Source organism: Mesorhizobium sp. M0074, from assembly GCF_040322975.1.
In the GTDB taxonomy this organism is placed as follows: Bacteria; Pseudomonadota; Alphaproteobacteria; order Rhizobiales; family Rhizobiaceae; genus Mesorhizobium.
Genome location: NZ_JAMYUM010000019.1, coordinates 54,338 through 106,077, shown reverse-complemented (window position 1 = coordinate 106,077; position 51,740 = coordinate 54,338). Strand labels below are relative to the sequence as shown.

The following is a 51,740-nucleotide window of genomic DNA, read 5'->3' as shown; positions in this document are numbered from 1 at the left end:
CGAATGGATAGAGTTGCGCGGCCGCGAGTTTCCCGGCCGGGTCGGCGTCAGGGATCGCGGCCAATATGCGATCGACGATGCCGTCGCTGCCGTAGTGACCGGTGACATTGCCCATGACGCGTTCCCCTCAAGCGCAACCACCATCCCATCAACGCAAGTCTCACGCAATGCCCGCCTTTTTCGCCCCTCCTTCCAGCCGTTCACCGACGAGGGTGCGAGGTCGTCAGTGCATTTTCTGCCGCCGCGCCACATTTTGTTCTTGCTTTGTGCCGGCAGCTATGCTACTAACTTGGGTATGGTGCCAATTGGCTCCAACGACCCGCCCGCCGAGGCGGGTTTTTCATTTCGGGCTCCTGTTCGACCGAATGTTGCGTGTGCTGCCGAGGTATGTCGGCGCGAATGAACGCGACCGACTATCCCGGTCAGCAACCACCTATCGTCCATAGATTTCCCAGCGCGCCCCTGCGCCCATTTCAGAGAACACCCCATGTCCAACCGTTACGCCACCATCATCACCGACGATGACGGCCGCGAGGTCGTCAGCGCTATTGGCGAGTTCGCCGGCGCCGCACCCTATGCACGCCATGGCCGCTTCGAGCAGGTCGCCGCCGGCGTGCGGATCGGCATGGTGCGCGGCGGTAGCGTCGATGCGGTCGGCGGCTTTGGCTTCCCGTCGGGAGCACTCGACGGCAAGGCGGTGGCAATTCTCAGGGCAAGGCTGAATGCCTTGCCTGACGCCGCTGCGATGAAGCCCGGCACGACGACTGATGCGAAACCGGCAAGCCAGCCGCGGAAGCCGAAGTCGGAACGCGCCGGCAAGAAGGCCAAGCCGCGCAAGCGCATCGTGCGGCCAGGCAACAAGAAGCCGATATCCGCCGGGACGGCGGAGTAGGGCATGGCCAAGGCTCCTTCCACCGGCGATCCGCAGCCGCACGATCAAGCACCCGGCAAGCCCGGCCGAACCAGGCGGGCGAAGAAGACGCTGGCCGACGGCTTTCTCGAAGCGATCCGCGCCGATTTTCGCGCCCATGGCGCCGGCGTCATCGCCGATGTGCGCGCCGAAAAGCCCGATCAGTACCTGAAGCTCGTGCTGTCGGTGCTGCCCAAGGATCTTAATGTCAACATCAACAATCTGGATGCATTGAGCGATGACGAAATCAGGCAGCGCATCCGCGGCCTCGAAGCCGTCCTCAGGCCGTTCCTCGAGAAGCCGGGCTTCGCAAAAGGCCTCGCACAGCCGGGCGGCAAGGACGGAATATCTCAGCCTGCTGGCGGAGCTGGACCGCAGGCGCCGCACTAACCAGCTTGCCGCCTATCGGCCTTATCCCCGACAGGCCGAGTTCCACGCCGCCGGCGCGACCAATCGCGAGCGCCTGTTCATGGCCGGCAACCAGCTCGGCAAGACCAGGGCCGGCGGCGCCGAATGGGCGATGCACCTCACCGGCCGCTATCCAGATTGGTGGCAAGGCAAGGTTTTCGACTGTCCGGTTCGGATGTGGGCGGCCGGCGTCACCGGCGAAAGCACGCGCGACAATCCGCAGCGCATCCTGATCGGCCCGCCGCAGCAGCAGGCGGCCTGGGGCACCGGCATGATCCCGGCCGACGCCCTCGTCAGCACGATGGCGGGACGGGCGCCGGGCGCGCTCGACAGCGTCGTGGTGCGCTGGGGCGGCGGCGGCGATGTCCAGGCCGGCGAATCGGTGCTGTCGTTCAAGAGCTACGAGAAGGGTCGCGAGAAATGGCAGGGCGAAACGCTGCACGGCGTCTGGTTCGACGAGGAGCCGCCGCTCGACATCTATTCCGAAGGGCTGACCCGCACCAACGCCACCGGCGGCATCACCATCGTCACCTTCACGCCGTTGCTCGGCATGAGCGATGTGGTGCTGCTGTTCTTGTCGGCTGAGCAGGTCGAGTTCATTGGTGAAAGGGGAAGCAATCGGCTGAATAAGCCAGCCCGGCGCAATCATTATCCCAGCTGACTGTGGCGCACGGAATAAGTGTGGAGCACTTCTCTTGCAGCAAAATTGTAGTTATTTGGACGGAGGATGAGAGCCGTAACGGAGGGGTGGGCAGTGGGAAATCACTATCGGTCGCTAGTCGTGATCGGTGCAATAATGCTTTCAGGATGCGTAGTGACTGAGAGCCGGTTCAACACAATCAACGCTGGAATACAAAGAAGTCCAGCTTTCAAAAAGGATTTTATGACTCAGTGTGCGGTGGGATTGGGGGCAAAGCCACTAGCTTACCGCAAACAATGGGCTAGAATAATAAACACAAGTGTTGAAGCGTTGCCAGAGGTGTACTGCAAACGCTGGACTGATGCGGCGATGAGCGGACGAATGACGTATGCGGATTACAAAAATGGATTGTCGCGACCTACCTACGAAAGTAAGTTGATCAAGATACTTCAGGGCCATTAGCCGGCCCGCCTGTGTTCGTCGCGCGCCGTCCCGGTTTTGCTCCAGCAAGGTATCTCGCATGAGCCGCCACGTCCCCTTCATGACCAGCGCGGTTGCCAAGCCATGATCCGGAACTAGACTGGCTACATTGGGCGGGAGATCACAACTATGAATAGACGAATGGTGTTGATCGGCGGCCTTTCGTCAATTGTCGTATCACCAGAAGGCAACGTCGGCATGTCAGCAACTTTTCCTCCCGTTCCGAAATGGCGGCCATCGTTTTCGCAGCCCATCGATCGCATCGAGGAGCGCTTTGGCTACTACTTCAACCAGGAGCGTGACTTTGCCATCCTTGAAAACGGCACCTGTGTGCTGACGGAGGCTGGTCTTTCCGATGGCGCTGCATCCTTGGCAGCCATCCAGACGCTTGCCGAGATCTACAACTACCACCCGGACATGAAACCGTCCGATATGGACGATGGCAATTTGTTGGTCAGTTACAATCATCCTGCCTTCAACGTCGTGCTGACCGACATTGCCAAGGCGCATTGGCCAGAGATCGAGGCTCGCCACCAGGACGGACTGACGACCGACGAGGTGTTGTTCACGCCGCTCGGGCAGAACGTATTCGATGATTTTGGCAAAAAGGCGCTGCTAGGCCGGTGCTACATGTTCATGGATGCACAGGCGCCGAAAGTCATGCGCATCAAACGTCGGGCGATCTGATCCCGACTTTTCGACCGGCTCCGTGGCAGGTGTTCCGAGCGATGCAAACGGAGCTGCGAGGCGGGGCGTTGGAGCGCGCACCTGCCACCACGATTCACTGCCGCGAGGGTGAGAACAATGACCCGTCACGTCACCTTCATGACCATCGACGATGCCGAACATTATACGCCGCAGCAGCGCGCCGAGATCATTGCCGCCTATCCGGCGCATGAGCGCGAGGCGCGGGCCAAGGGCATTCCGGTGCTCGGCTCCGGCCGCATCTTTCCGGTGGCCGAGGAGCTGATCGCCTGCGAGCCGTTCCCGCTGCCGCGCTACTGGCCAAGGCTCGGCGCGCTCGATTTCGGCTGGGACCATCCCTCGGCGGCGGTCGAGCTTGCCTGGGATACGGAGGCCGATGTCGTCTATGTCACGAAAGCCTGCCGCGCTTCGCAGCAGACGCCCGCCATGCAGGCGCTGACGCTGAAACCGTGGGGCGAATGGCTGCCATGGGCATGGCCGCGCGACGGCCGCCGCGAGACGCTGGAAGGTGCCGGCACCGCCCTTGCCAGGCAATATTCGGCACGTGGGCTGAACATGCTCGCCAGCCATGCTCAGTTCGCCGACGGTTCCGTATCGGTCGAGGCCGGGCTGATGGACATGCTGGACCGCATGCAATCAGGCCGCTTCAAGGTGTTCTCGACGCTTTTGCCCTGGTTCGAGGAATTCCGGCTCTACCACCGCAGGGACGGCCAGGTGGTGAAGCTGCGCGACGATTTGATGGCGGCGACACGCTACGGCGTGATGATGCTGAGGGAGGCGGCAGTCGACCCGGCGGTGTTCAAGGCCGCGCGGCGAAAGGCCGGGCAGGCCGATCCGCTGGGGGCGTTTCGGTGAGGAAAATCGGGGAGGGAGGCAATGCGCTCCGGCTCCGATTGGAAAACTGTAGTGAACGTCCGTGGACGTGGTGTAGCATCGAATGATCCCGCTCAAGGGACGCATCGGCGTGGCCTCACGGGGGCATTCGCCGATAGGGGAGGATCAGATGCAAAACGGAATTTCTCCAGACCACATACTGCAAATTGGCTTTGGGTTCTGGCCAGCCAAGACATTGTTGAGCGCCGTGGAACTGGGACTCTTCTCGCTGCTTGCGGACGGCCCCAAAACGGGCCTCGAACTGCAAGGCGCGATGGGGCTGCATCCGCGCGCAACGTATGATTTTCTCGACACCCTCGTCGCGCTCGGATTGCTGCAGAGGGACGGCGCCGGCGAAACCGGCAAATACGGCAATACGCCATCGACCGCGCTGTTCCTGGTCAAGCGGACCCCCCAATACATCGGTGGAATCCTTGAGATGGCGAACGCACGACTGTATCGGTTCTGGGGCGATCTCACACCGGCATTGCAAACCGGAAAGCCTCAAAACGAGATCAAGGAGACAGGCAAGTCGATGTTCGGCGAGCTCTATGCGGACCCGGCGCGCCTGGAGCAGTTCATGGACGCGATGAGCGGCATCTCCATGGGCAATTTCACGGCGTTTGCCGAGAAATTCGACTTTTCCAAATATAAGACGCTGGCCGATATAGGCGGCGCAACCGGGCAGCTTTCGGCCATCGTCGCGGCGCGGCATCCGCACATGCAATGCCGGACGTGCGATCTCGCCGATGTGCAGCCGATCGCCGAACGGCGCTTGAGGGAGCGCAATCTCGGCGGCCGGGTCATCGCCGAGACGATCGACTTCTTCGCGGACGAATTCCCCAAGGCGGACATCATCACGATGGGAATGATCCTTCACGACTGGAATCTCGAGAACAAGAAAATGCTGATCGCCAAGGCCTATCGTGCATTGCCGACCGGCGGCGCGTTGGTCGCCATCGAGAACATCATCGACGATGAACGCAGGCAAAACGGCTTCGGTCTCATGATGTCGCTGAACATGCTGATCGAATTTGGCGAGGCGTTTGACTTCACCGGCGCCCAGTTCACCGAGTGGTGCAAAGAGGCAGGGTTTAGTCGCTGCGAGATTATTCCGTTGGCGGGACCTGCAAGCGCAGCAGTGGCTTACAAATAGAGGCTTGGCACCCAGTTCGCTGGCTCGGTCGAGGCCGGGCTGATTGAAATGCTGGACCGCATGCAAGGTCGACCGCCGCCTTCTAGCGCCGCAGTGGACGGTAAGGTTCGCCGAGCATGACCCTCCGCATCATTCCCGCCACGCTGCGCGATCTCTCCTACATCGCCGCCAACCTCCGGCCCGAGGACCGGGCCGAGATCGATTGCCAGTTCGACGACTGGTCGCCGGCGCTGCTGGCGCTGACGGCGCTGCAGGGATTTGCCTATGTCGCCGAGCTCGACGGCAATCCGGAGGCCGGTTTTGGCGCTGCCGAGCAGCGCGGCGGCTTATGGATCGCCTGGAGCTGGGGCACGCGCCGCATGAGGCGCTGCGTGCCTGGGATTACGGAATTCTTTCATGCCGTGCTCGGGCCTGAAGTTGCCGCGCGCGGCGCATGGCGGGTCGAGGCGCGAGCGCTGGCGGCCAATCAACTGGCGCTGCGCTGGCTTGCCCGGCTGGGCGCCACGCAACGCTGCCGCCTGCCGGGCTATGGCAGGAACGGCGAGGATTTTCTGCTCTACGACTGGACAAGAGCCTCTCACTCTGGAGAAAACCATGTGCCTCTTCCAAAAACCGCCGGCGCTGAAGCCGTTGCCGCCGACACCGACCATTGCCGACAAGGACGTACAGGCGCGCGAAGCCGCCTTGCGGGCCCAGCTTGCGGCCAATGACGGCACTGCCGGCACGGTGAAGACCGATCTGTCGCCCAGTGAGCTCACCGGCCAGCGCCGCGTGCTGCTGGGGGTGTGACATGGGCGCCATGAGAAGAGTGTTCCGCAACCGCGTGCTCGCCTGGTGGTACTGGCGCCGGCATGCAAGGTTGAAGAAGAGATAGACGGGAGCTTGCCTGCCGGGATCGCGTAAGCCGCGATCCTTCGCGCCCCCCTCTGTCCTGCCGGACATCTCCCCCTCAAGTGGGGAGATTGGCAGCTTGGAGGACAGCGCCTTTTCTGCATCCCTCGAAAATTGGCGAAGACCGTGATGACAGCCAATCTCCCCACTTGAGGGGGAGATGTCCGGCAGGACAGAGGGGGTGTTCAAGTGCATGCCTCTACAATTGCCCTCAGGTGTTCCGCGTTTTCCGTAACAGCCCAGCGCAAATCGTGTTCCTTCCGCACGGTTGACATTCCTCCCTCAGCCGCCATGCTGCATTGCAACATGGCTATCGAGGAGTTCGGCATGACAGAAGCCCGGTCATCGCGCATCGAGTGCCTGGACGGGCTTCGGGCGCTTGCCGCGATCTGGGTGCTCATCGGGCACTGCTTGTTGTTGACCGGCTGGCAGATTCCTATTCTTGGCGAACCGGACCTCGGCGTCGATCTGTTCATCATGCTGTCCGGCTTCTTGATGGTGTTCCACTACCAGCTGCGCCAGGACAAGGAGCCCTGGCAAAGGCCGGAAACCTGGCTGAAATTCTGGACCCGCCGCTATTTCAGGATAGCGCCGCTGTTCTACGTCATGCTGTTCGTTGCCCTGGCGCTTGGCCCCTATCTCTACGGGTCGAGAATGGTCATCGACGAGTTCCTGCTGAGGTCGCCGCAGGCGCCCGAGCGTTATCTCGACAGCGGCCTGAAGAATATCGGCGCCCATCTGCTGTTCCTGTTCGGCCTGGTGCCGAATTTCGCCTATCGCACGCCGCTGCCCGACTGGAGCCTCGGGCTGGAGATGCAGTTCTACGCGCTATTTCCGGCCATCATGCTGCTGGTGCGCAGGCTTGACTGGATATGGGCGGCCATGCTGACCGCGGCGACCGGCAGCGCGATGGTGTTCTTGATGGGGCAGTTGTCGGTGCATTTTCCGATGCCGTCGTTCCTGCCGTTGAAGATGCAGATTTTCCTGTGCGGGATGCTGCTGGCGGGCGTCGTCCATCAAAGGCAGAAGCGGCCCTTCGTGCATCTGGCATTGGCCATGCTGCTGGCGGCGCTGCCCTTTGGCGGCGGCTATGGACTTGGCAAGCTTTTGATGCGGGAAGCGCTCGTCCTGGGGTTCTTTGCCCTGGTTCTCTACCGCATGCTGCCGGGAATGGCGGGTATCGTGGCCAGAAACATCGCCATGACGCTCGCCAACAGGTTCTTTCATTTGATGGGTGAGCTTTCCTTCAGCATCTATTTGATCCATCTGCTGGTTCTCCAGCCGGTCGCGGCTCTGGTCATCACCCAGTTCGGCCACGAATTGTCGGCGCCGCTGCGCTTTGCGATCGTCACCGTCGTCGTCTTGCCGGTGGTGTGCCTGCTGTCCTGGATCACCTACACGCTGATCGAAGTACCCGGCCAGAAGATGGGCCGTTTCGTGGTGCAGCGCTTTGGGCGCAAGGCTGCGCTGGAGACGACGCCGGCGGAATAAGGCGCTTCCAATCTCCCCCCTTGAGGGGGAGATCGGCAGCCTCGGCGTCCCGCTCTTTCTTTCTTTTCCCATTCACCCATCAAGCGAGGCTGACCATGAGCGATTCCCGTGCTCGCGATATCCTGTCGCGACAGGCTGAACTGGAGAGCGAGCGCAGCCAGTACGAGCATGTCTGGGAGGCGGTGTCCGAATTCTGCGATCCCGACGCGCCCGACATGTGGAGTGGCCGCCGTCAGGCCGGCGTCGATTCGCAGGCCGAGCGGCAGGAGCGGCGCGGTGCGCGTGTCTACGCCAATACCATCAACTCGGCCGCCAACCGGCTGGCCGCCGGGCTGGAAAGCCTGATCATCCCGCAGTCGGAGAAATGGCATGGGCTGTCGACCGCGGCCATCAACGACCAAGAAACCGACGAGGAGAAGGAATGGGCGGAAGCGCTGCGCGACTTCCTGTTCTCGCTGCGCTACTCCGCCAATTCCAATTTCGTGCCGGCAACGCAGGCCTGCCTGCGCAATGTCGTGCGCTATGGCCCGGCCTATCTCTATGCCGAGGAAGGTTTTGGCGGCACGCTGATCCGCTATGCCTCGATCCCAGTGGTCGAAGGCTATCTCTCACGCAACCGCTGGGGCCAGGTCGATATTTTCCACCGCCGCTACGAGCGCACGGCAAGACAGGCGGCGCAACTGCTCGGCTATGACAGACTGCCGGCGCGGATCAAGATTCTGGTCGACGACCCCGCCAAATGCGAGACCAAGATCTCGCTAATCCAGTGCATCCAGCCGCGCGACGAGCGCAAGATGTACAGTCTGAGCGGCTCCTACCAGTATCTCGATACCGCGTTCGCTTCCTATCATGTGATCGAGGGCGAGGAGGCGATCGTCAGGGAAAGCGGTTTTCGCTCGTTCCCGGTGTCATGCTTCAACTGGCGCCGCTACGAGGGCGATCCCTACGGCATCTCGCCGACCATCGAGGCGCTGACGACGGTGCGCGAGGAGAACGCCGTGCGGCGCTCCGGCCTGCGCGCCTTGCAGCAGATCACCGATCCGGCGACCGCCTCCAAGGCAAGGCTCGACTATGTGCCGGTGCTCAATCCCGGCGAGAACTATCCCGGGCTGATCGACGATGCCGGCCGGCCGCTGATCGCGCCGATCGCCACCGGACAGAACCCGACCTATGCCTTCAATTATGCCGACAGCCGGGCCGAGGAGATCCGCGACATAATGTTCGTCAACCTGTTTCAAACGCTGGTGCAGAACCCGCAGATGACGGCGACCGAGGCCTTGATCCGGCAAGAGGAGAAGGGCGCGCTGCTCGGGCTGTCCGGCTCGATCATTCAGGCCGGCTTTGCCTCTAATCTCGACCGCGAGCTGGGCATTCTCGAGGACAAGGGACTTTACGAGGAAGATAGCCGCTTCCTGCCGCCGGCGAGCCTTGCCGGCAAGGCGTTGCGGCCGACCTTCACCGGCCCGCTCGACGTGCTGCGCCGTTCGGCCGAGGCGCGCGACACCATCCAGGTTGTCACCACCGCCATGCAGATGGCGCAGTTCGATCCCGGCGTGATGGACAATATCGACGGCGACGCGGCGCTGAAGATCGTGCAGGGCGCCGGCCGCAGCCCGCAACGCATTTTTCGCCGCCAGGACGAGGTGGCGGGCATCCGCGATGCCCGCGCCAAGGCTCAAGCTGAACAGGCCGGCATGGCGGCGATGGCTGCCGCCGGCAAGGTCGCCAGGGATGCCGTGCCGGCGGCAGTGCAGGCGCGCGACAGCGGCCTGCTCGACGGGCTCGGCGGGCTGATGCCGCAGGCTGCGCAAGATGCTTCGGGCGGGCAGGGCGTATGAGCCAAAAAAGCTTCGCCCATTCCAGCCAGGCCGGCGGCCCGGCCAAGGCGCAGGATGCCCTGGCCAAGGCCTATCTCAGAGTGTTCTCGGGCCAGGACGGCGAAATGGTGCTGGCCGACCTGGCGGCCGCAACCGGCTATTACCGCCGCCCGTCCTATGGCGAATGGTTGGCCAAGACCAAGACGCCGAACGGCTTCGAGCTGCACAGCGCGCTGAGCAATGCCCGCGCCGAAGTGGTGCAGCACATTATGGGGTTTTTGACGCTGGACGAGGCGCAGTTGGCTGCGCTGGAGAAGGCGGCGAGGCTGGAGGGGTAGGGGCTTTAGGAAAGCGTATGCTCAGGCGAACCCCGACGTGAACATCGAGGATGTAGTAATTCATCATCCGGCTGAGCAGCAATTACTTAAGAGGCTTCTAAATTTCCTATCGAAGAAAAAGATCAATTCGATAGAAAATCTCCGCGGGATCCCTAAGGATTTAAACGATATTCTGCATCTTGTTATCATTAGGGGCGAAAATGACAAATTCTATGAAAAGTACCCGTATCCAACGGAGCAGCAGATTCTGGATCATTCTACAATGATGGATAAGAAATATGGCCATCATTTCGTGCTGCCTGTCGGAAAATATAGGTGAAAAATGGATTATTATTATGTAGAGCCATTTGTTGCTGGTGATTTTGGCAAAAATACGGTTCCCGATAACCGCGTTCACCCGCCGATTGTGCACAAACTTCACTACGAGATTGACGTTTGGATAGGTGATGTCCTGATAAGGAGTTTTCCCTGTTATCTTGTCACCAAAGAAGCCGAGCTGGAGCTGCTGAAGATGCGAGTTTCAGGGGCGACGTTTGCCGACGTCGAGGTTACTGCTTCGGAGTTGTTTCATCGGCTGCAGCCAGAAACAGAACTTCCAACCTTCGTCTGGATAAAGATCCATGGGCAGCCAGGACATGATGACTTCGGCATGGCTTCGAACCACACGCTTGTTGTTTCAGAGCGGGCGCTAGACGTGTTTGAGCGCCTCGGCAATGAGTCGGCCGGGATTCATTCATTCGACGAGCCGGAAAAGGATTGAATGATCCTAGTGACTTCGCACGTCAGAGATTTAGCTGATGGACTGCAAAACCTGAACGCGAATAGCCATCGGTTCTGCGGGCATCAATTCTGCAAGGTGCAGTCCAAATACCACGTGTTCAGATATGTTGGAGTTTGTAGCGTGACCCGCGCCTTGGTCGGAGGACCTTCAATATTTGCTGTCCTCATAACGAAGGTGTCGAGCATAAATGTCGTGCTGTCAAATGCAGCGATCTGATATACGTTTCGTCGGAAGATATCGTATTTCGTTGACGATGGTTTGAACGTGCCCGATTTGCTGGTTACAATGAAGTGATCGGCAAATTCTTGGATATCAAATTTCCTGGCCTTGTTAGCTGCGACGAATCCCGAGTCATCTGATGACGGTATGTCGGACCATGTGTGGAAGTCGCTTACTGAACATATGAAGACGTCGCCATCTTTTGAGTTCACTGGCTCCATTGCAAACAAGCAAAGCGACAAAAGGATTATGAGGCGCAGGATCGCCGGCCTCAATGTTGCAATAGTCCGCATTGCCCGCCCCCGTGGGTAGCCCTGGACGATAGCGCTGACCTCTAATCAGCGGAAGGACCAAATCGTCAGGGAAACGGATGCGCGAGACTGACGCTGCGCCCTCTCCCCGTTCTACGGGGAGAGGATACCGGCGGGCAGGTGAGGGGCGGAGCCGGCATTTCAGAGCTTTCTCCCCATAGAACCACTCAATAATCGCCGTTGTAATAGCGGTCGTCGCAGGGGGCGGTGTAGATGCGGCCGCTGGTGCGATCCTGATAGCGGCAAAGCTGTTCGCTGCGCGGCTGCGGCGTGGTGGCGTTGCCGACGACCGCGCCCAGCAAGGCGCCGGCTCCGGCACCGATGACCGTGCTCTTGGTGTTGCCGCCGATCGCCTGGCCGGCAAGCGCGCCGGCGCCGGCGCCGAGCAGCGCACCGGTGCTGGTTCTCTGCTGTGCCTCGGTCTGCGCACAGCCTGCCAATGCGGCAGTCACCAGCATGGCGGCAATGGCTCTGGACATGGTCATCGTCTGGTACTCCCTTGAAACCTATGAGCTAATACACGGGGCGATTTTGCCAAGTGCGGTCGCATTTGCGGCGGAACATAGGCACCGTGCCTCACGAAATAAGACATGGTTGTTTTTGTCTGACAGCCTGATCCGCAAAGAAAGTAACCGAACAAGACCCAAAGAGCTTCATCTCCAGTCGACCTTCGAGAGCGCTACGCTGCCTCGATCTGCATTACCTTTTTCGCCGCAGCGGCCAGAAATCCGGATCGGCTGTAGCCGTGGCGCTCCGCATATCGGTCAATCTGATCGAGGACATCTTCCGGAATGGTGACATTGACACGCACGACCTTCGCAGCTTCAGCTTTCAAGGGAACCAGGATGGCGACACCGCTCAGATTGTCCTTGTCCGACATCACTTCCTCCAGGGATGACGGTTCGGGAATGGCCTCGCCATCCTCGACCAGCCCCTCGACATGAAAGGCCAGTGCTTCCCCGGCCATGGCACGGGCATCATCCAGGTTGACGCCGGCTGTCACCAGGCCCGGAAAATCGGGAAAGGAGACGCCGAAGTCGCTGTCCGCTTGCTTGTGGATCAATCCGATATAGTTCCGCATTTCTCTACCTCAGCTTCACGCCGGATTGTTCTTCAATACTCTTGAGAGTGCCGATCGGGATTTTGCGCTTGGGATGCGGAACTGTCACCCGGCCCGGCTTGGATTTGTGCTTGAACTGGGCGTGACTTCCTTTTCGAGCCACTTCGTACCAGCCATCCGCCAACAGCCTGTGAATGACATCGGCGCTCTTCATGTTGTGTATAGATACACATAACTGATCCAAATGTCCATGAGCTTTGCCGCTGTTGCGTGCGGCGGCCCAGCCGACCCCGTTTTCAATCCTGCAAGAATGGAGATACCAAATGACCCGAGGTCTTGCCCGGACGCTTTCGCGTGCCGCCGCCAGAGAAGCCGGCCTTGCCCCACCCAGGGCAGGGCTGATAGCCAGGACGACCGGACAGGGCGGCGCCTACCGCACCGTCTTTTCGTTCAATGCCATGCCGGTGCCGGTCACCGATGCGCAGGGCTTTGCCAGCCAGAAGCTCTTCGACTTTCTCGATGGCAAGGTGCGGATCAAGGGCGGCACGGCACGATTGCAGTTCGCCGTGCTGACGCCACGCGCCTCGACCATCAACGACAATGCCGCGCTGACCTGGTCGCTCGGCTCGGCGGCAGCATCGAGCGCTGTACTGGCAGGCACTATGGCCAATGTGGTGGGCGCCACCGGCCGTACGCTGGATGGCGCGGGTGCCGCGCCGTCGAGCGCATCGATTGCCGATGTTGCCGCAGCCTTGACGCTCGACGGCACCGTGACGCCGGTCGACCTCTATCTCAACCTGGCGTTTGCGACCGGCACCGATATCGACGCCGACGGCACACTGGCGGTGTCGGGCACCATCACGCTGCTCTGGGAGAACTGGGGCGATAATGCGTAGGCGCTAATCTCCCCCCTTGAGGGGGAGATGTCGCCGAAGGCGACAGAGGGGGTCGGTTCGACCGGGCGCGACCCCCGGCGACAGATGAGGTCGGCGCTCCACGCGCGGCTACCCCCCTCTGGCCTGCCGGCCATCTCCCCCTCGAGGGGGGAGATACCAAGCTTCGCCGCCAGTGCTCTCATCACCGGCCTTTAATTCTGTAACAAAAGGAATCTTCTCATGACAGATCTGGCAGACGCCGGGTCCGTGGTGGCGGCGCCACCGGCGGGCAACCTTGCACGGCCACCGGCCAACGGGGACAACGGGTCCGCCCCGCCTGCGGCCAAAAGCTGGTTTGACGGTCTTTCCGAAGGCAGCCGCAAGCTTGCTGAAACCAAGGGCTGGACCAAGCCTGAAAGCCTCGATCGGGTTTTCGCCTCCTATGCGGAGCTGGAGCGGCAGCAGGGCGAGAGCCTGCGCGTTCCGGCAGCCGATGCAGCCGCGGAAGACTGGGAGAGGTTCCATGCCCGGCTGCCCGAGGCGATGCGTCCGCTGACCTCGCCCGAGAAGGTCGAGTACCGGCGCCCCGACGGGCTCCCCGAAAACTTCGCCTATTCGGACGAGCTCGCCAGTGCGTCCAAGGCCTGGGCGGTCGAGGCAGGTGCTACCCCGAAGGTCGCACAGGCCTATCACGACCGCTTCGTCGGCTACATGGCCGAACAGGCCAAGGCACAGCAAATCGCCGTTGCCCGTTCGGTCGAGACGACGCATGACGACCTCGTCAGGGATTGGGGACCGACCGGCAGCGATGGCTTTCGCCAGAAGCTCGAGGTCGCCAACCGGGCGATGAAAAAGCTCGGACTGGTCAATGCCTACAAGGCGAAGGGCATCCTTCTGCCGGACGGTGCCTTGACCGACCCGCAGATCGCCAAGGCGTTCCATGCCATCGGCGAGGCGATGTTCCGGGAAGACACGATCGACGGCGGCACGGCCTTGAGTGGAGGCAATCCCTTCAAGCGCAATGCCGCCGGCGAGCGCAACCTGACTGGCATCTCGGCGCTCGTCAAAAGCGACCCCGCCCGCGCCCGGCGGCTGGCACGCGAGGCCGGCGAAAATCCCGACCTGTGGATGCCCAACAATCCTCTTTAACCCAAACCTGAAGGAAGACAAAAATGGCAGACGCCTATACCCGTATCGCGGACGCGATCGTTCCGTCCGTCTATGCGCAATACTCGTTCGAGGAGCACGTCCAGTCGCTGGAGATTTACCAGGCCGGGATCCTGTTTTCCGACCCGTCGATCGCCTCGAAGCTCAGCCTGGGCGGACGTTCCGTCGACATGCCCGGCTGGAAGGACCTCGGCAACGATCCGTCCGAGCCGGTCAATGACGACCCGGCCGACTCGATCGAGATGAAGAAGATCGGCGCGCGCCGCGAAGTCGCGGCCCGCAATGTGCGTGCGCAGGCCTGGGGCATCCCGGATCTGACCTCGATCCTTGCCGGCGACGATCCGCAGAAGCTTATCGTTCGCCGCCAGACCGACTACTGGCAGCGCGCCAACAAGCTGACGCTGCTGGGCATACTGAAAGGCGTGCTGGCCGACAACATCGCCAATGACGGCAGTGACCTGGTGCGCGTCACCGGCGCCTCCATTGTCGACACCGACATCATCGAGGCCGCCTACCTGATGGGCGACCGCGCCGACAAGTTCAAGACGATCTGGATGCATTCGAAGCAGATGAAGGCGCTGAAGCTCGCCGACCTCATCGACTATGTGCCGTCGTCCGAGCAGGGCGGGCCGCTGATCCCCTATTACATGGGGCTCAGGGCCGTCGTCGACGACGACATTCCGGTTGCCGGCGGCGTCTACACGGCGTTCATGTTCAAGGACAAGGCGATCCTGTGGAACGAGCTGCCGGTCAACACCGAAGGCGGGCCACTCGAGTTCGACCGCAAGCCGCGGCAGGGCCATGGTGTAGCGCGCAAAATCACTTGGCACCTCCGCGCAACTTCAGTTGGCACCAAATCGCGCGCTTTCAACGGCCGTTAAACGTGGTTCCAGCGCCGGCCTCTTGACGAGACCGCAAGCAGCGCGAGAATTCCTGGGCATGGAAACCCCAGCGAGCGCACCGGCTGGAGGCCGGCGCGCATGGAGCAATCCGAAAGGCATGTTCATTATGAAGCGTGGAATCTTTGAAGAAGTTCCGTGGTCGGACTCCATCACGGTTTACGACAAGGAGCATTTCACCATCTACCTGCAGATCCTGGACGCCTGCGCTGACAATGCCAGCGAAGAGGAGATGGCCAAGCTCATTCTGGGCATCGACCCCGTCCTTGAACCGGTCCGCGCTCGCAAGGCTCTTCGCAGCCATATCGATCGGGCGAACTGGATGGTAACGACTGGCTACAAGGAATTGTTTGCCAGCTGACCCATCGCGAAGAGGCGGACATTCTCAGGCCGGACCATGCTTTTGAATGGTCTTGAAGGGTCATTTAACGGCTTTCGAGAATCGGTCACCGTCCCGGTGCCCGTAAGGGCCAGGTGCGGCAGTCATCTGTTTGATGCTGTCGAGCGGGTCGGACGCCAATCTAAGGCCCGCTTCTCGGGAACTGACCCGAGCACCTGTCACGCGTTTTTTTAACGCACCCGCCAACTGAGCGATATTCTTACGCACCCCGCAAACGAAGCGAAATTCGCTCTCGCCCTGTGCCATCCATTCACGCCCGCGTGATCTAGCCGCACTCTACGAAACCAGCTAAGTAGAAGAGGGTTTGGGAGGCTTCACCATGACGCTTGAGCACGTTGTCTCAAGATCTCGAGTTATTCTGCGCAAAATTGTGGGGACTTCGCGGGCTGATCGAGAGGCCGACCTTCTCGACGTCCTTACAAGAGCTTCATCGCCAAAGCTATTACTCTTGGGCGATAGCTTGATGGAAGGTTCAAGCGCCGGCATTTCAAATCCGCGTGTCGCGCGAGGGTCCTATTCAGGTTCCCGAATCGCCGATGTTTTAGCCGTGGTAAGCCGCGTCAAGGGCGCACATCTGTGGGGCAAAGTTGCCGGCGCTGTGGTCGCTATCGGGATTAACGACGCACAGACCAGTGAGGGCGACGATCTGGAGTTCCGCCGGCTTTACTTCCGGTCTGCTCTTGACGCGCTTTCCCGTTCGCTCGCAGGGAAACCGCTCGTACTGCTAACAATCACAGACATTGGGTCGGAGGGAGAATGGGTTTCGCGCTATAATCGCGCTTTGATCCAGATGGAGAATGAAGAGATTGCCGCGATGACTGCCGCCAATGTTTTCGACGCCGCCACGCTATTTCGGCTGTCCATAGAAAGAGGCGGTCTAGCATACGACTCCGCATTTCGAGATGGCGTCCATTTTTCCCTTGAGGGATACCAGCACTGGAACCCATTGCTGGAAAAAGCTATCGACTTGGCCTCGGCAGGCAAACTGCAGCCTGCTTGACCGTCACCGATCAGGTCCCGAAGAACCCGGCGCGCGATAGCTTCCGAAGATCATCGAGCGCACAGTTGGCATAGCGAGTTCCCCCCGTCGCGTTGATGTGTAGATTGTCGCTCATGTACAAAAGGCCGGTGAAATAGCCGATGCCCGATTTGCCGGCGATGTCGATGCATGGATAGCCGGTCAGGTTCGCCACGTCGCGAACGGCTTTTTGGAACTGGTCGAGTGTATTGCCGTGACTGTTGGCGCGCATGATCCGGGCCGATGCGTGGGCGGAGCCACCGGAGTATGGCGTGAAAAAGATGATCTTGGCACTCGGCGCGCGAGCACGGATGGCCACGACAGCAGCCCAGAGGGCACCATAGAACGTTGCCGTAGTCGTGTCGTTTAGCGCTCCTAATATAACCTCCTGTGCCCAAAAGTCGTTGATGCCCGCCTCCAGCGTGACGATCTCGCTATCGGTCGGGATCGTCGCGATGGCATCGTATATTCCGGTGCTCGGATAAGCTGTGGTGCTCACGCCTATAGCAGCACCGGAGACGCCCGCGTTCGTCAGAACCATGCCTGTCGAACTGGCCAGCGGCGCTGTGTACTGCGCCTGCACGGTGATGCTCGTGCCGAGTGCGGTCCATTTCTTGCCGACTAGAGCGGCACGGCCGTCATCGTACGCACTACTACCCCCTATATTCGCCGGATCGGACAGCAGGCCGAGGTAGAGGCCGCTGTTTGGTGACACTGTGACGCCTGCGGCCTTGGTCCAGTATGTCGAGCTAAAATCGGTGGAAATGGCGTATCTGTTTTCCGACCCGCTGGTGCTTAAGTACGACTGCTGCAAGTAAAGACCGGAAACACCGTCGCCAACATAAGGGTGCCCGCCAGCGGCCGGGTAAACGCGGTGCTGGAAATTGTTTGAGCCGGTCCCAGTCGCGGTGCCAGTTATCCTGCATCGATACCAGCCATTTCCGAGCGGTGTGATGGTCACTGTGTTCAGCGCTGACCCACTCCCAGAACATGTTCCGTTGAGCAGGTCGAAGGTACAGTCGACGTTGGTGGGCGCCTGCGAGAAGATGTTGAGGCGTGTGCGCTCCGCTTTCTTGGCGATCGTTTCGAAAACGAACGTCTGCCCAACTGCCCACGATGCATTCGATCTGTACACAGCCGGGCTACCTGAGCCGGATTGTTCGATAATTTTGTCCGCAGATAGTCGGCCAGAAGTCAGCGCGGCAATGCTATCGACCTGAGCCTGCAACGGTGGAAGGACACGAGACTCGGCGGTCGTGGTGTTCGCGGCCGTTACGTTGGTCTTGGTGAAAATAGCGTTGGTTGGGTCGCTGCTCGGCAGTAAGTTTGCCGTGGTGTTCGGCAAACGAAGGACGATGCTTCGGACATAAACCCCCGACGTGCCGTCGCCGGTGTAGGGAAAAACAACCCCCTGCGATATTCGGGTCTGCACGTTTCCGGAGCCTGCTGCGGGCGTAAGGAACGCTATTTTACATTCGTACCAGCCGCCCCCGATTGCCGTCATGGCTGCGCTTACAAGCTGAACACCTGTAGCAAAGTATGTCCCGTTTACTAGATCGAAGTCGCCGGTGACCGAAACGGGTCCATTCACGGTAAGCTGCAGCGCCCCACGCTCTGCCGCCTTGGCAACAACGACATGCTCGTAGGTCGTTGCATTCAACAAGCTGAACGATCTGAATACGTTCGGGCTAACCGAGCCGGCAGCCTCTGTCAGCTTAGCCGTAGCGATGCTCAAGCCTTCAATCTGCGCCAGCGTGCTGGCCACGCCGCTGGAACTATCCAGCAGGTCCAGCCGAGCCCCCAAGTTAGGCGACGTTCCTCTCGCAGCCTGCACCTCCGCTGTTGTGGCGTTGGCGGAGCTCGTCTTGATGAGCGTCAGCACGGTTGTGCCCACCGTGATGGGCGCCGCAGTGCTGACAGCCCAGGTCTCGGCTGCGTGGGTCCCCGCATCAACATCGAAGCGCGCGCCGACGAGATCTGTCTCGGCGTCCATGTCCGTCGAACGGATAGCTGCTCCGGAGGCCTGCACTACATACACGCCGTCGGCCGTAGCACCGGCTGCGGTGGCACGCGCAACTCGGTCGTTAGCCGCCAGCGTCAGGCCGTCTAATGTCGAGCCGGCGGTCATGGTCGCGGGATCAGTGGCAGTAGTTACGAGCAGACGCACCGATTGCTTCGGCGCCTTGACGCCACTAAGCGCCAGCGCCTCGACGGCATCGACACGATCGGAGAGTGCGTCCATTTCGCCCGGCAGTCCGCCGACAGTGTCTTCCACTGCCGTAACGCGACCATCGAGCGCGGTATCCGCAATGGCCCGCGCTGCCGCCTCGGCTGCCAGTGCTTCCGCGATCGGCCCGTCGGCCATGATCTGCTCGGCGTGATCGGTCATCGACTGTCGTGCCGAGCGCCGTATGCCGTCGATCGTAGCATTGCCGGTCACCTCGTCTAGGGCGGCAACCAGCGGGAGATCGGTACTGTATATGCCTGTTTCGGCCATTTGTCGGGGTTTCCTGTTCTAAGGCGCGACGTAGCCGCCGCAGTTGAAATAAACTTGGGCGCCGGTGGTCACGTTGGCGACGTTCAGCGCCGTGTTGACGGTCGACGACAGCGGCGATCGGAACTCGATGTCCAGGCGCCCGCCGGCGGCCTTGAGAAAGCCGCGATAGAGGACAGTCGCGGCGCCATCCTTGATCAGAATTTCGGTGTCGACCGTGGCGTGGGCGTTCACGGCAGTCAGCCAGGTCATGTGGTTGCGTTGGCCCGCCACCGCTGCCTTCACCGGGACATCTGCGGTCCCGGTCTCTCCACCGGCAGCCGCGGGGTAGCGCCAAGTGGCGGCCGGGTTCAGCGCGGTCAGGTTCTGGGCGATGCGCTGCAGCCGGCCGTTTAGGCCAGACGAGGCGGTATCGCTGGCCGGCGCCGCCTCGATGAGCGAGCCGAGCAGCGCATCGTCGTCGGTCGACAGCGTGACGCTGAGGCTGTTGGCGGCGCTCTTTGCGCCAAGCGTCGACGGCAGCTTGACCGACAGCAGCCGCTTGACCAACGCGATCAGGGAGAACGTGCCGGCGTCGGACGTGGCCGCCGCATCGGCCGTCCCGCCCAGCGCCTCGTCCATGCCGTCGCGCACGCCATGCATGGGATGGTGCTTGCCCGCGACCAGCTCGCTGTCGATCGCGACCGGCGCGCCGGTGGCGCTGTCAGTTGTGTTGATCTGGCTGGCGGCCATTTGTGTCCTCTAAAGCACGAGCAAAAGGGTTGAGTTCGCCGCGAGTGGCGGCACGAAGTCGTCGGAGCCGATGGTCACGGAAACAATGTCGGTCAGATCGCTCTCGACGCCGGCGACGCTGACCGCCCAGGCCTGCAGCTCGACTTCGTCGCCGAACAGGTAACCGGTCACATCGAAAGCGCCCTCGGCCGGCGAGCAGGACAGTGGCGGCTGCCAGACCAAAGCACCCGAGAGCCTCGTCTGCAGCTTGAAGGCGGCGACGGCGATCGCGTTCGCCGTGCCGCCGCTGACCATAACCCGCAGTCCGTTGGCGTCGCCGGTCTCGACAGTGCCGGTTTCTATGCCCGTGAACTTCGGTATCGCCGGTGGGATCAGGGATAGGTCGATCTCGGCGCCGACGCGGCCGCTCCAGGCCGGCGGCACCTCGGCGTCGGTCAACTCGTCGATGATCGGTGCCGCCGGCAACATCGCCAGCACCGTCGAATTGTTCTTGCCGCGCGTGATGCCGGCAACGATCAGCGGGATGCTGTCGAGCGCGGCCGGGCCGAAGTGAATGATATCGCCAGCCTTGGGCCTCTCGCCGCTACCGGTGAGCCGCACGGCCGCGCTCTCGCCGGCGACGGTGGCGATGGTCCGTACCACGCTGGTGCCGATCGTGTCGTCGGCGTCGAACTGGCGGAAGCGAATGGCGTAGCTCTCGCCGGCGACCATCGTGAAGACGCCGTCGGCCTCGACAAGATCGCCGCGTACTGCCTTGACGCGCGCCGAATGCATGGCGCGCTTCAGCACGTCGCGCGAGGCCACCACCAGGTCGCCGGTGGTGGCGGTGCGTGCAGTGCCTTGCTGCACCGCCGAGTAGCTGACGGCACGGTTCATGATCTCGTATTGCCGGCGGCGGGCCTCGCGCCAGATCTCGTCCGGGTTGGTCTTGCCGGGCAGTTTCAGCTCCTCGGTGATGTCGATCGGGCCGACATGGCCGGGCCACGGCACCAGACGCTCGGCCTGCTGATAATCGTTGGTCTCGTCGATAAACGGCACGCGCAGCGCATGCGGCGGCTCGAAATAGGATGGCGACCAGCGGAAGTCGGACGAATTCCTTGGATTGACATGGTCGACCACAAGCTCACGCGGCCGATCTATGACGACGGTCCATTTGCGGCCGTCCCATTTGACAGCGGCCCGGCCGGCGGCGCCGATCGCCGCCAGCGTCTCGCCCAGCGTGCTCTCGAAATCGTGGATGCGGTTGTATTTTAGGCCCTTGAGCACGCAGAAGACGTGCCAGTCCTGGAAGGCCGGGAAATCGATCTCCTCGTCCGGAGTGGGCCGGTACAGCCCTGGGCCGCGCAAGGCAAAGAGGGCCAGGGACGCTGGCCATTGCGTGGCCCTGTCTATCCATGTGCCGCTGTCGGCGTCCCAGTCCGGCGCGATCCGCTTGTCTAGCGTGTTGAAGGTGTCGAGCGTGCCGTTGAGCTGCGCCGTCGCCTTGATCCGGAGTGCGCTTAGGGCCACGGGCTTTCTGAAATTGAATGGGTACTCCGGCCGGAAGCTCTGAAGAACCACCCAAGTGCAGTTCAATACAAATTGCGATCCATTGCCGGGCTCGACCTCCGAGTCCGTCAGCCGCTCGTATTCGATCTCATAGGCACCCCGTATGGGGTAGTCGATGCGGTCGGCGCGATAGAAGCCCACCTTTTTTGTGTTGCGGATGGAGAGATCTGGCAGGTCGGTCCAGGCTACGGTACCGGCCAGCCGGTAGCGTCGCTTGAACACCACTTCCACTGAAAACTCCTCGCCCTCGTCATCGATCTTGATCAGGCCGGCGGGAAACGACAGGATCGAGATCGACCAGGCGGTATCGCGAGCGGTGAAGCGGCTGACCGGCTTGGCTTCGGACGGCTCACCCTTGATGATCTTGCCGTAGTCGTTGTGCTTCAACGGCCGTTCCAGATCGGTGCCGATGCGCTCCTCGAGCACCTGGTTGGTGTAGAGCGACAGCGGTGCGTCATCGGCATAGCCGAGCCGCGTCTCGATCTCGACCTCGTCGAATTTCGTCAGCAGCGTGTCGCCGAGCTTCTCCTCGGATATCTCCAGCGGCCCGTAACCGTGCAGGAAGACGGCGCGATCGTAGAGCCAATCGCCGACCACCTCGATATAGGACATCGCCCCGAACGGCGGCGCATAACGGTGCGTGCCCATGACCATCGGCACCGGCGCGTCGGGCGTGAACTGGTTCTGCCATCCGGCGATCGCATAGGTCGGTTTTTCCTCCCCCGGGGGTTTGGGCAGCGGCAGCAGCGCATTGATCAGCAAGCCGCCGAGCGCCGTCAGTCCCACTGTGAGGGCGGTCTTTGCCACGTTGGCAAGCAATTCCGAGCCAAACAGCGTGGCGCCGGCGGGGAAGAAAAACCCGGCGACGGCGATCGCCGCCACCGAGACGAGGATCTGCAGCACTGACCGAAACGAGTCACCGCCGGGAACGACGCGGATGACCACATGGACGCCGGCATTGGGCCGCGCCCGGTGCCACCGGGCGCGTGGCACCACCTGCATGCCGTCACCCTTGACCAGCGCGACACGGGTGCGCTCCAGCACCGGGTGACTGGCGCCAGGCAGTGCCATCGCCACCATTTCGGCAATCGTCATGCCGGCCGGCAGCGTCAGCTCGATGCGGGCGCGGTCGGGCTGGAATGCGATGGGCGCGGCCGTGACATGGACGCTCATGCGCCCCTCCAGCGATAGATGCCGGTGAGCTTGCCTGCCCAGGGCGAGCCGTCGTCGAAGCGCTCGATCTTGGAGCAGTCCTGCTCGACCATGTGCATCATCAAGCCCGGCCGCAGGAAAAGCCCGCAATGGGCATCGAGGCGGCCGCGCCGGAACCAGAGGATGTCGAGCGGCTGCGGCGTCTCAATCTTCAACCAGAGCGGCGATTGCGTTTCGCGAGCGACTATGGCGGCGACTTCGCGCTGCTCGGCCGAGCTGACATAGAGGCCGTCATAGGACGGCAGCTCGTTGCCGGCATGCTCGGCATGGACGAGGCGGACAAAGCCCCAACAGTCGCAACCGGTCCAGTCGCGGCCCTTGTCGGCGAAGGGCAGGCCGATAAAGCCTTGCGTCCAGCGGAGATCGCCCTGGGCTACCATCAAGGTCATTTGTGCAGCCCCGGAAAACGTTCCTTCGTCATGCGGTCGGCCGGATAGGGCTCCTCGGTGATCGGCTCCATGGAGAATTTGAGGCTGACCTGGCCGCTGTCGCCGTCTGCGCCGGTCATCAGCATGCCGATCCATTCGGCCTCGACATTGTCCGGGCTCGACGCCAGCACGATCGCCATGTGGCAGGTCGCCTGCACGGTGGTCGACGTCAAAATATCGGCGATGTCGCTGTCGAGGATCTCGAGCACCAGCGAGGCCTGCGCCGGAGCGTCGTCTTCCTCGTCGGGGACGAGCGCGTCGAGCATGATGAAAAGGAACGGCGAATCATCTTCGGTGCGCCAGGTCGAGCGGGTGCCGTACATCAGCGGCTCGACCGAGATCCGGTCGGCGTTGTCGGAGGAGAGCCGCACGGGCGTGTCGAGCAGCGGGTGCTCGATGATGACCAGCACAACCTCCAGCTCGTCGGTCGCGACCTGGTCGAGAGCCAGACGGGCGTTGAGCGAGACCCGCCTCATGGCATCACCGCAACGTCGAAGCTGACGCGCCACTGGATGCCCGTGGGGGAGCTTGGGGCGCGCGCCGGCAGCTGCTGGCCGATCAGGCAAAGCCACGTCTCTGCTATCAGGATCGGTGTCCCGTCCTCGGTGGTGATCGGCGTGCCGTCATCGGTCAGCAGCGGCAGGCCGTCCGTGTCCCACGCCGGCATCAGGAAGGGCTGCGTGCCCTGCTTGATCTCCTCGTTGTACCAGCGGTCGAAGCGGGCAAGCTGCGCCCTGGTCAGCACGGTCGAGAAGGCAACGGTGTCAGCGACTGCCGAGAAGCGGCGCCGCACGTTTGGCGGGCCGGCGTCTTCGGCCCTGCGGGTGCGGCCATCGCCGCGCGTCACCTGGTAGGGTGCCCGTTCCGGTCTGGGCAATTCAGGGGGATACCAGACCAGGCTCATCGCCGTTTCACCGGCTGCCTGGCGCCGCGACCCGCGAGCGTCTTATTGAAGGAGCTGCCGCGCCGGTTTGCGGCGGCGGTCAGCTTTTCTTCGATGATGATGTCCTCGCGGCGGCCGCCCTTGCCGTCCTCGGTTTCCTCCTCGCGCACGCTCACGCCGGCATAGTCGTGATAGTGCCGCTCAACACGGGTCGGCTGGGCCGACTGCGATGACCAGCCGCCCATCGAGGGAGAGCCGGAGCTACCGGCGCCGGGCATGGCATAACCGCCCTCGTAGTAGCCGCGGCCCGATTTGGCTGTGCGCCGCAGGCTGTCCAGGAACGGCACGCCGAGCGCGCGCACCACGGGCGCATCCATGACGTACTCCTGCTCATGGACCAAGCCGGCGACCCTGCGCGGGTCGTTGCCGCCGGTCGCGCCGCCCACATCGTAGAGACCGCCGGCGCCCGACTGGATCGCCGACCAGGCTGCCGGTGACCTGAAGAAGCCACTGATCATCGACCAGATGCTGGAAAATCCAGACAGACCGCCGCCCGCCGGCGCCGCCGGGAACTGGCTGAGCGCATTGCCGAGCTGGCCAAGCCCGCCGCCGAAACTATTTAGGCCCTTTGCGGCAAGGCCGGTGCTTTCGGTCAGCCGCGTGATCGCTGCCGTGGCTTTGTTGCCTGCGCTCTCCACACCGGGGAAAAGCGCGCGTTGATTATCGTTGAGGCCGTTGCGCCAGGAGCCGCCAGCCATCCCGAGCCGGCCACCGCCGAGATCGAAATGCATCTCGTCCATGGCGCCGTATTTGCCCCTCTGGCCGCCGAAATATCCGCCCCACCGGAAACGGTCGGTCAACTCCGGATATTTCTCCAGCTGCACCTGGCGCGCCGTCTGGGCGAACTTCTCGTACGTCGCGAAGGTGCTTGGGTCCTGATAGTTGCCCAGCTTCTTGCCGGTGAGGAGATCGGTCAGCCTGACATCGGTCGCGAGGCCCTGACCGTGAAAACGTGGGTCGCCTGGCCGCAAGCCTGAGATCGCATCGACCTGGTAGCCGCCGAACCGCTTCGCGGCGCTGTCGAGAATGTCCATCAGCCGGGCGTCGACGCCCGACTTGAAGTTTCCGACCATGCGAAGCGAGCTTCCGGCGACATCTGACAACGTCGAAGTCGCCGCCTCGCTGCCGCGCATCCCCGACGACGGATCGGCCGAATTGCTGTTGGCCGGTGAGAAGAACCGCTTGATGCTGTCGAAGATGGTGCCAGTGCCGCCGCTGACGCCCAAGGCACCGTTGATGTTGACGACGCCAGCCTGCACATCCATGGCGCCAACAGACTGCCCGCCTGCCGGCTGCGGACCGCCGAGCAGCGTGCCGATGAAGCCGCCAATCCCGCCGATGCTGTCCAGCGTCGGCAGGCCCTTGTTATAGACCGCGTTGGCCAGCGGGTTCTTGATCGCAAGCTGGGCGAGCTGCTTCAGCACGTCGTCGGCCGCGCTCTTCAGCACGCTATCGATATCGGTAAAGCCGCCGAGAGCGCTGTCGACGATGCCGCCGATCGCGTCGACGCCGGTCTCGCGCACGTCCTCCCAGAGCTGCTTCTGCTGCTTCAGCAGCTCGTTCATGCGGATCATCGCCGCCGCCTCGGAATTGAGGTCGACTGCGAGGCCGGCTCCTTTCAGGCGGTCCGCCACCGTCGCCTCGATCGGCGAGCGGCCGAGCTGGTCGCGCTCGAACTGCAGGTCGCGCGCCAGATTGGCGCGGGATCTGGCTTCGGCCAGCGCGGCCAGCTCCGCCGCGTTGGCGCGCATCGCCTCGGCTTCCTTGCCGTAAAGGTCGATACCGAGCTGTCGGATCTGCTGCTCTGTCGTCAGGGCGGCGATGACGCGATCATGGGCGGCGGTACTCTCCCCGACCAGTGCAAGCTCGGCGCGCTGGGTCTCGATATTCTGACCCTGCTCGAAGATGGCGGCGCGAGCCGATTGAATGGCGCTGAGCCGGCCATATTCGGCGGCTTTTTCCTTGATGCGCCGGATCTCGGCTTCGTCGGCCGGGACATTGTTGCGGGCGGCTTCCTCGCGGACCGCCTGTTCGAGCTGAAAGGCCATGCGCAGCCCCGCCGCCTCGGCGGCCGTCCTGCCGACTAGGCTGATCTCCAGCTGCTGCGCGGCAACCGTCTGGTCGAGCGAGCGCAGCCGCTCCTTCTGCGCGTCCACAAGGCTTTTCGTTGCACTGGCCAGTGCAAGCTTGCCGGCGATGTCGATGCGGTCGGCGCGAGCGGCCGCGCTCTCGCTGGCGTTGATCTGGGCGCGCGCCGCGGCCTCGGCGGCGGCCTGTTTCTCCGACGGCGATCTTGCGTTCATCTCCTGCAATTGCGCCTGGAAGCCGCCTATGCGCTGGTTGTGAGCGGCGGCGTCCGCCAGCTTCCATTCGTCATAGGCCTTCATGTCGCGCTGGTTGAATGCGCTGCCGCTCCTGATCAGGCCGCCTGGACCGATATTGCGATCGTACTCTTGGACGGCCCGCTGCGCCTCGGCGAGAGTCGCGGTGAAGCCTAGAATTTCCGCGACGCGTTTCTTGAGCTCGGCGGATGCTCCGGGGGCTTGGCCCAATGCCGCAACGGCATCGTTGAATTTGACGACATCGGGATAGCCGGTCTGGGCGGACTTGATGAACTGATTGACGACCGGCTCAAGGCCGCCGATCTTGTAACGGTCGAAGATCTGGAACTGGTCTTGCGGGAGGCCGGAGCCAGGTATTCCAGTGAAGGCTTCCGAGCCACCGAACTGATTTTGCAGGTTTTGGCCGGTGCCCGCGTCCACCGATTTTCGGAGTTCGTTGACCGCCTGCATCGATTGGAACGACAGAACGGTCTGGGACTCCCGGCCAACGCCACGCACGGCATTTTCAGCGTCTTTCCAACCCTCGCCGACTTTCTTGATGAGATCGACATGGTCCTTCAACGCCCCGTCGAGCGATTTGGTCGCTTCGCGCGACAGGAGCGAATAGGCCGCAAAGGCAGCGCCGGCCACGCCGACACCGGCCGCGATCAGCCCGATCGGCCCGACGAAGCCGATGAAGGACCTCGCCGTCGATGCCAGCGATGCCCTGATCGCCGCCAGCGAGCCGCGCAGACCTTTCGGGCCACTCTCCAGCGCGTCATAGACCTGGCCGGCCTGCGATGCGAAGATCATCATCGCCGGCGCGCCGAGCGCCCACATCGTGACGACATCGTTGCCCTGCCGCGACAGGTTGAGCAGCTGCGAGGAAGTCAGGCGTGCCGCGCCCGCAACGGAGCCCAGCCCCGTCACCGTCTGGGCCGATGCCCGGCCGAGCATCGTATAACGATCGTTCAGATGCGCGAGCGCCAGGTCGTATTCCTTGGCGCTGGTGAAGGCGCCGACCTTGTGCGCGTTGTTCAGCTCTGTCAGCTCGGCCTCGTATTGCTTTGAGGCGGCATAGAGCGGGTTGAAGCGGGCCCGCAGCCGGTCCAGTTCGTCGCCATAGGCAGCGATGTCAGACCCGCGATCGGGCACAATGGTGACCCGGTTGACCATGGATTGCGCGGCATTTTTCTGGGCCGCGGCCAAGCCATTCAAGGCGCTGATCTGGCTGTTTAGCGCAACCGTCTCCCGCAACCGCGCGTCGATCGCCAGGGAGCCGCTGATCGCGCCAGTGCGCTCGGCCTGGTTGATGGCCTCAATCGCCGTCCGGTATCGGGTCTGCGCTACGAACAGCGGATCGTAGTTGGCTCTGATCCGGTCCAGTTCTTCGCCATAGGCAGCGATGTCGGAACCGCGATCGGGCACAATGGTGACCCGGTTGACCATGGATTGCGCAGCATTTTTCTGAGCTGCGGCCAAGCCGTTCAAGGCGCTGATCTGGCTGTTTAGCGCAACCGTCTCCCGCAAACGCGCGTCGATCGCCAAGGAGCCGCTGATCGCACCAGTGCGCTCGGCTTGGTTGATGGCCTCAATCGCCGTCCGGTATCGGGTCTGCGCTGCGAAGAGCGGATCATATTTGGCTCTGATCCGGTCGAGCGCCGCGCCGTAGGCTGATATGTCGGAAGCACGCTGCCGATACGTTGCGTCGTCGGTGGGACCCTTCATGCCGGCATAGGCCGCCACGATCCCCTGGATGCGCTTCTGCACCGCCTCTTGGCCGGTCAGCATGTCGGTCACGCGCTTCGACGATGCGACCGCTTGGTCGTTGGCGGTCGTCAGCGCCGCCGAGGCGCGGGTCGCCTCGACGCCGACCGTGCGCACAGCGGCCGACGTCGCGCCGGCCGCTGCCGTAGCCCCGGCAGCGTCGCCGCTGATGACGAGGGCGAGATTGAGGCTCACTCGCGCACCTCGTTCATGATTTCGCGCGCGGCGATCTCCATGTCGCGCAGATCATTGAGCAGCCGGCCGTCCGGATAGCGCTTCTTCTCACGCTTCGGCCGTGCCCGCAGCAGTACAGCGGCCGCCGCATAGTCGATGCCGAGCCAGTAGAGCAGGCCCTGCATGCCGCGCGCGACGACGCGCCACTGTGTCTCGCAGCCGAGAAACAGCACCACCGATGGCATGTTGATGTCCCACACTTCGAACACGTCGCTTTCTTCGTCGTCTGTCGGTTCGGGCAGGTTCTCGGGCGGGACGCCCAACGCTTCGGCATCCTGCCGCGCCTGGTGGTCGGGCCGCGTAGGGCGGGTCGGGTCGGTCAAGCCTTCCCGTGCCAGCGCCCAGGCGCGCGCGGCCTCTGTCAGTTTCCCTTTCGGGCCGCCGGGCTGGCGAGCGAATTGGCGTAGGCGCTGTAGAGCGCGACCCGATACCAGGTCTGCTGCAGCGCCTGGCGAAAGACCTCTTCGGAATATTCGACTTCGTTGCCGTCCTCGTCGACCACATCGCGCCAGCCGCGGGTGGCCTGGATCAGCAGATCATGCTCACGCGTCTTGCGCTCTTCCTGTGTCGGCAGCGCCTCGATTTCCTTGCCGAGCGCGATTGCCGCATCTTCGTCGACGCCGGCGAACTGATGCGTGTAGCTCATGGTCTTCCACTTGCCGGGATTTGTAGGGTCGGGAAGCTCGATCTTTATCGGCCACCAGTAGAGATATTCCTTGGCGAGAATGAATTTCATGGGGCACTTTCCTGCAGGTTTAAAGGGCGATTGAAGCGGCGTTGAAGCCGCCTTTATTTGACGGTGATCTTCAGCTCGGTGGAGCCGAGGCTGGTCAGCATCAGCGGCAGCGAGTAGTTGCGGATGTTGTCGCTCTGGCCCTCTGCTGGCCGGCCGATCTGCACCTTGTCGCTGTCGATCGCCACTGTGTTGCCGCCCACCGTGCCGTGGGTAAGCGCCAGTGCGGCCTTGGTGTGGGCGCGGGCGATCGAGAACCAATCCTTGGTGGCAAGCGATGTCGCCTTGACGACGGCGGTACCAGTCACTGAACGGTCGGTGATCTCGATGCTCTCCTCGCCAATCAGATGGCGCGGCACGACTTGCGAGCCGGTGTCGATGTTGAGGCTCTCGGCGATCGCGGTCCAGCCATGCAGCGCCATCACCGTGTTGGCCTTGGAGACCACCACCGGGTCGATCCACATCGTCTTGGTGACGACGGGCAAGGCTTCGTCGGTGATGGTCCCGACCAGGCCTTTCATCGAGAATTGGAAGCGCGGGATGCGCTTGGGTGTGAAGCCGAGCGAGACGCTGCCGCGCATGCCGAGCAGCACATGCTTGACGCCGTCGGAGTTGTAATAGAGCCCGCTGCTCTCGAAGGCGTCGTGGATCAGATCATACTGGACGTCGACGCCCGCCGAGATCACCTGGGCAAAGCCGCAGGAGCGCAGCAGCGGGCCATAGGCCGGTGCCGTGCCGAGGGCGCCGGCGCCAGCGATCTCGACCGAGAAATTGAACTGGCCATAGTCGCCGGTCAGCAAGACGCCCTGGTGGCCAAGGAACGGCTGCATCAGATTGCGCGCCTCCTCGTCACCGGCGAGCGGCGTGAAGGCCGCGTCGGAGAGCTGGATGTAGTTGGCAGCACCGGTCGGTACCGCATCAACTCCATAGGTGGCATCCATCTTGATGAGGGCGGACAGCTTCTTCCAGCGACGGATCATGGTCTATTTCCCCTTCCTGGGCGCGCCGGTTTCGGCCGCCAATGGTTCGTCCGTGCCCGCCGGTACCGGCTCGGCCTCCGTGCCGGGCGGCGGCGCGGGCTCGGTGCCCTCGATCCGCTCCAGCGTTCCATCCTTGTGCCGGTTGTACGCACCGCCGGCGATCGGCGTTTCGATCTTTGCCATGTCAGCTTTTCTCCACGAGGTAGTAGCCGACGCCGAACAGCTCGCGCTGCCAGACATGGCCGTTCTTGGCTTTGAGTAGGTTCGACGAGATGTGCTCGACGACATCGGCATTGGAGACGCTGGTCGGCTCGAAGCCGATCAGCGCGTCACGCACTGCGCTCTTCAGCGTCTCGATGTCGTCGGCAGCGGCTGCTCCGGTGCCATCAGAGACGTTCCTGGTGACGAAGATGACGGCAACATCGGCCTCGCAGCGCTGCAGCACCGGTCCCGTCATGCGCGTGTTCTCGCCGCTCTGCTCTTCCTCGATCAGGACGAAGGCCGCCGGCGTCGTCTTAGGCTCGCCATTGAGCGATGCCCAGGCGGCCGCGCCCGCGACGACGCGGAAGACGGCCGGGTCGATATCGCGCAGGCGCTGCTGGAATTCGGCGGAGAGCGTCATGGCCGGGCTCCGCCATCGGCTTCGGCGCGAAAGGCGTCCTCGGCTATACGTAGGATCTCGGCCTGGTCCTCCTCGTCGACATAGAGATAGGGCCGCGCCGGGATGGTGATCGAGTGCGCGCCGATCGAGACGCGGACCGTTTCCTTGCGTTTGCGCGAAGCCTTGACGAAGCGGCGGCCGCGATTGGTCTTGCCGAAATGCAGATCCTGCTCGCGCGCCGGGATCTTCACTTCGCCGCCGAGCTGCTGGATGGCGGCATAGAGCAGGTTCGTTCCGACCGCCGCTTCGGTTTCCGTCGCCTCGCCGGTGATCGAGCTGTAGAGCCGGTTGGTGACGCGCAGCATGTGGCCGTAGCCGCGCTGGCCGCGCCCGATGCGCTTGGCGGCCGTGCGCGGGCTGAGCCGCTGCCACTTACCAGCCGGGCCAGTCTCGCGCTCGAAATGCCGCTGGGTCGAGGTGACCAGGTATGCGGCGATGCCCGACATGATCGTCCTGGGATGTTCGGCCAGGCGCTCGATGCGATCGAGTGTCGCCAGCACGGCCTGGTCGACGAGGCGGATCTGGATGCCTTCGGTCGCCATCAGAAGCCCCGCAGCTTGTCGCGGGTGAACACGCGGTTCGGCGCACTGGTCTTGATGGCGCCGCCGCCGGCCTGCTCGGGCGTCTCGCCTTCCTCCTCGATCAGGATGAGGCCCTTGGAGACATCCTTCAGCCAGGAGATCGCGTTGGCGAAGTTGCGCGAGACGATGCTCTCTTTGTCGGCCGCCTCGCCATGCAGATAGTAGCGCGCGAGATCCGCCGCGACCTTGGTCAGCACCGGCGGCACAACAGAGAGCGGCAGTGTGAACTGCTTGCCGATATAGCCGTCGATGACGCCGTCAGCGTCCGCCAGGGCGCGGCCGACCACGACGCCGTCGATCGTGCTCGGCGGTATGTTCGTCCGATCCGTGAGCTGGATCAGTTCAGTGGCGCCGAAGCGGTCGACCAGATCCTGTTGGACGGCGTACATCAGGCACCCACCACGAAAAGCCAGATGAAGGCGGGCCAGGCGAGGAGCGCCCCGGCCCAGTCCAGGACCGTAAGCGTCAGCGGCACGAGCCAGAGGGGCAGGAAGACATGCACGGTCAGATCAGCTCCACGACCAGGTTCGGTTCGGCGAAAAGGGCCTCCAGCTGCTCGGGGCCTTTGAACGCCTCCATGGCGTGCTCGACCGGCGCCTTGGAGTGGGCGATGCCGGCACGGCGGAACCCGTCGAACTTCGACCGGATGCGAACGCCGCTCGGCACATCTCCGTCAGCATTGGCTGCCTGCCAGGCGTCGATCGCGGCGGCCATGCGCGGGAACTTGGAGCGGAACTCGTTCTCTGCCGTGCCGAGGCGCGTGTCCAAGTCCTTCAGGGTGCCGTGGTCCATTTCGTCCGGATCGCCTCCCGGCCCGTTGAATTCGTCGTTTGCGAGAAATTGAGGGAGCGACTCGGCGGAGCCGGCCCCATTGCCGGCTCCGCCCTGGCCCTCACTCTCCGGGGGGTTATTGGGGGAAATGGTCCCCGCCGCCTGTGGCGACGGGGCATCCGGCACATGCTCGACAACCGCCGGGCCGGACGCTTCCACGGCGGCGTTTGTCGAGGCCGCCGTGCCGGGGTTGGCCGCCGAAGCGGTTGCGCCCTCTGAATTGAGCTTCTTATCGATCTCCGATGGTCGATCGGAGAAGGCGGTCTCCCGATTGACTATGACCTTCGAAGCTTTCGCGGCTTTCGCCATGGTTTCAATCCTCGTTTTCGGGTCTTTGAAAAGGAGCCGTGGCGGCTGCTTTTCGAAAACCCGCCGGCCGAAGCCGGCAGGGCGAATTCGCCAGCGTCCTATCCGGCGTTGGAATCGACTGGGACTTCCGTAATAGAAAAGGTGCTGCTTGCCGGGTGGGGCAGAAAGAACGACCGCTCCTCGCCAGGGTTGACTTCGACCGGTTCGCGGTCGTCCTGCTTGACGGTGGCGCGGAAGTTGCCGTTCACGTGGACTTTAACTGTCGTGGTCATAGGGGTTCCTCTTGGGTCTTGCGGAAGAAGCCGGGCTTCGGCTGCTTCCGAAAAACCCGCCGGCACCCGTTGGGGCGGTGCCGGCAGGCCAAGGTGCGATCGGCTTCGATCAGCCGAGCAGCGGGACCTTCACGACTTCCGCCGCCTTGAACCAGATGTTGCTGTCGCCGCCGTTGATCAGCATGGTTTCGACGATCTGCTTGGCATCGGCTTCGAGTGAGGGCGGGACGATCAGCTTGGTCGGGTTGATGTTGATGACCTGGCCGTTCTTCTTGCGGATCGCGGCCATGGCTTCCCGCGCCGCCTGGAAATTGGCGGGGGTCAGGGTTGCCTTGGACATATGTGCGAGCTGCCACAGGCCGAAGCCGGCGTTGCAGCGGCCGTCGACGCCATACATGAACTGACCCTTCATGAAGACGTTGGTGTCGGTCTCGCGGTCCATCGGCACAAGCCTGAAGGCCTTGCGCTTCTGGAACACCATCGGCTTGATCACCCGGGTGTCGTCGACCAGATACCAGGCTGGGCCGGCACCGGCGGTGAAGTTCGAGACCGAGGTCTCCGCACCGTTCTCGTCGAAGCCGGGATGGTCGGTGTCGAAGAAGTTCTGGCCATCGTAGCAAAGGGTGGCGTCGCCCGCCTTCCAGAGTGGCCAGACGAGTTGGTCGGGAAACTCGGCCACGTCCTGGCCCATCTGGCTGGCGATGGTCGTGTAGAAGCCGAACTGGTCATCCTCGATCGATGAGCGCTTGACGCCGATCGTGCCCTCGAACTCCTTGTTGCGGACGATGTAGGTCTGTGCCGACAGATCGTGGACGAGGCGATCGCCGACCCATTCGCGGATGCCCGGCAGATCGTCCATGCGCGGATACTCGTTCATAGCCGTGCTCGAAGGCACGTCCATGGCGACCGTCTTGTAGAGGGTCGTGGTGGTTTCGAGCCGGGCGTTGAACGCGGTGCTGAGCCCCGTGTAGACGCTGCGCAGCGTGGAAGCATTAATGTCCATCTGAAGCTTTCTCCTACTGCGCGATTTCGGCGACGACGGTCGCCGGAGTTGCGGTTGCGTTGGTGCCGCCGACCGTGAAGCTGATCACGTCGCCGGGGTTGACCTCGTTGAGAGCGGTCGGAACCGCCGTGTCCACGTCGCCCGCGGCCGAGCCGGCCTGGGTGATGGTGATGACGCCGGTGGTCACCGGAACGCCGTTGATGGCGCAGGTGATGGTGGCATCGCCGGTGGTCAGCACGCCGTCGATGACACTGCGTAGCCTGGTGATGCGGCCCTTGACGGATGCGATCGTCCTGGTGACGCCGGCGCCGACCAAGGTAGCGATGCGGGTGGCCAACGGGATCATGACCTTTTCCGCTGCCGGAATATCGATCCAGGTGCGGCCATCGCTGATGCCCGCGACGGTGCCGACGAGCAGCCGGGCGCCGGAGCCATCAAAGCTGAGCGTCTGATCGTCGACGGCGTAGACCGGCCGGCCGATGTCGACCTCGTCGGCGACGAAGATGAAGCCAAAGCAGCCGCGAAGCGTCTCGACGTTCAGGTCGCCGTCGGCGCCGTCGCGGTTGTCAACGTTGCCTTCAGCCAGGCCGACGATGGACACAGCGTTGGCGGTGCCGGCGGGAACCGCCATGCCGGTTGCCAGCAGGGCTACGATCGACTTGCGGAATATGCGGACACCCGACTTGACCGGGTAGCCGAAACGGTCGCCGGAGCGAGCCGGGATTTCGAGATCCTTGGACGCGACCATCAGACGGTTTCCTTGTTGAGCTTGAGGGTCTCGGCGAATTTCTTCGGATCGAGGCCCATGGCATTGCAGACGGCGATGTCGGCATCCGACAGGCCTGCGTCGCCGTCCGGCTTCTTGGCCGTGCGGATCTGCGAGGCCGTCATCACCGGCGCATTGCCGACGAAGGTGTCGAAGGCCTTCAGGTCAGCCTTGGCATAGCCGAGCGCCCAATCCTTCTGGGCCGGCGCTATTTTGCCGGCCTCGATCGCGCTGTTGACTGCCTCGGTCGCCTTGTCGGCGGTCAGATCCTCGCGCAGCTTCTTCAGGTCGCCCTGGAGCTCGGTGACCATCGCGATCGGCACGAACTTGGTCGGGTCAACCTTGCCAGTGATCGCCGACTGGACAGCCGTGACGATATCGTCCGCCTTGGCGTCGGCGGCAAGGCCGGCGGCGGTGGCGAGCCTGGTGCGATCGGCGACAATCGAATTGATCGCCGTCAGGATCTCCGCCGGCTTGGCGGTTTCCGTCAGGCCGGCAGCCTTGGCGATCGCCGTGCTGCTGGTCAGATGGGCGTTGATGGCGGCGACGATGCCGTCTTCGTTCGTGCCCTTGGCGAGGCCAAGCGCAGTCAGGATCTTGTCCATGCTGTCTCCGGTGGGGTTGTCGAGAGGGAAGAGGGCACTCGCCGCGACCGCGACGAGGTCGAGGTTCGGCGTGTTGGTCAGGCCGGCCATGCGGATGGCGAGCACCCGGCCTGTGGTCTTTTCGTGGAAGAAGACCGGCGAGAGGTAGCGATACTCTTTCCGCTTGATTGCGATCGCTGCCCCTTTGGTCCATTCGACGCGGCCATAAATGCCATCGTTCTGGACCTTCAGTTCCTTGATCCAGCCGGCGGCCGGCGCTTTGCCACCGACCCCGGGAATAGCGCCGAAAACCGCCTGGTGGTCATAGTCGATGGCGAGGTCGGTGGAGCCGGCATACTGGCGGCTATTGGCGACGATCTGTTCCATCGACGCCTTGTCGCCCGTTGTCCACGGGCCTTGGCCATTGCGACCGGAGAACGTGCCGGCCGGTACCAGCTGCAGCCATTTGTCACCGTCCGCATCGCCTGCGGTGAGCGCAGTAGAGTGCGTCGAGGCCAGGGCGGCCGAAAGGAGTACGGCAAGTGCGTTGTGCATTGCCGGACATTGGCCCGTCCGCTGCCGTCAAATCATGCCCGCCATGGCGGGCGGCAGTTCTTTCTCACGGGATCGAACTGGCGGGACTGAGTTGACAGGTCCGCCGCCGAATTCGCCAGGCAACGGTAGCCGAGCGGAGGGCAACCGGCAAGGCCGTGTTCTGGCCGCCTCGGTCGGCGGTCGGATATGCCCTAAAATCGGTTTTGAACGGGTCTACAGCGGCAAACGCGGTTCGCGGCTCCAGTGCCACGCCCCGAGGGGTCGCTACGCGCCTGTGCGGCGATCCTGTGAGGCTGCTTCAGTCGGGCGGTGTTGCCCAATCCGACGTGCTGGTTTTTCGTGCTAGGTCCTGTTCGACAACGGAGAGGTAGCCGGCCTTGCCGGGATTGTAGGCCCAGCCCGGATCGATGCCGTCAGGCACCGTCGTGACTTCGCCGGTGCGCTTGTTGACGAAGCTGCGCATCACGCCCGCCACTGGTTCGAACTTCAGCGCCTCGCCCTCGCGCTCAAGCCGGTCGATGTCGCGCTGCGACAGGCTCTGCAGCGTGCAATGGCAGTTCCACCCGTTGGGACACGCATGGGTGTTCCACCAGGGATGGTCGACCGGCAGCACCGTGTTGTGCCAGAGCGCATGAAGCGGCCTCGGGTTCTCCTGGCCTTCCAGGTGAACATAGCGGATGAACGGCCGGGTGGCCTTGTTGCGCTCGAACGATGACCAGTGGCCGGCGGCATAGCTCACCCGCATGTTCACATCGAAAATAGTTTTGAGGCGCCTGACGCTGCCGAGCTGCGACCAGCGGGTTTCTCCGGAGAGGGGATCGAACGCAGGCTGCTGACCCCACCAACCCTTCGTCTGCAGCAGCGGAGTCAGCTCGGTGGCGAACTGGGCAAAAGTCTTGCCCTGCGAAAGGGCGACCAGCAATGCCTGGTAGATGTCGCCCAGGATGTCGAAGCCGGCCGACTTCGCCACTGTGAAGCTGCGGGCATGGGCATCCTGCCAGGTGTCCAGCCAGGAGAATTCGGGATCGAGGCGCTGGCCGCGCGCAAACAGCGCCGCGATCGCGTCGGCCGGCGGCAGTGGCTTCAGATCTGCGGCCACAGGCTCAGCCGATCCTGCCCGACCACCATAGCGCCGCGAGCATCCAGATCACGATCATGGCGGCGCTGTATGCCATGCCGTGCCCATTTCGGCGTTTGGAGTTGATGAAGAAGCCGAGCAGGGCGAGGAACGAACAGAGCGCGAAGAAATAGACCATCGGAGAGTTCCCTTCAGAGCGTGTCGTCAACTTGGCCTGCGAGCAGGGCTGCAAATGCCGATCGGGCGAGCAGCTCGGTCAACGCGGCGGCATCGAGCCCGGCAAAGCGCTTTGAAAGCAGCGCCTTCACATCGGCTACGGAGCTGGCGGCTGCGATCTCCGCGTCGAGGCCGGCGACGATCGGCGAGACCAGCGGCTCCCAATCGGCCAGCATGGCGTCCGTCGAGCGCTCGATCGCATCGCGGGTGCCGGTGCCCGCGGTGGAGTGGACCGTCTGTTCGGTCTCGCCGGGTTTCAGTGGCGGGGGCGGGTTGTCATCAGGCGGGTCAGTTGGGGCCGGACCTTTCGGTGGCACGAGCAGTTCTTCGCCCTTGGCTGGGTCTGGAAGGCCGATACGGTCGCGCATCGTCGACATCCCGACCTTCAAGCCCAGGGGAACAAGTTTGGTCACATTGTCGACCAACGATTTGATGTCGACCTGCTCCGGCCGGCCGATCAAGATCCTTGGGTACTTTTTTTGCGGCCCGAAATTCAGATCGACCGTCGGCCGGGTGAGGTCACGGTTCAGCGTGGCTGCGATCTGGCGCCCGTCAGCTTTCTCGATATCCTCACGCACGCCGTCATGGGTTTTGCCGACTGCATAGCCGCCAGCGATTGCATCCGTTGTTCCCGTCTGTCCGAGCACCACCTTGGATGTCTGCTGGTCGAGCCAGTCGGCGCGCTCCTTATAGAGCCCATGCGACCCCGAAATGTCGGCCTTGATGAACTCGACTGCCATCGACGCGGGGACTATGGCGGCATAGTCGACGCCGATGTTGCTCACCGCATCGAGCAGGATTTGCTTGTCCTTCTCGGACGCGCCGGCGTCATATTTTCCCAGGCGGAGCGGCTGGCCATAGGCTTCGCAGAAGATTGCCCAGTCCTTGATGGTGAAGCTCTTGAACAGGAAGGTCCAGGCGACGGCACGCGCGATGCCGCCCCGGATCGGCAGGCCGGATTTAACCTTCGCCGAGTGATAGATCCACTGGTAGGGATTCAGCGGCACATTCTGGCCGCCGTCGCGCAGCAATGGCGTTTCCCCATCAATCTGGTCAAAGACGAACCAGCGCGGGTCGCGCCACGCCAGTCGCTTCGGCCGCCACTGTCCTTCGGACGTGTCCCAAATGATCTCGGTACAGGAGAAGCCCTTTCCGACCGCGTCGAGAATATCGAACAGCTCGTCCTCGAAGCCGTCGCGCTCGATGACTTCACGCACCAGGTCGGCATGCTCGACACTGGCGGCATCCTCGCCGGCCGCTTCAACGGTGATCTCTAGGCCGGAAACCTGCCGCTTGCGCACGCCAAGCACGCCGGCATAGTGTGGATCGCGCTCCTCCATATCTTCAGCCAGGGCGAGGTAGCTCTCGGGATCGTTGTCGATCGACGCCCGCAAGATACCGGCCAGCCGGCCGGGGGTGAGGCCAGCCGCCGGGTGAAGAGCATCGTGGCGCCGAACGCCGCTGCCAGTCGGAGCCGCCTGCTCGACCTTCAGGGCGGCTTTGGCGATCGGGCGGCCGTGGCGGTCGACGATCCCTTTGAATTCTTCAGCCATCAGAAAATCCCACGGTTGCGGCGGGCGGATGCCATGCGGAAGCTGCCCTCGATGTCATCGGCCCGATTGCGCCAGGCGCCCTCCGAGCTTTCTTCGAAGCGGCTCTTGGCGATCGCTGCCCGCACATAGTCGTATTCGTGCCACTGCATGCGGCTGGCGAAGTAGGCCAGGACGAGCGCGACCGCGAAATCACCGTGCCGCTTGGCGCCGGCCATGCCGACCCGCTCCGGCGGGATCGACGGTATGCCGCGGATGATCTTGACCAGGCGAAGATCCACCGCATGCTCGGCGTCCCTGGTCAGCGCGATGTTGGCGTCTTCAAAGGCGGTTTTAAGCGGCGGGAAATTCTCGTTGTACCAGTTCTGGCTGAGCGTGATCTGCCAGACAAGGCCGCCCGGTGTCTTCTCGGTGTGCAGGCCGAACGCGCGGCCGAGATCCTCGGCCAAGTTCATGCCGAGGCCCGTTGCATCGATCGCCGCGCCGCAGAGCCGTGGCGATCCCTTCAGCATCAGCGTTGCGATTTCCTTCTGTTCCTGGAAGGGCACGTTGCGCAACTCGACGGTGAGCGCCGCCTGGCGGCGCAGCACCTTGTCGATCGACAGCAGCGACATGATCGCCGGGTCGGCCTTGCGGGCCGGATCGTAGCCGAAGGCGTGCTGGCGGTTGTCGTCAAGGCCGTCGACCGCTTTCTTGATCGCGTCCAGGTGCGGCGCCATCAAATGCCGCCGCTCCAGCTCCGGACGATGCAGGAAGTCGAGCGGCAGATCGATGCGGATGACCGGCGCCTCCTCGGGCGTCAGCGTCATGCGCGCTTCGATGAGCGGGCTGGTCAGCCACGCACCGGAGCCCATGGACGGAACGCAGAACAGCTCCTCGTCGGCGCCGTCGCCGTAGAAGTCGATGATGTCCTGGCGCCACTGTGCCTCGGCCTCCGGCGACCACTCGCGGGCAGTGACCAGGCAGATGCGCTCGTAAAGCCCTTCCAGCAGCGCCTGGTCGAAATCGATCTTCAGATGGCTGTACTTCGACCGGCCGCCGAGGATGTCCTGGACCTGGACGTTGAATTCATTGTCGGCGCCGTTGTGGGTCGAGCAGACCACGACCTGGCCGCCCCACATCAGGTTGGCCAGCGCCGCCTTCAGCAGCTCCTTCAGGCTGTCGACGAAGGCCGCCTCGTCGATGATGACCAGGCCCTGCTTGCCGCGTAGGGTGCGCGGCGCCGACGACAAGGCTAGGATCTCGAAGCCGGATGCGAACTGGATGCGGAACGCCTTGATCTGCCGCGTCTCGTCCGGATGGGCGGGGTCCGTGTCGTCGAACAGGAACTCTTCCTGGGCGACAGCAGCATGCGCGAACGCACGGGACCACATGGCACAGGCGTCAATGAACTCGCGTGTCATCTCCTGCGAATAGGAGATGTACATGGCGTCCATGCCGCCGGCATCCTTGGCCCGGCCGGCGCGCAGCACGGCATAGGAGGCCAGTGCCCAGGTCTCGCCGATACGGCGGCTCTTCTCGATGAACAGCACCCTTACGGCGGTGCTTTCGAGCAGCGAGACGGTGCGACCCTGATAGCCGAGGAGCACCTTCGGCAAACCGACCCTTTCGATCACATGGTCGAGGTTCGCCATGCTCTCGCGGCGAACTTTTTCCCATTCCTCTTTGGAGATCGGGCCGGTCATATTCCGGCGGCCCTTTCGATCGCCGCCCGCTTGCACCGATCCCAGGCGCGGTCGCAAAGCCGATCGAGCTTCACCGCTTGAAGCCGAGATGGCGATCCGGGCGGGTAGGTCCAGAACCCATTATCCCCGAACAAGCGACGATAGCGTCGAGAGAGCTTAGACTTGCGCCGCCGCAGGTGAACGGAAATCGCGAGCCAGTGAGGCCCGCAGATCCACTCCCTGCAATCAGCTTTGCGCGTTCGCCGGCAGAAGGGAACCAGGCAATGCAATCGGACTGACATCAGTTCGCCCTCACCACGGGCTCCGGCCAAATGATGGTCACCGTTCCATGGATTGTTCGGCGGGCTATGACCTGGTCGAGTATATCCCCATTAGGCAGCACGACATTCGCCAGCAGCGGCAGCCCGTCTTCGCCGAGCACTTCGACCCGGACGTATCCATACCCATCGGTGCCGGAAAACGCCTCACAGATGTTCCGGTCGCAGACCTTGCCATCAAGGATGACGATCGGCAGCGTCTTCGATCGGTTGCGCCAGAAATCGACATCGTTGCGATTGCCGGAAACCCGCGTGGCGCGCCGAGCTGGGAGTGTGGCGGTGATCATGCGCCAGTCGCTTTCTCAAAGGCCTTGGTCACCTTCTGAATGCAGGCGTCGAGCCGGCGGATGTATTCGTCTACGCCGATCCAGGCCGGTTTACCGCGCTGCCTTTCGGCGGCCTCCATCTCACGCCGCAAGGCGTTGTTGAGGCAGGACGCCTCGTCGGTCGACAGCTCGAGGCGGATCGTGTTGCTCAATGCAGGCCTCCTTCAGACCTGTCCGACCAGGCGAAGTTGAAGGTGTGAACCAGAAGCTCGGCGTTGGCGGGATGGTTGTCGCCGGTCGTGCCGCCGATCGGGATGCCGTTGCCGTCGAAAATGACCGTGGTCGTGCCGCTGTCGCCCGGCGCGGTCGATAGCGGCAAGGCAATTTTGGCGACCTTCTGCCGGGCACGGTCGTTCATGTCGAGCCGATCCCGTCATAGACCTCTTCAACCGTTGCCAGCGCTGAACGGAGCTGGCGGAGGTAAGCGTCGGTCATTTCCTTGTCGGCCGGCGCGACGGGATAGCCGACAACGGTCATGCGGCGCTCGACGTTGGCGATCTCATGCGTGAGCAAGCCTTGCAAACAGCCGAAGTCGTACGCCGAGAATGTGACTGTCACGGTCGGTTTGGTCATGATGCCCTCACACCAAGGATCTGCGCCTTGATCGCCTCGGCCGTATCAGCCGACATGCCCTTGGCCTTGGCCACCGTATCGACGGCCTTCTCGACATCGGCGTTGAATTCCTTTGCCACCTTGGTCCGGCGATCGCTGGAAACGCTCTGCGCCTGGGTCGCCATCTTCAGCGCCGTGGCGAGCTGCATGGCGCCGATCGGCGCCAGCCCGCTTTCGCCGGCGTCGGTCAGCAGCTCGAACACCAGCGTCTTGATCGCCTCGGCTGCAATCAGCGTCAGATCGTCAGAGCTTTGCGCATCGAACCGCTTGGAGATGGTGGCAGCGATCTCGCGGGTGTTTTCCAGCCGGCGCGTCATCATCGCCAGCTTTATCGAATAGCGGTTGAACGCCGAGAATGAGGGGATGACGAATTCCAGCTCGCCTTTGTGCTCAGCCTGAAGGGCCTGCATCTTCAGGAAGAATTCCTCGTAGATCTCGCTCTGCGTACGATCGCGGTCCTGCAGGGCGGTGGCCGCCCACGTGATGATCGGGCCGCACTCCTCGGGCAGGCGCTCGATCGCCGAAAGCTGACCACGGCCTTTGCGCGCCATGTCAGGCCTCCGGCGAGGGTCGTGCCACGCCTTCGATGATCGCGCGGCGTTCCACATGGTCGACGCCGGCGCGCGTGATGGCCGCGACCATGAAGGTGCCGACCTCAGTCACCTTCACCGCGCCCAACTCGTCGAGCTTGCGCAGTTGCGTGCGGACCCACTCTCGCGAGCGGTTGTGACCGAATGTGTCGAGCGTCTTCGTCAGCAGCGCCTCGTTGAGGCGACCGTCGGTCTGCTTGTTCAGTTCCCGCAGGATGACCAGCCGGGCATCGTAGGTCAGGTAGGCGTCGAAATCGGTCATTCGCTCTTCGATCCTGATAGCAAGAAGTTCTCCATGCGGTGGACGGTGCGGGCGATGCCATTGACCACCTCGGCCTGCTTGCCGGCATCACCCTTGATCTCGGACACGGCGAGCCGCAGATCCATGAACGCCGTCGCATCCGGCAGATGCTTCATTTCGCTTTCGATCGACTGGATGCGAGCGCCGTGGCCGTCCAGCGTCTTCTCCAGCTCGGCATAGCGTTCGCCGGTCTCTTTCTTGTGCGTCGACAGATCGGTGGCCGTCTTTTTGGCGCCGGACGTCACCAAGGTGAACACCGTCGTTCCCAGCGACAGGATCGTCGAGATGGCGACCAGCCAGGGCATCAAGGGCGTAATGTCCATCAGGCACGTTTCCTGTTCTGTCGTTCGATGAAGGTTTCGCAGTCGATGCACCTGGTGCAGTTCGGGACCGCGTCACGCCGGGCATCGGGTATACGCTCGCCGCAGTCGCAGAACGGCGAGCTAGTCACCTCGACGGCGGCGTATTGCCCCCGGATCGCCGCCTGGATGCGCGCGACGCCGGCCGCGCATTCCTGCTCGACGCGCCGCTCGGCCAAGTCGATGGCTGCGTTGCCGGCCGTCATTTCGGTTCCCTCGCAGCCTTGCGCTCGTCATACCAGCCGGCGCACGCGTCGGTCTGGGCGTTCGCATTGCCCAAGGCGATATCGGCCTTCTTGTTCGCAACGCCGAGCTTGTCGCCGAGCTTCACGCCGCTCCGGTGATGGCGGCGGCATTCCGGGGGATAGTCGGGCATGCGCCGCGCTTCGGTGACCGCGCGATTGGCTTGCGTCAACGCGTCGGTGACGACGCGGGCCGCCCCCTTGTCGGCATAGGCTTTGCCGAGGGCAGCCTTATCGGTTGTGCAAGCTGTCAAGCAGCTGCTGATCAACAAGGCCGTCAACGCGGGCCTGAAGCACGGCGAGGTCATCTTCCGCTTTCCTTTTTTCGGCGTCGGTCAGTGTGAGCGTGGTTTCGAGGTGGACGCGGGCGGCCCGCTCATCAGTCGCGATCTTACTGGCCTCGTCGGCCTTGCCGTCGCTCCAGGCGCGCAGCCGGCGCTGTTCGACCAGCTCGGCATTGAGCGCGTCGAGCCTGGCACTAGCCACGAGTTCCGTCACGGCCTTGTCAACCGCCTGGCGCACGGCCGAGGCTTTGTCGAACCAAAGCCAGATACCCGCGGCGAGAAAGAACCACACCGGTAGCGTGATGCCGAACGTCAGCACCGGCAGCACCCATCTTTTCAAGAAGAGGCCAATAGCTGCGCCGGTCATTGCGCCAACCACCACCACAGCAGCGCCACGCCCACCAGGACGAACACCGTCGCAGTCCCCGATGCCGAGCCCACGAAGCTGGACCAGAAGATGCGCGGATCGATCATTGTACGTTCCCCTCGCTGAACGGCTCGGCCGGCTCGCCGCCGTCTGTAACTGACAAAGGTGTGGTGGACTGCCCGGACACCATAGCGCGGACGATCTGCCTCAGGTCCAAGTGGCCGATGCCCATGTAGGCTCCGCTCACCGCCAGGATCAGGCCGATCGCCGTCGCGGCAACGTAAGCCGCCTGGGCATAGACGATCGAGGCAAACACCGCCGCCCAGGCCAAGGCGCAATTGATGATGACCAGCCCCTTCGAGAAACGGCGGCTCTTCTGAACAAGCGGCATCAGAGCTTCGCCTTTACTTCGGCCCGGAAGCGGTCGCCGCATTCGCGCGCCGTATCGAAAGCGGGATCGAACGGCAGCTTGGCGATGTCCCATTTGCCGCGCTGCTGGATGCCGAGATTGGCTTGCACCTCGGCATGCGACAGCACGGTGTGTGGTCCTACAGGGATCGTGTAGCGCCGGCAAAGCTCAGCGACGACAGTCGAGGCGGCGTCCCACTGCGCCTTCGTGAGCGGCTGCGAGCCAGCGTTGAACGGCCGCTCGATCGCGCCGGCCATCGCGCACATCGAAACGCCGATCGAGCCGGTGTTGCAGTTCAGCGTGTGCGCGGCATAGCCGGCCTTGGCCTTGGGTAGCGAATTGAGGTCGATCGACGGGACGCCACGGATCAGCTTGCCGTCATCCTCGATCAGCAGATGATAGTGCTGCCGGTCGAAATCCGTCGCCTTGTGGCTACCGGCCGTCCAATGGAGAATGACGCGCTGGATGGTCGCATTGGGCAGCCAGCCGCTAGGGATAGTCATTGAGTGTCCGCCTGTGAAATCGGCCGGGAGAGCCCCGGCCATTTCGCAACACCATGCCTTCGGCGGCAGGCGGCAATCATGCCCGCCAAAGCGGGCGGTCTGTCAGTTGCTGGAAAAGAGGTCGGTCTGGCGCGGATCTCGGCTGCCCTTGACGGGCTTGTCCGGCATGCGCCGGAAGAGCTTGTCGACGCCGGTCTCGGTGATGCCGAGCCGTCCGGCGATCTCGCCGTTCGAGGCGCCGTTCGCCCGATACTGCCGTGCGCGAAGCTCGCGGGCAAGAGGCACGCGGATATACGATCCGGAATAGCGACGGGCAAGTTTCTTGGCCGCCGCAGCGCCCAGGTTCTTGGCAAGGTCGGTGTCGTCGCCGGACGCCGGCACGTAGAGCCGGCGGCCGCCATAGGTTTCGGCGAGACGCACGAAATCCGCCGGGCCAAGCATGGCCAGCAGCTCGGCGGATCGCAGCTCGTCGCTCACGCCACCTCCAGCCGCAGATTGCGCATGGTGGTGGTAAGCGTCTCGCGGTTCGGCCCATGCCAGATCAGGCAGAGCGTATATAGGCCGCTGCGGCAGCGGTAGAGCGCCGAATGCTTGGTCAGCGTCCAGTCACAGCCCTTGGCGGCTGCAAGCGCGTTGCTGGCCAGCTCCGAGGCGGCGAATGCTTCGATCTTGGCGAAGTCGATCTTGACCCTGCCGGTCTGACGACGACGCACGCTCATGCTGGCTCCCATTCGATCAGCTTGCCTTCGAACAGCCCGGCACCATGCTCGGCCTGCCAGAAGGCGCCCATGTTCCAGCGAGCCGACCCGACCCTGCCGATGCGCTTCCATCGCCAATCGCCGACATGCTCGATGCCGAAGCCGTCAGCTGCGGCGAAGGCCTCGATCTCGTCGCGATGCAGCGAGCGGCTGTCGATGATGATCGAGCCGATGAACTCATCCAGGAGCGGCGTGGTGACGATCGCGATCGGCCGGACCCGGATGCAGATCGGATCGGGGTCGACCAGCTTGACGCAGTTGCGGGTGCGCATGCCCTGGTAGAGCTGCACCAGCTCGCCGGACCGGGCGTGCCGCTTGCGATCGGCGCGCACGGTATGCCGCTTGATCAGGCTGGACACCTGAGGGCCGAACATCGCCTTGAAGCTATAGGCGACCATCAACCGACCCTCGCCTTGTGGACGCCGCTGGCGATGGCATCAAGGATCATCGATCCTCTGTGCTCTTCGACGAGTTGGATTACCGCATCGTATTCAGCCCGGGTTGCGCCATCGAAGCGCGTCACCAAGAGGTCCGCCGATGCTATGATCCTTGCAGCGTCAATTTCGATATTCTGCGGGATCTCTGCCAGAACGACGCGGGCCATTTCGACAACCAAAGTGGAGTGTTTCTCGGCCATCAGCGTACCTTCCTGATCATGTTGCCAAGCGCGTTCATCACAACCGGCCAGTCGCGATCGGTCATCTGGTCGAGCGGCTTTGCGGTGTCCCAGACGAACTGGCGGAAGCCCTTGGGGTCAAAGGCTTTCGCGACCGACAGAAGCTGCCATTGCGCGAGTGCAATCTTTGCACCGGAGAGCCGCAGCCAGTCCGCCATACTGACGGACAGGTGCCAGTCTACGCCGGCCTCCCGCGTCATCCACGCCTTCAGCGCGTCGATCGCTTTGGCGGAGTCTTCGGCATCGAGCAGGAACCTTGTGTGCTCGATGCCAGTCTGTCGCTTGACGAACGACAGCATGGCGGCATCGCGCCGGTCGCGGACGATGCCGAGGTTCCAGGCGGCGATCCAGAGCGCCTGCAGCTTCTTGGCGAACGGGCCTTGAAGGCCCTTTTCAGCGGGCTTGAAACCCTGCCGGCGCTGCTCCTCGACGATGCGCAGGTGCTCGCGCTCGTTCATCTCGCGCAGGCTGCGCTTGCCGGTGACACGCTGGTAGAGATCGCGCGCGGTGTCTTCGTCGAGGCCGAGCTGCTTGTTGGCGACGTGGATGGCGGCGAGCGAGCTCATGAGCCGCTCCCACCAAAATAGGGCAGCGCCAAAGGCTTCTGCCGACCAGCGACGGACCGCTTTTTAGCCTCACGCTCGGCTTTGCGCCCTTCGTCGACCTCACGATCGACCGTCTGTTTTACTTCGCCAATCTCCTTGAGGAGATAGCCGAGCGAGGCAGGGTCGTTCACCTCGATCACTACCTTGACGATGGCGCGCGGGCCTTTGGCTGTGGCTCCATAGCTGCGGATGCTCATGTGCCGGCCGTCGATCCAGATCGAGGTCATGGCTCGTCCCTCCGCTCGATCGGCATTGGGCCGCTGCCGTGCGGATTGAAGCCGTCTTCGGCCGCGATCTTCTTTCGGGCGGCCGTGCGCCAGTTCGTCAGCGCGCCGGTTGTCCCGCTGGTCGAGCTGGCGCGGAGCCCGGCCATCGTGACCGAATGTTCACCCGCCGGGCGCGGGTTGAACCTTGCGCCTTCCTCGTTCGTGAAGAACTCGATCAGCTTGGCCTCTGCCCTGTCGTGACCGGCGCGCCACGCCGAATAGTCGGCCTGCCTGAATTCGCCGGTTTCGGCCTTGGCGACCGCCAGCTTCTCATCGAGCAGCGTGACGAGGCGCTCAAGCGTTTCGATCCAGAGCGTCATGGGCGCACCTCAGGATCCGCCGTTGCTTCGAGAAGCATCCGATCGCAGGCGATTGCGTGCTGTTCGACGGTGGCGGCTAGGTCTTTCAAGACCCGAGCCGCCGAGTGAAACGCGCCGTCGTCGGCGTAGATCTTTGCCAGCTCGCAACGCTCGTCCAATTTTTCGTGGATGTTCATGGCCGTCACGCCTTCGCCAGATCGATCGTGACCGCCCGCCAGTCGGCGTCGAGGCGGTCGCGTTCGTAGCAGCGGACATAGATCTTGGAGCCCACCACGCGCATGGCGTCTCGGATGGCGGTCATGGCGCGCTGCCAGCGCTCGTCGCCGATGTCGAGGCGCAGCAGCATGAAGATCGCGGCGCGGTTGATCTGGCCTTCCTTGTCGGTATTGAAGGCGCGCGTCACGATCGCGCGGATCTCCGGCCGACTGTCGGCCGACCATTCGGTCAGGCATTCGTCGATCAGGCTCTTGGCGATCTGCAGCTGGGCGCCGAAGTCGATCGTGTCGGCGACCTGCACCTGGACCTTCTTCATGCCGTCGAAGGTCATGAAGGTCTTGTTGCCCTTGGCGCCGCCTTTGCTGGCACCGTATTCCTGGGCGAGCAGCGCCTCGAACGCGCCGAGGTCATTGAAGGTGTGTTCCTTGAAGCGACCGATCTGCGCCGAAAGATCGATGGCATAGCCGAGGATGGTGCGAACCGTTTCGTCCTCGAGCATCTCGGACGGCTTGATCATTTCGACCGGCACGAGATTGCCCTTGGCATCGGGCATATATTGCTTGTCGCCGACCAGGACCTTTCCGGTGGCGCGGGCTTCAGTTGCTGCTTGCATGGTCATTCTCCTGTTGGGCGGTGGTAGGGGATAGGGCTCGGCATGAAGGCGAGCAGGTCGCGGACGTGGGCCAGCTGGTATGCGACATGCTGCTGATGTTCGTCGCCGGCCAAGCTGGCCCAAGCGCCCTGGTCGAGAGCTGAGATCAGGAGCCTGGTCTCCAGCGCGATCGCCCACAGGCCTTCGGTGGCCATCGCAAGGGCAAGCACCTCGGCCGTGGTGGCCCGGACACCGTTGCGCTCGGGGTCGGCGACAATGCGGCCGCACAGGTCGATCATGTCGAGCTTGGCGACGGCGGCCAGCAGCGCTTCACTTGCGGCCATTTTTTTGCCTTTCCAGTTCCTTCTTGAGGCGGAGGGCCGACCGCTCCAGCGCCTTGCGCGCCGGGATTTCACCGGGCGAGAACTTCGCCTGCAGCAAGCGATCAACGGCGGCACCGACTTCCTTGCATGCCGCCATCATCTTGCGGTCAGTTGCGTTCAGGTCGGGCCGGCGCCTAGGCGTCGTCGCCTGGATTTCTTCGACGACAATCTGCAGCACTCGGCCCATAGCCTTCATGGCAAGGTCGGTTGTGACGATCTGGTCCAACGGGTGGCTCATGCCGCACCTCCCGGCCGGCCGTCTGAAAACGGCCGCGGGATGGCGGGGAACAGCCGCACGTTCGACCCCGGCCGGCACGCCGCTTCGGCGATGCGGTCGGCCTCGGCCTCGCGTTCTGCCTGCGCCTGGTCATTCCAGACCTTGCAGCTCAACCGGTTCTCAATGTCGCGGGCCTTGCCGCGAAGTTCCTTGATGCACTCGCAGAGAACACGGGCGTCTTCGGGATCGAGGATGCGGGGCTCGTGCTGATAGTCGGAGATCAGGTCGCGCAGTTCGGACAGGCCGTCCGAGAGCGCCAAAGACATTCTTTCGCCCATGGCTATTTTCTCCTTTGGGGGCAGGTTTTGCAGGCGTGGAAAAGTTGGGCGCGATGCCGCGACGTGGCGCGGAACGGCTCCTTCTGTTCGGTGAGGCAGCGGTCGCGGCCGATCTCGCCGAGCACCGGGCATTCGACGGTGGCGGCCATCAGGGCGCCGCGCACCATCTGCTCGACGCGGGCGACGTCGCCGAGATACTTGCCGCTGATGATGGTCGAGACGGCCGAGCGGCTGTAGCCGATGCGCTGGCCGGCAACGCCGAGATCACTGGCATCGGCAAGCCGGGCCAACTCGTCTAGCCAGTCGGGCAACGGAGAGCCATGGGCGTCGATCGCCTTTTCGACAAACGACTGGCCGGCCGGCCGGCTGTGCTTGACGGGGCCGCGGTTCATGGCAGCACCTCGCGCGTGACGGGTCGGCCGATGACCGTTTTGCTGTTCGGATCGAACACCATTTTTGTGGCGAGGATCTTCGGTGCCTGCAGGCCGAGATTGTGCACAAGCCGATAGCGCCCTGGGCTGCCGGCCACGACGCCAGCGGTAGACAGCGCGTAGAGATAGGCTTCCACCGTCCGCCGAGGCACGTCAGGGCAATTTTCTGCCATGTCGGCAAGGCTGAACACCTTGGCCATCTTGATCGCGCGCCAGACCTGCTCGATGGCTGTCTCGGGCGGGGTCTTGCCGTCCGGCGTCAGCCGGGGTGCTACGGCCGGCCGCTTGGCCAGGCGATAGACGACGGTGGCCGGGAGATTGGCACCGCCGCCATGGCTGGCGGTCTTCTGGTCGACGACTTGGGCAATCCCCGCGAGGCGAAGCTTCCGAACGAACCTGCCGACCGCTTGCGTCTTGACGTTCGTCCGATCGCAGATCTGCCGCACCGTCCAGGGACCGCTGAGATCGAGATCGCGGATGATCGACCAGTAGCCGGCTTCGCCGCGCGGCACTGCGATGCTGATCTGCACGATATCGAGGATGGATCGCCCGCTCATGCGAACTTCCTCGGGGTGAATTTCGGCGTGCTGAAGATCGCGACGGCACCGCCGAAAGCGGCAAGGTCGATCTGTTTCGTTCCGAGTATCTGGCTGGCCTCAACCACCTTGGTCAGGTTGACGACGATGCGGCGCGTGTTGCCCTTGGTCTTGTCGAGAATGGCGGCGGCCAGATCGCTGGCGATCTCGATGCCGGGGCAGCGATTGGCGGCGAGCAGGCCAAAATCCTCGGCGTCGCAAGGCACGGCCGACAGCCATTCGAGCACGCGGTTGTGCACGCGCTCGAACTCCTCGAGATATTTGGGCAGCATCTCCTCGCCGATCATGACAACCGGCGCGCCCGACTTGTCGGTCAACTCGCGCAGCAGGTCAACGAAGCGCTTCTTGGCGACAAAGTGCGCCTCGTCGATGATCAGCGGCCGGCGCGGTTCGGCCACCATCAGCATGATGGCGTTGGTCTTCAGATCCTCGATCGAGCCGCGCGGGCGTGTTTCGCCCAGCTCGATCAGGATTTGCGAGAGCAGCGAGCGCGCTGTGGTGAACTGGCCGCATTCGACATAAGCCGCCCGGTAGCGATTGGCGCCATAGATACCGGATTTGGTTTTGCCCCAGCCGGACGGGCCGGAGAACACGGCGAGCCCTGGCAGGTCGGGGTCGCGGTCGACCATCTTGGCAAGCAACGTCGAAAAGGCCGCGACGTTCTTCAATGGCGCCGGCCGGTTGACTTTCAGTGCTTCGTTCATCATTTTCCTCGTTGTGCTGTGCCGCTTCGGCGGCTGTTCTTGCGGAGAGCCCGGTTTGCAGACCGGGCTTTTCCGTTACTCAGGACAGGTACGCGTCCCCGAAATCGCGGTGCATGCCTTGCTGGGCCTTGAACTCGGCTGACAGCTCGTAGCCGCCGAGCCAATGGGCATCGGCAGCAACCACCGGCTCCTCGGCTTCGATGCGCTGGCGAAGGGAGAAGGCGCGCCGGTAGCGCTCCTTGGCCGTTTCCGGCAGCGCCACCACGTTGGTGTCCTTAGGCAAATGCGCGGTGCGCAACGCCTCGATCTCGTCCTGCCGGCGCTGGAGCTTCGCGTCCGTTCGCGCGAACAACTCGGCCTCGTCCTGCCGCGTCATCTCCTCGATCAGCCGACGATGCGCGGCCGCCGCTGCCGGGTCGAGCGGCTGGGTCGGGTTGAGCCGCTCGCCAAGCGCCTCGATCGCGGCGCTGATCTGCGGCGTCGAATGGGTCTGTTCGCGTTTCGGCAGCGGGATGACGTTCGGCGCGTCGCGGCGGGCGACTTCCAGGGCGCGCTCGATCAGCGGCGAGCCCTTGGCGATCTTCTTCATGTCCGCCTTCAGATCGCGCGTGCGCTCGTCCACCAGCTCGCCGCGGATTTCCTTGGCGGCGCGGACAAGAGTCTCGGGATGGATGCCGGATAGTTCCGGGCAGATCGCATCGCCGAGGAATTCGGCGCCGTCCTGGGCGAAGGCGTAGGCGCGGCCGGCATCGTTGGGGTCCATGCGCACGAACACGGCCGTGCCCGGCAGAATGGTCGGCGTCATGTAGTGATATCCGTCGATGCGGATGCCGAGTTTGGTGACGATGCGCTGGCCGTCCGTGCCGGCGACCGGCATCAGCAGCAGGTCTAGCGCGCGTTCGGCGACGTATCGCACGGGCGTCGACGAGGACTGGGCCTTGGCGAAGGGCGTGACCTTGTCCAGGCCTGCATGCGGCCGGTGCTGGTAGATGAGCCGAGCCCAATCATCGATGTGCTTCTGCAACTGCGGGCCGGTCAGCGACACGCTGAACGTTACGGCTTCCGTTTCGCCGAGGCGCTGCGCAAAACTCTTGCGGCTCTCGATCGCCTTCCGATCTTCGACCGAATGGCCGACGAACCCCGGGAGCAACGGGCCAACATCGTGCTGGAACGTCTTGATGACGCGTTCGACGTGGCCCTTTTGCTCGGGCGAATAGGCATCGGATGCGTCGGGATTGATGTCGAGCGAAAGGAACAGGCGCTGGGTGTCTTTGGCTACGAAGTCGGACCCGTTGTCGGTGGTGACAACCTGCGGCACTCCCCATTCGAGGATGGCCTTGCGCATCAACAGGGCGACAGCGGAAGCTCGCGGCGTGCGCGACAGCTGCCAGATCGTGCGGCGCGTG

General features: G+C 63.2%; 71 protein-coding genes and 1 pseudogene (2 of these 72 running past the window's edge). 17 read left to right on the top strand and 55 right to left on the bottom strand.

Features of this window, described 5'->3' with window-relative positions:
• Positions 1 to 115 carry the 5' end (the start) of a class I SAM-dependent methyltransferase gene (locus NKJ73_RS24070; RefSeq protein WP_352571342.1) on the bottom strand. 704 nt of this gene lie to the left of the window's left edge, so 115 of the gene's 819 nt are visible here — the first part of the coding sequence; the start codon lies at positions 113 to 115; its stop codon lies beyond the left edge, outside the window.
• Between the two features lie 372 nt (positions 116 to 487).
• Here NKJ73_RS24070 and NKJ73_RS24065 point away from each other — a divergent pair, with 372 nt between their 5' ends.
• The 12 genes and pseudogenes from NKJ73_RS24065 (at position 488) to NKJ73_RS24010 (ending at position 10,469) form a co-directional block, all read left to right on the top strand.
• The gene (locus tag NKJ73_RS24065; RefSeq protein WP_352571341.1) at positions 488 to 892 is read left to right on the top strand and encodes a hypothetical protein; all 405 of its coding nucleotides are present in this window, start codon (positions 488 to 490) and stop codon (positions 890 to 892) included.
• A gap of 3 nt (positions 893 to 895) precedes the next feature.
• Positions 896 to 1,300 (top strand): hypothetical protein, encoded by a 405-nt coding sequence (locus NKJ73_RS24060; protein WP_352571340.1) that lies wholly within the window; start codon positions 896 to 898, stop codon positions 1,298 to 1,300.
• Positions 1,266 to 1,895, top strand: a pseudogene (locus tag NKJ73_RS24055) (terminase large subunit domain-containing protein); the annotation flags it as partial. The gene NKJ73_RS24060 and the pseudogene NKJ73_RS24055, both read left to right, overlap by 35 nt.
• A gap of 684 nt (positions 1,896 to 2,579) precedes the next feature.
• The gene (locus NKJ73_RS24050; protein WP_352571339.1) at positions 2,580 to 3,125 is read left to right on the top strand and encodes a hypothetical protein; all 546 of its coding nucleotides are present in this window, start codon (positions 2,580 to 2,582) and stop codon (positions 3,123 to 3,125) included.
• A 117-nt stretch (positions 3,126 to 3,242) separates the two neighbouring features.
• Positions 3,243 to 3,998, top strand: coding sequence for a phage terminase large subunit family protein (locus tag NKJ73_RS24045; protein WP_352571338.1), 756 nt, complete (start codon positions 3,243 to 3,245; stop codon positions 3,996 to 3,998).
• Between the two features lie 82 nt (positions 3,999 to 4,080).
• Positions 4,081 to 5,172, top strand: a complete 1,092-nt coding sequence (locus NKJ73_RS24040) for a methyltransferase (protein ID WP_352571337.1) — start codon at positions 4,081 to 4,083, stop codon at positions 5,170 to 5,172.
• Between the two features lie 116 nt (positions 5,173 to 5,288).
• Positions 5,289 to 5,882 carry a hypothetical protein gene (locus tag NKJ73_RS24035; protein ID WP_352571336.1) on the top strand — a complete coding sequence of 198 codons (594 nt, stop codon included), beginning with the start codon at positions 5,289 to 5,291 and terminating at the stop codon, positions 5,880 to 5,882.
• 508 nt (positions 5,883 to 6,390) lie between these two features.
• Positions 6,391 to 7,554 (top strand): acyltransferase family protein, encoded by a 1,164-nt coding sequence (locus NKJ73_RS24030; protein WP_352571335.1) that lies wholly within the window; start codon positions 6,391 to 6,393, stop codon positions 7,552 to 7,554.
• 95 nt (positions 7,555 to 7,649) lie between these two features.
• Positions 7,650 to 9,392, top strand: coding sequence for a portal protein (locus tag NKJ73_RS24025; RefSeq protein ID WP_352571334.1), 1,743 nt, complete (start codon positions 7,650 to 7,652; stop codon positions 9,390 to 9,392).
• On the top strand, positions 9,389 to 9,709 hold the full coding sequence (locus tag NKJ73_RS24020; protein WP_352571333.1) for a Bbp19 family protein: 321 nt from the start codon (positions 9,389 to 9,391) through the stop codon (positions 9,707 to 9,709). The genes NKJ73_RS24025 and NKJ73_RS24020 overlap by 4 nt, the downstream gene beginning before the upstream one ends.
• A gap of 37 nt (positions 9,710 to 9,746) precedes the next feature.
• Positions 9,747 to 10,028, top strand: coding sequence for a hypothetical protein (locus NKJ73_RS24015; RefSeq protein WP_352571332.1), 282 nt, complete (start codon positions 9,747 to 9,749; stop codon positions 10,026 to 10,028).
• A gap of 3 nt (positions 10,029 to 10,031) precedes the next feature.
• Positions 10,032 to 10,469, top strand: coding sequence for a hypothetical protein (locus NKJ73_RS24010; protein WP_352571331.1), 438 nt, complete (start codon positions 10,032 to 10,034; stop codon positions 10,467 to 10,469).
• 718 nt (positions 10,470 to 11,187) lie between these two features.
• Here the strand turns inward: NKJ73_RS24010 and NKJ73_RS24005 are convergent.
• The 3 genes from NKJ73_RS24005 to NKJ73_RS23995 all read right to left on the bottom strand — a co-directional run bounded on the left by NKJ73_RS24005 (position 11,188) and on the right by NKJ73_RS23995 (position 12,294).
• Positions 11,188 to 11,505 carry a YMGG-like glycine zipper-containing protein gene (locus NKJ73_RS24005; RefSeq protein ID WP_352453776.1) on the bottom strand — a complete coding sequence of 106 codons (318 nt, stop codon included), beginning with the start codon at positions 11,503 to 11,505 and terminating at the stop codon, positions 11,188 to 11,190.
• Positions 11,506 to 11,699: 194 nt separating this feature from the next.
• The gene (locus tag NKJ73_RS24000) at positions 11,700 to 12,101 is read right to left on the bottom strand and encodes a type II toxin-antitoxin system HicB family antitoxin (RefSeq protein ID WP_352541138.1); all 402 of its coding nucleotides are present in this window, start codon (positions 12,099 to 12,101) and stop codon (positions 11,700 to 11,702) included.
• A gap of 4 nt (positions 12,102 to 12,105) precedes the next feature.
• On the bottom strand, positions 12,106 to 12,294 hold the full coding sequence (locus tag NKJ73_RS23995; protein ID WP_352571330.1) for a type II toxin-antitoxin system HicA family toxin: 189 nt from the start codon (positions 12,292 to 12,294) through the stop codon (positions 12,106 to 12,108).
• 109 nt (positions 12,295 to 12,403) lie between these two features.
• On the opposite strand from NKJ73_RS23995, the gene NKJ73_RS23990 reads away from it, so the two are divergent.
• The 5 genes from NKJ73_RS23990 (at position 12,404) to NKJ73_RS23970 (ending at position 16,421) form a co-directional block, all read left to right on the top strand.
• Positions 12,404 to 12,976 (top strand): hypothetical protein, encoded by a 573-nt coding sequence (locus NKJ73_RS23990; RefSeq protein WP_352571329.1) that lies wholly within the window; start codon positions 12,404 to 12,406, stop codon positions 12,974 to 12,976.
• A 219-nt stretch (positions 12,977 to 13,195) separates the two neighbouring features.
• Positions 13,196 to 14,104, top strand: coding sequence for a hypothetical protein (locus tag NKJ73_RS23985; RefSeq protein ID WP_352571328.1), 909 nt, complete (start codon positions 13,196 to 13,198; stop codon positions 14,102 to 14,104).
• Positions 14,105 to 14,127: 23 nt separating this feature from the next.
• Complete coding sequence (locus NKJ73_RS23980) at positions 14,128 to 15,003, top strand: Coat protein (RefSeq protein WP_352571327.1); 876 nt, start codon at positions 14,128 to 14,130, stop codon at positions 15,001 to 15,003.
• A gap of 118 nt (positions 15,004 to 15,121) precedes the next feature.
• The gene (locus NKJ73_RS23975) at positions 15,122 to 15,382 is read left to right on the top strand and encodes a hypothetical protein (protein WP_502905399.1); all 261 of its coding nucleotides are present in this window, start codon (positions 15,122 to 15,124) and stop codon (positions 15,380 to 15,382) included.
• 358 nt (positions 15,383 to 15,740) lie between these two features.
• Entirely contained in the window at positions 15,741 to 16,421 is a 681-nt protein-coding gene (locus NKJ73_RS23970) for an SGNH/GDSL hydrolase family protein (RefSeq protein WP_352571326.1), read from the top strand.
• A 10-nt stretch (positions 16,422 to 16,431) separates the two neighbouring features.
• On the opposite strand, the gene NKJ73_RS23965 is transcribed toward NKJ73_RS23970, so the two are convergent.
• From NKJ73_RS23965 to NKJ73_RS23715, 51 genes are all read right to left on the bottom strand, one after another.
• Positions 16,432 to 18,936 (bottom strand): SGNH/GDSL hydrolase family protein, encoded by a 2,505-nt coding sequence (locus tag NKJ73_RS23965; protein ID WP_352571325.1) that lies wholly within the window; start codon positions 18,934 to 18,936, stop codon positions 16,432 to 16,434.
• 18 nt (positions 18,937 to 18,954) lie between these two features.
• The gene (locus tag NKJ73_RS23960; protein ID WP_352571324.1) at positions 18,955 to 19,665 is read right to left on the bottom strand and encodes a hypothetical protein; all 711 of its coding nucleotides are present in this window, start codon (positions 19,663 to 19,665) and stop codon (positions 18,955 to 18,957) included.
• Between the two features lie 9 nt (positions 19,666 to 19,674).
• Positions 19,675 to 22,386, bottom strand: a complete 2,712-nt coding sequence (gpJ, locus tag NKJ73_RS23955) for a TipJ family phage tail tip protein (protein ID WP_352571323.1) — start codon at positions 22,384 to 22,386, stop codon at positions 19,675 to 19,677.
• Positions 22,383 to 22,814, bottom strand: a complete 432-nt coding sequence (locus NKJ73_RS23950) for a C40 family peptidase (RefSeq protein ID WP_352571322.1) — start codon at positions 22,812 to 22,814, stop codon at positions 22,383 to 22,385. Before NKJ73_RS23950 ends, gpJ begins: the two co-directional genes overlap by 4 nt.
• On the bottom strand, positions 22,811 to 23,329 hold the full coding sequence (locus tag NKJ73_RS23945; protein WP_352571321.1) for a DUF1833 family protein: 519 nt from the start codon (positions 23,327 to 23,329) through the stop codon (positions 22,811 to 22,813). Before NKJ73_RS23945 ends, NKJ73_RS23950 begins: the two co-directional genes overlap by 4 nt.
• On the bottom strand, positions 23,326 to 23,757 hold the full coding sequence (locus tag NKJ73_RS23940; protein WP_352451593.1) for a hypothetical protein: 432 nt from the start codon (positions 23,755 to 23,757) through the stop codon (positions 23,326 to 23,328). The genes NKJ73_RS23945 and NKJ73_RS23940 overlap by 4 nt, the downstream gene beginning before the upstream one ends.
• Positions 23,754 to 28,079 (bottom strand): phage tail length tape measure family protein, encoded by a 4,326-nt coding sequence (locus tag NKJ73_RS23935; protein ID WP_352571320.1) that lies wholly within the window; start codon positions 28,077 to 28,079, stop codon positions 23,754 to 23,756. Before NKJ73_RS23935 ends, NKJ73_RS23940 begins: the two co-directional genes overlap by 4 nt.
• A complete protein-coding gene (locus NKJ73_RS23930; RefSeq protein ID WP_352571319.1) occupies positions 28,076 to 28,441 on the bottom strand; it encodes a DUF1799 domain-containing protein in 366 nt (121 codons plus the stop codon). Before NKJ73_RS23930 ends, NKJ73_RS23935 begins: the two co-directional genes overlap by 4 nt.
• Before the next feature lie 38 nt (positions 28,442 to 28,479).
• On the bottom strand, positions 28,480 to 28,854 hold the full coding sequence (locus NKJ73_RS23925; RefSeq protein WP_352571318.1) for a hypothetical protein: 375 nt from the start codon (positions 28,852 to 28,854) through the stop codon (positions 28,480 to 28,482).
• A gap of 53 nt (positions 28,855 to 28,907) precedes the next feature.
• The gene (locus tag NKJ73_RS23920; RefSeq protein ID WP_352571317.1) at positions 28,908 to 29,831 is read right to left on the bottom strand and encodes a phage tail tube protein; all 924 of its coding nucleotides are present in this window, start codon (positions 29,829 to 29,831) and stop codon (positions 28,908 to 28,910) included.
• Positions 29,832 to 29,834: 3 nt separating this feature from the next.
• Entirely contained in the window at positions 29,835 to 30,014 is a 180-nt protein-coding gene (locus NKJ73_RS23915; RefSeq protein ID WP_352571316.1) for a hypothetical protein, read from the bottom strand.
• Between the two features lies 1 nt (position 30,015).
• Positions 30,016 to 30,453, bottom strand: coding sequence for a phage tail terminator protein (locus tag NKJ73_RS23910; protein WP_352571315.1), 438 nt, complete (start codon positions 30,451 to 30,453; stop codon positions 30,016 to 30,018).
• The gene (locus NKJ73_RS23905) at positions 30,450 to 31,034 is read right to left on the bottom strand and encodes a phage virion morphogenesis protein (protein WP_352571314.1); all 585 of its coding nucleotides are present in this window, start codon (positions 31,032 to 31,034) and stop codon (positions 30,450 to 30,452) included. Before NKJ73_RS23905 ends, NKJ73_RS23910 begins: the two co-directional genes overlap by 4 nt.
• Positions 31,034 to 31,462 (bottom strand): gp436 family protein, encoded by a 429-nt coding sequence (locus NKJ73_RS23900; protein ID WP_352571313.1) that lies wholly within the window; start codon positions 31,460 to 31,462, stop codon positions 31,034 to 31,036. Before NKJ73_RS23900 ends, NKJ73_RS23905 begins: the two co-directional genes overlap by 1 nt.
• Before the next feature lie 115 nt (positions 31,463 to 31,577).
• On the bottom strand, positions 31,578 to 32,213 hold the full coding sequence (locus NKJ73_RS23895; RefSeq protein WP_352571312.1) for an HI1506-related protein: 636 nt from the start codon (positions 32,211 to 32,213) through the stop codon (positions 31,578 to 31,580).
• A gap of 98 nt (positions 32,214 to 32,311) precedes the next feature.
• Positions 32,312 to 32,485: a hypothetical protein gene (locus tag NKJ73_RS23890; RefSeq protein WP_352571311.1), complete on the bottom strand. Its 174-nt coding sequence runs from the start codon at positions 32,483 to 32,485 to the stop codon at positions 32,312 to 32,314.
• Between the two features lie 109 nt (positions 32,486 to 32,594).
• On the bottom strand, positions 32,595 to 33,488 hold the full coding sequence (locus NKJ73_RS23885; protein WP_352571310.1) for a Mu-like prophage major head subunit gpT family protein: 894 nt from the start codon (positions 33,486 to 33,488) through the stop codon (positions 32,595 to 32,597).
• Positions 33,489 to 33,501: 13 nt separating this feature from the next.
• Positions 33,502 to 34,236 carry a hypothetical protein gene (locus NKJ73_RS23880; RefSeq protein ID WP_352453349.1) on the bottom strand — a complete coding sequence of 245 codons (735 nt, stop codon included), beginning with the start codon at positions 34,234 to 34,236 and terminating at the stop codon, positions 33,502 to 33,504.
• Positions 34,236 to 35,393, bottom strand: a complete 1,158-nt coding sequence (locus NKJ73_RS23875) for a phage protease (RefSeq protein WP_352571309.1) — start codon at positions 35,391 to 35,393, stop codon at positions 34,236 to 34,238. Before NKJ73_RS23875 ends, NKJ73_RS23880 begins: the two co-directional genes overlap by 1 nt.
• A gap of 298 nt (positions 35,394 to 35,691) precedes the next feature.
• Positions 35,692 to 36,492, bottom strand: a complete 801-nt coding sequence (locus NKJ73_RS23870) for a phage head morphogenesis protein (protein ID WP_352571308.1) — start codon at positions 36,490 to 36,492, stop codon at positions 35,692 to 35,694.
• A 4-nt stretch (positions 36,493 to 36,496) separates the two neighbouring features.
• Entirely contained in the window at positions 36,497 to 36,649 is a 153-nt protein-coding gene (locus tag NKJ73_RS23865) for a hypothetical protein (RefSeq protein ID WP_352453352.1), read from the bottom strand.
• Between the two features lie 13 nt (positions 36,650 to 36,662).
• Entirely contained in the window at positions 36,663 to 38,240 is a 1,578-nt protein-coding gene (locus NKJ73_RS23860; protein ID WP_352571307.1) for a DUF935 domain-containing protein, read from the bottom strand.
• A complete protein-coding gene (locus NKJ73_RS23855; protein WP_352571306.1) occupies positions 38,240 to 39,922 on the bottom strand; it encodes a terminase large subunit domain-containing protein in 1,683 nt (560 codons plus the stop codon). The genes NKJ73_RS23860 and NKJ73_RS23855 overlap by 1 nt, the downstream gene beginning before the upstream one ends.
• Positions 39,923 to 40,202: 280 nt before the next feature.
• Positions 40,203 to 40,526, bottom strand: a complete 324-nt coding sequence (locus NKJ73_RS23850) for a hypothetical protein (RefSeq protein WP_352453355.1) — start codon at positions 40,524 to 40,526, stop codon at positions 40,203 to 40,205.
• Positions 40,523 to 40,717 (bottom strand): hypothetical protein, encoded by a 195-nt coding sequence (locus NKJ73_RS23845; RefSeq protein WP_352571305.1) that lies wholly within the window; start codon positions 40,715 to 40,717, stop codon positions 40,523 to 40,525. The genes NKJ73_RS23850 and NKJ73_RS23845 overlap by 4 nt, the downstream gene beginning before the upstream one ends.
• Positions 40,714 to 40,923 (bottom strand): hypothetical protein, encoded by a 210-nt coding sequence (locus tag NKJ73_RS23840; protein WP_352571304.1) that lies wholly within the window; start codon positions 40,921 to 40,923, stop codon positions 40,714 to 40,716. The genes NKJ73_RS23845 and NKJ73_RS23840 overlap by 4 nt, the downstream gene beginning before the upstream one ends.
• A complete protein-coding gene (locus NKJ73_RS23835) occupies positions 40,920 to 41,138 on the bottom strand; it encodes a PH domain-containing protein (protein WP_352571303.1) in 219 nt (72 codons plus the stop codon). Before NKJ73_RS23835 ends, NKJ73_RS23840 begins: the two co-directional genes overlap by 4 nt.
• Complete coding sequence (locus tag NKJ73_RS23830; RefSeq protein WP_352571302.1) at positions 41,135 to 41,728, bottom strand: DUF3486 family protein; 594 nt, start codon at positions 41,726 to 41,728, stop codon at positions 41,135 to 41,137. The genes NKJ73_RS23835 and NKJ73_RS23830 overlap by 4 nt, the downstream gene beginning before the upstream one ends.
• A 1-nt stretch (position 41,729) precedes the next feature.
• Entirely contained in the window at positions 41,730 to 42,029 is a 300-nt protein-coding gene (locus tag NKJ73_RS23825) for a VpaChn25_0724 family phage protein (RefSeq protein ID WP_292672625.1), read from the bottom strand.
• On the bottom strand, positions 42,026 to 42,391 hold the full coding sequence (locus NKJ73_RS23820) for a DUF2730 family protein (RefSeq protein WP_292672623.1): 366 nt from the start codon (positions 42,389 to 42,391) through the stop codon (positions 42,026 to 42,028). The genes NKJ73_RS23825 and NKJ73_RS23820 overlap by 4 nt, the downstream gene beginning before the upstream one ends.
• The gene (locus NKJ73_RS23815; protein ID WP_352571301.1) at positions 42,391 to 42,633 is read right to left on the bottom strand and encodes a TraR/DksA C4-type zinc finger protein; all 243 of its coding nucleotides are present in this window, start codon (positions 42,631 to 42,633) and stop codon (positions 42,391 to 42,393) included. The genes NKJ73_RS23820 and NKJ73_RS23815 overlap by 1 nt, the downstream gene beginning before the upstream one ends.
• Positions 42,630 to 42,923 carry a hypothetical protein gene (locus NKJ73_RS23810; protein ID WP_352571300.1) on the bottom strand — a complete coding sequence of 98 codons (294 nt, stop codon included), beginning with the start codon at positions 42,921 to 42,923 and terminating at the stop codon, positions 42,630 to 42,632. Before NKJ73_RS23810 ends, NKJ73_RS23815 begins: the two co-directional genes overlap by 4 nt.
• A complete protein-coding gene (locus NKJ73_RS23805; protein ID WP_352516684.1) occupies positions 42,901 to 43,320 on the bottom strand; it encodes a hypothetical protein in 420 nt (139 codons plus the stop codon). The genes NKJ73_RS23810 and NKJ73_RS23805 overlap by 23 nt, the downstream gene beginning before the upstream one ends.
• A 103-nt stretch (positions 43,321 to 43,423) precedes the next feature.
• Positions 43,424 to 43,711 (bottom strand): hypothetical protein, encoded by a 288-nt coding sequence (locus NKJ73_RS23800; RefSeq protein ID WP_352571299.1) that lies wholly within the window; start codon positions 43,709 to 43,711, stop codon positions 43,424 to 43,426.
• Positions 43,711 to 44,232: a peptidoglycan recognition protein family protein gene (locus tag NKJ73_RS23795; protein ID WP_352571298.1), complete on the bottom strand. Its 522-nt coding sequence runs from the start codon at positions 44,230 to 44,232 to the stop codon at positions 43,711 to 43,713. Before NKJ73_RS23795 ends, NKJ73_RS23800 begins: the two co-directional genes overlap by 1 nt.
• A 102-nt stretch (positions 44,233 to 44,334) precedes the next feature.
• Positions 44,335 to 44,709, bottom strand: a complete 375-nt coding sequence (locus tag NKJ73_RS23790; RefSeq protein WP_352571297.1) for a hypothetical protein — start codon at positions 44,707 to 44,709, stop codon at positions 44,335 to 44,337.
• A complete protein-coding gene (locus NKJ73_RS23785) occupies positions 44,706 to 44,951 on the bottom strand; it encodes a hypothetical protein (protein ID WP_352571296.1) in 246 nt (81 codons plus the stop codon). The genes NKJ73_RS23790 and NKJ73_RS23785 overlap by 4 nt, the downstream gene beginning before the upstream one ends.
• Positions 44,948 to 45,388 (bottom strand): ASCH domain-containing protein, encoded by a 441-nt coding sequence (locus NKJ73_RS23780; RefSeq protein ID WP_352571295.1) that lies wholly within the window; start codon positions 45,386 to 45,388, stop codon positions 44,948 to 44,950. The genes NKJ73_RS23785 and NKJ73_RS23780 overlap by 4 nt, the downstream gene beginning before the upstream one ends.
• Positions 45,388 to 45,627: a hypothetical protein gene (locus tag NKJ73_RS23775; protein ID WP_352571294.1), complete on the bottom strand. Its 240-nt coding sequence runs from the start codon at positions 45,625 to 45,627 to the stop codon at positions 45,388 to 45,390. The genes NKJ73_RS23780 and NKJ73_RS23775 overlap by 1 nt, the downstream gene beginning before the upstream one ends.
• Positions 45,627 to 46,232 carry a regulatory protein GemA gene (locus NKJ73_RS23770; RefSeq protein ID WP_352571293.1) on the bottom strand — a complete coding sequence of 202 codons (606 nt, stop codon included), beginning with the start codon at positions 46,230 to 46,232 and terminating at the stop codon, positions 45,627 to 45,629. The genes NKJ73_RS23775 and NKJ73_RS23770 overlap by 1 nt, the downstream gene beginning before the upstream one ends.
• A complete protein-coding gene (locus NKJ73_RS23765; protein ID WP_352571292.1) occupies positions 46,229 to 46,498 on the bottom strand; it encodes a hypothetical protein in 270 nt (89 codons plus the stop codon). Before NKJ73_RS23765 ends, NKJ73_RS23770 begins: the two co-directional genes overlap by 4 nt.
• Positions 46,495 to 46,857: a hypothetical protein gene (locus NKJ73_RS23760; RefSeq protein ID WP_352571291.1), complete on the bottom strand. Its 363-nt coding sequence runs from the start codon at positions 46,855 to 46,857 to the stop codon at positions 46,495 to 46,497. Before NKJ73_RS23760 ends, NKJ73_RS23765 begins: the two co-directional genes overlap by 4 nt.
• Positions 46,854 to 47,033: a hypothetical protein gene (locus tag NKJ73_RS23755; RefSeq protein WP_352571290.1), complete on the bottom strand. Its 180-nt coding sequence runs from the start codon at positions 47,031 to 47,033 to the stop codon at positions 46,854 to 46,856. The genes NKJ73_RS23760 and NKJ73_RS23755 overlap by 4 nt, the downstream gene beginning before the upstream one ends.
• Before the next feature lie 5 nt (positions 47,034 to 47,038).
• On the bottom strand, positions 47,039 to 47,686 hold the full coding sequence (locus NKJ73_RS23750; protein ID WP_352571289.1) for a DUF3164 family protein: 648 nt from the start codon (positions 47,684 to 47,686) through the stop codon (positions 47,039 to 47,041).
• Between the two features lie 2 nt (positions 47,687 to 47,688).
• A complete protein-coding gene (locus NKJ73_RS23745) occupies positions 47,689 to 48,009 on the bottom strand; it encodes a hypothetical protein (RefSeq protein ID WP_352571288.1) in 321 nt (106 codons plus the stop codon).
• Positions 47,996 to 48,274 carry a hypothetical protein gene (locus tag NKJ73_RS23740; RefSeq protein WP_352571287.1) on the bottom strand — a complete coding sequence of 93 codons (279 nt, stop codon included), beginning with the start codon at positions 48,272 to 48,274 and terminating at the stop codon, positions 47,996 to 47,998. The genes NKJ73_RS23745 and NKJ73_RS23740 overlap by 14 nt, the downstream gene beginning before the upstream one ends.
• A gap of 8 nt (positions 48,275 to 48,282) precedes the next feature.
• Positions 48,283 to 48,603 carry a hypothetical protein gene (locus NKJ73_RS23735; RefSeq protein ID WP_352571286.1) on the bottom strand — a complete coding sequence of 107 codons (321 nt, stop codon included), beginning with the start codon at positions 48,601 to 48,603 and terminating at the stop codon, positions 48,283 to 48,285.
• Positions 48,604 to 48,605: 2 nt separating this feature from the next.
• Entirely contained in the window at positions 48,606 to 48,995 is a 390-nt protein-coding gene (locus NKJ73_RS23730; RefSeq protein ID WP_352571285.1) for a transcriptional regulator, read from the bottom strand.
• Positions 48,992 to 49,591: a hypothetical protein gene (locus NKJ73_RS23725; RefSeq protein ID WP_352571284.1), complete on the bottom strand. Its 600-nt coding sequence runs from the start codon at positions 49,589 to 49,591 to the stop codon at positions 48,992 to 48,994. The genes NKJ73_RS23730 and NKJ73_RS23725 overlap by 4 nt, the downstream gene beginning before the upstream one ends.
• Positions 49,588 to 50,334 carry an AAA family ATPase gene (locus tag NKJ73_RS23720; protein WP_352571283.1) on the bottom strand — a complete coding sequence of 249 codons (747 nt, stop codon included), beginning with the start codon at positions 50,332 to 50,334 and terminating at the stop codon, positions 49,588 to 49,590. The genes NKJ73_RS23725 and NKJ73_RS23720 overlap by 4 nt, the downstream gene beginning before the upstream one ends.
• A gap of 79 nt (positions 50,335 to 50,413) precedes the next feature.
• Positions 50,414 to 51,740, bottom strand: the 3' portion of a protein-coding gene (locus NKJ73_RS23715) for a DDE-type integrase/transposase/recombinase (RefSeq protein ID WP_352571282.1). It continues 926 nt past the right edge of the window; the window shows 1,327 of its 2,253 coding nt (coding positions 927-2,253); the start codon falls outside the window, past its right edge; the stop codon is at positions 50,414 to 50,416.

Bases quoted from the DNA above. Each gene is read 5' to 3' on its own strand.
- NKJ73_RS23745 (WP_352571288.1), bottom strand. From the start codon at position 48,009: ATGGCCGCAAGTGAAGCGCTGCTGGCCGCCGTCGCCAAGCTCGACATG.
- NKJ73_RS23830 (WP_352571302.1), bottom strand. From the start codon at position 41,728: ATGGCGCGCAAAGGCCGTGGTCAGCTTTCGGCGATCGAGCGCCTGCCC.
- NKJ73_RS23795 (WP_352571298.1), bottom strand. From the start codon at position 44,232: ATGACTATCCCTAGCGGCTGGCTGCCCAATGCGACCATCCAGCGCGTC.
- NKJ73_RS23770 (WP_352571293.1), bottom strand. From the start codon at position 46,232: ATGAGCTCGCTCGCCGCCATCCACGTCGCCAACAAGCAGCTCGGCCTC.
- NKJ73_RS23965 (WP_352571325.1), bottom strand. From the start codon at position 18,936: ATGGCCGAAACAGGCATATACAGTACCGATCTCCCGCTGGTTGCCGCC.
- NKJ73_RS23855 (WP_352571306.1), bottom strand. From the start codon at position 39,922: ATGACCGGCCCGATCTCCAAAGAGGAATGGGAAAAAGTTCGCCGCGAG.
- NKJ73_RS24050 (WP_352571339.1), top strand. From the start codon at position 2,580: ATGGTGTTGATCGGCGGCCTTTCGTCAATTGTCGTATCACCAGAAGGC.
- NKJ73_RS23905 (WP_352571314.1), bottom strand. From the start codon at position 31,034: ATGGCGACCGAAGGCATCCAGATCCGCCTCGTCGACCAGGCCGTGCTG.
- NKJ73_RS23785 (WP_352571296.1), bottom strand. From the start codon at position 44,951: ATGAGCGTGCGTCGTCGTCAGACCGGCAGGGTCAAGATCGACTTCGCC.
- NKJ73_RS23765 (WP_352571292.1), bottom strand. From the start codon at position 46,498: ATGACCTCGATCTGGATCGACGGCCGGCACATGAGCATCCGCAGCTAT.
- NKJ73_RS23730 (WP_352571285.1), bottom strand. From the start codon at position 48,995: ATGAACCGCGGCCCCGTCAAGCACAGCCGGCCGGCCGGCCAGTCGTTT.
- NKJ73_RS23840 (WP_352571304.1), bottom strand. From the start codon at position 40,923: ATGAACGACCGTGCCCGGCAGAAGGTCGCCAAAATTGCCTTGCCGCTA.
- NKJ73_RS23865 (WP_352453352.1), bottom strand. From the start codon at position 36,649: ATGGTCTATTTCTTCGCGCTCTGTTCGTTCCTCGCCCTGCTCGGCTTC.
- NKJ73_RS23800 (WP_352571299.1), bottom strand. From the start codon at position 43,711: ATGCCGCTTGTTCAGAAGAGCCGCCGTTTCTCGAAGGGGCTGGTCATC.
- NKJ73_RS23915 (WP_352571316.1), bottom strand. From the start codon at position 30,014: ATGGCAAAGATCGAAACGCCGATCGCCGGCGGTGCGTACAACCGGCAC.
- NKJ73_RS23835 (WP_352571303.1), bottom strand. From the start codon at position 41,138: ATGACCAAACCGACCGTGACAGTCACATTCTCGGCGTACGACTTCGGC.
- NKJ73_RS23985 (WP_352571328.1), top strand. From the start codon at position 13,196: ATGACAGATCTGGCAGACGCCGGGTCCGTGGTGGCGGCGCCACCGGCG.
- NKJ73_RS24025 (WP_352571334.1), top strand. From the start codon at position 7,650: ATGAGCGATTCCCGTGCTCGCGATATCCTGTCGCGACAGGCTGAACTG.
- NKJ73_RS23750 (WP_352571289.1), bottom strand. From the start codon at position 47,686: ATGCAAGCAGCAACTGAAGCCCGCGCCACCGGAAAGGTCCTGGTCGGC.
- NKJ73_RS23945 (WP_352571321.1), bottom strand. From the start codon at position 23,329: ATGAGGCGGGTCTCGCTCAACGCCCGTCTGGCTCTCGACCAGGTCGCG.
- NKJ73_RS24035 (WP_352571336.1), top strand. From the start codon at position 5,289: ATGACCCTCCGCATCATTCCCGCCACGCTGCGCGATCTCTCCTACATC.
- NKJ73_RS24060 (WP_352571340.1), top strand. From the start codon at position 896: ATGGCCAAGGCTCCTTCCACCGGCGATCCGCAGCCGCACGATCAAGCA.
- NKJ73_RS23970 (WP_352571326.1), top strand. From the start codon at position 15,741: ATGACGCTTGAGCACGTTGTCTCAAGATCTCGAGTTATTCTGCGCAAA.
- NKJ73_RS24010 (WP_352571331.1), top strand. From the start codon at position 10,032: ATGGATTATTATTATGTAGAGCCATTTGTTGCTGGTGATTTTGGCAAA.
- NKJ73_RS23735 (WP_352571286.1), bottom strand. From the start codon at position 48,603: ATGGGCGAAAGAATGTCTTTGGCGCTCTCGGACGGCCTGTCCGAACTG.
- NKJ73_RS23720 (WP_352571283.1), bottom strand. From the start codon at position 50,334: ATGAACGAAGCACTGAAAGTCAACCGGCCGGCGCCATTGAAGAACGTC.
- NKJ73_RS23940 (WP_352451593.1), bottom strand. From the start codon at position 23,757: ATGAGCCTGGTCTGGTATCCCCCTGAATTGCCCAGACCGGAACGGGCA.
- NKJ73_RS23910 (WP_352571315.1), bottom strand. From the start codon at position 30,453: ATGACGCTCTCCGCCGAATTCCAGCAGCGCCTGCGCGATATCGACCCG.
- NKJ73_RS24020 (WP_352571333.1), top strand. From the start codon at position 9,389: ATGAGCCAAAAAAGCTTCGCCCATTCCAGCCAGGCCGGCGGCCCGGCC.
- NKJ73_RS24000 (WP_352541138.1), bottom strand. From the start codon at position 12,101: ATGCGGAACTATATCGGATTGATCCACAAGCAAGCGGACAGCGACTTC.
- NKJ73_RS23780 (WP_352571295.1), bottom strand. From the start codon at position 45,388: ATGGTCGCCTATAGCTTCAAGGCGATGTTCGGCCCTCAGGTGTCCAGC.
- NKJ73_RS23880 (WP_352453349.1), bottom strand. From the start codon at position 34,236: ATGGTCGCGTCCAAGGATCTCGAAATCCCGGCTCGCTCCGGCGACCGT.
- NKJ73_RS23725 (WP_352571284.1), bottom strand. From the start codon at position 49,591: ATGAGCGGGCGATCCATCCTCGATATCGTGCAGATCAGCATCGCAGTG.
- NKJ73_RS23860 (WP_352571307.1), bottom strand. From the start codon at position 38,240: ATGGCTGAAGAATTCAAAGGGATCGTCGACCGCCACGGCCGCCCGATC.
- NKJ73_RS23920 (WP_352571317.1), bottom strand. From the start codon at position 29,831: ATGATCCGTCGCTGGAAGAAGCTGTCCGCCCTCATCAAGATGGATGCC.
- NKJ73_RS23975 (WP_502905399.1), top strand. From the start codon at position 15,122: ATGTTCATTATGAAGCGTGGAATCTTTGAAGAAGTTCCGTGGTCGGAC.
- NKJ73_RS23990 (WP_352571329.1), top strand. From the start codon at position 12,404: ATGACCCGAGGTCTTGCCCGGACGCTTTCGCGTGCCGCCGCCAGAGAA.
- NKJ73_RS23760 (WP_352571291.1), bottom strand. From the start codon at position 46,857: ATGACGCTCTGGATCGAAACGCTTGAGCGCCTCGTCACGCTGCTCGAT.
- gpJ (WP_352571323.1), bottom strand. From the start codon at position 22,386: ATGAGCGTCCATGTCACGGCCGCGCCCATCGCATTCCAGCCCGACCGC.
- NKJ73_RS23925 (WP_352571318.1), bottom strand. From the start codon at position 28,854: ATGAAATTCATTCTCGCCAAGGAATATCTCTACTGGTGGCCGATAAAG.
- NKJ73_RS24045 (WP_352571338.1), top strand. From the start codon at position 3,243: ATGACCCGTCACGTCACCTTCATGACCATCGACGATGCCGAACATTAT.
- NKJ73_RS23885 (WP_352571310.1), bottom strand. From the start codon at position 33,488: ATGGACATTAATGCTTCCACGCTGCGCAGCGTCTACACGGGGCTCAGC.
- NKJ73_RS23980 (WP_352571327.1), top strand. From the start codon at position 14,128: ATGGCAGACGCCTATACCCGTATCGCGGACGCGATCGTTCCGTCCGTC.
- NKJ73_RS23820 (WP_292672623.1), bottom strand. From the start codon at position 42,391: ATGGACATTACGCCCTTGATGCCCTGGCTGGTCGCCATCTCGACGATC.
- NKJ73_RS23755 (WP_352571290.1), bottom strand. From the start codon at position 47,033: ATGAACATCCACGAAAAATTGGACGAGCGTTGCGAGCTGGCAAAGATC.
- NKJ73_RS23825 (WP_292672625.1), bottom strand. From the start codon at position 42,029: ATGACCGATTTCGACGCCTACCTGACCTACGATGCCCGGCTGGTCATC.
- NKJ73_RS23805 (WP_352516684.1), bottom strand. From the start codon at position 43,320: ATGACCGGCGCAGCTATTGGCCTCTTCTTGAAAAGATGGGTGCTGCCG.
- NKJ73_RS23950 (WP_352571322.1), bottom strand. From the start codon at position 22,814: ATGACCTTGATGGTAGCCCAGGGCGATCTCCGCTGGACGCAAGGCTTT.
- NKJ73_RS23890 (WP_352571311.1), bottom strand. From the start codon at position 32,485: ATGACCACGACAGTTAAAGTCCACGTGAACGGCAACTTCCGCGCCACC.
- NKJ73_RS24040 (WP_352571337.1), top strand. From the start codon at position 4,081: ATGATCCCGCTCAAGGGACGCATCGGCGTGGCCTCACGGGGGCATTCG.
- NKJ73_RS23875 (WP_352571309.1), bottom strand. From the start codon at position 35,393: ATGCACAACGCACTTGCCGTACTCCTTTCGGCCGCCCTGGCCTCGACG.
- NKJ73_RS24030 (WP_352571335.1), top strand. From the start codon at position 6,391: ATGACAGAAGCCCGGTCATCGCGCATCGAGTGCCTGGACGGGCTTCGG.
- NKJ73_RS23850 (WP_352453355.1), bottom strand. From the start codon at position 40,526: ATGATCACCGCCACACTCCCAGCTCGGCGCGCCACGCGGGTTTCCGGC.
- NKJ73_RS23815 (WP_352571301.1), bottom strand. From the start codon at position 42,633: ATGACGGCCGGCAACGCAGCCATCGACTTGGCCGAGCGGCGCGTCGAG.
- NKJ73_RS23995 (WP_352571330.1), bottom strand. From the start codon at position 12,294: ATGAAGAGCGCCGATGTCATTCACAGGCTGTTGGCGGATGGCTGGTAC.
- NKJ73_RS23960 (WP_352571324.1), bottom strand. From the start codon at position 19,665: ATGGCCGCCAGCCAGATCAACACAACTGACAGCGCCACCGGCGCGCCG.
- NKJ73_RS23895 (WP_352571312.1), bottom strand. From the start codon at position 32,213: ATGGCGAAAGCCGCGAAAGCTTCGAAGGTCATAGTCAATCGGGAGACC.
- NKJ73_RS23775 (WP_352571294.1), bottom strand. From the start codon at position 45,627: ATGGCCGAGAAACACTCCACTTTGGTTGTCGAAATGGCCCGCGTCGTT.
- NKJ73_RS24005 (WP_352453776.1), bottom strand. From the start codon at position 11,505: ATGACCATGTCCAGAGCCATTGCCGCCATGCTGGTGACTGCCGCATTG.
- NKJ73_RS24065 (WP_352571341.1), top strand. From the start codon at position 488: ATGTCCAACCGTTACGCCACCATCATCACCGACGATGACGGCCGCGAG.
- NKJ73_RS23900 (WP_352571313.1), bottom strand. From the start codon at position 31,462: ATGTACGCCGTCCAACAGGATCTGGTCGACCGCTTCGGCGCCACTGAA.